Consider the following 47,276-nt stretch of genomic DNA (forward strand, 5'->3'; position numbering starts at 1 on the left):
TTTTGTTTCTTGGTAGTTGTTGGCTTGTTTTCACTTCTCCAATAGACTGAATATGAACTACTTTCTTTCCTATAATCAGTCTTTCATAATTAGCATAAAATCCTTGGATTACATCTTTTTTGGATTTATAAGAAGTGTGATAACCATTTTTGTACTTTTTGAACGGATGTTTCCTCGCCGTATCAAAATCTTTTGAAGCCTGTTTAGGAACTTGTGCATTAATGTCTTTTAACCACTCATATATCTTTCGCTTCTTGATCTTTGTAAATCGTTTCTGTAAAGCTAACTGTGAAACAGATTTTCCAAATAGCTTATAGTATCTATCACTCATTCTTTTACAATAGTTATAAGCGAATCTTGCAGCACCAGCATGGTTTCTAAGCACTTTTTCTTGTTCAGGCGTTGGAATCAGTCTAACTTTCTTCGCCAATATCATCAGAATGTAACTCCTTTAATGAAAGATTTGTTCTTCTGAATCGTAGCGTGTTCCACCAGCATTCTCCTGAGACCACTCGGATGCAAACCTGTTAATTTTGATACTTGACTAACTCGTAAAAATTTCATTATTATTCTTACCTCATTGAATCTACCATAGCACATACGTTCGATAGATTCAATGAGGTTTGATAGATTTAATTAAATGCATCTCGTTCAACTAAGGGCGCAATTCCTTAGCCAGTTCTCTTATGAACTTCTCATATTTTCACATGAGCGCAGACTATATGTTTATCTCTTTAGAGATAGAGGATTTTTCCACCACCATAGGCTTGTAGTGTACTCTCGTCAGTTATACGAGATAGTCGTTGAACGTTCATCTTATCCATTTTGACTTAGATGATTCGAGGCGGAAGACCCATTGTTCTAGTGTTTAGGATTTAACCTTGCACCATCTGATTGATTTTTTCTGCTTTCGCGACATTCACGCTCGCCATTTCTAGCCACGTTGTAGTTCAATCTGCTTTAGGGATTGCCCGCAGTTAACCCTCACTACTAGCCAATTACTTGACTAGCAGGGCTTACTGATATATTTAATTAACTTTGGTTATAATTGGTTAAATATATCGTAACAGTTAGTTACCCTTTCTTTTTATTATATAAAAAAAGAAAGGAAGGCAGAAGTATTTTTTAAACGATCGATTTATTAGAAACACTCGCTTCGAATTTACGTTTTGAGATTACATAGTTTATAGCAATTCCTAATGAAAGGATCAATATGAAACTTAGTAAATAAAACGGTACCATGACACCTACCTTAGAAACACCAGCTGTAAACAGCATTAATAATACAATTCGCATTCCTGTACCAATTAATCGAAATAAGCTGTCTACACGTCCCATTACTTCGTTTGGAATTTCCTCCATCATCAATACATTTCTTGCCACTCTTGTACCTGCATTTCCAATTGCATGAAAAATTGCAAGTCCGTATAACAACATTACGGAAGGTTCAATAATCATTACGGTAATTGAAATTACATATATAATCATCGTCATGACGATTGAAACTTCTATCTTTATATATTTCATCATAATTGGAATACCTATTCCCGCAAGAACCGCTCCGACACCGTACATCATACCTTCTATTGCGTATACTGAGGCACTGGCTTTTAATATATCTGAAATGTATACCGGGATTAAATAATTTGCCATCATCACACCAATAAAGGGCATATAAGTTGCAAGTAAAAACCAAAAGAACTTCGGACGCTTTTGCATGAAGTGAATCCCTTCGAACAATTGCTTCTTAAATGTTACTTTCTTTTTTACTTCCTTTTTCTTTACGTACGGTATACATAAGAAAAGGATGAAAGCTCCTACAAAAGTTAACATATCTACTAACAAAATCCATTTTAATGAAATGATTTCAATAAGGAAGCTAGCAGCCGCTCCTGAAATAACTTGCGTTAGCTGTCCTTGTATTTCCATTGTTCCACTTAAATTTTTATAATGTTCTGCTTGAAATATCTCTTGGTTGAACGCAAATATTGTAGGATAAAATAATAAATAGTAAAATGACCCTGCTATATATATAAGAATATAGTGAATTGAATGATAAGGTTGCCCAGTAAATCCCCATATAGCCATCATTCCTATAACGGCTATCCCAATACCTTCATTACATAATAATAAAGATTTTCTTGAAAAACGATCAATACTTTGCCCAATAAACGGTGTTAATAAAAACATAATCAGAGTTGCGATGATGGAAACATAACCAAACGTTGTATCTCCACCACTCTCTTTAATTAACAACCACGGAATCGTTATCATAACAATTCCGGAACCAATAGCTGATAAACTATTGGCCCCTAGAATGAAATACAAGCGTGAATCTTTATACAGAGATGGCATATCACTCAACTCCTAGTTGTTTTTTCACCTCTTTATATACACCCATATATGCTTTTAATTCTTTAACTAAATCATGAATTAATGGTTTTGCATCCTCTCCCAGTTCACCGTCTTGTACATGAAGTCCATCAAGCACAACTTGTTTTGGGATGGCATTTGCGTATACCCCTCTTGCAACAGTGCGCATACTGTTTAATGCGTTTATTCCACCTTTACCGCCCCCTGCAACTGCAAGTAATGCGACAGGTTTATGAACAAATTCACTACTACTTAAGTAATCTAACGAATTTTTCAACGCACCACTCATTGCATTATGATATTCAGGTGTACATAGTACTACACCGTCTGCAGTTTTCACTAACGCCTTTAATTTTTTTACCGCTTCTAATTCACGTTGTGATTCTTCCCCATTATATAAAGGCAGTTCCTCTGCTGCTAAATCGTATAACTCCCCTTCAAATTGATCAGCAATATATTTTGCCACCACACGCGTTCTACCGAATTTTCTTGGTGTACCGTTAATAACGACTAGTTTCATAATTATTTCTCCCCTTTGTTTTCAAGTTATACTTATATATTATCAGAAATTTCTATACAAAACACAATATAAAGAGGGAACTAGCTTGATAAAATAGTATGATAGGCAAAAAAAAGAACTCATACGAAAGTATGAGTTCTTCACAATTACGATTCTCCACCATTATGACTCAGTATACCTTTGCTTCCATTCGCTTCAAAATGGGTATACGCTTTTTCTGCTAATTTAATACGTTCTTCTGGTAAAGATATATATTTCAAAATATTTTCTATTATTTTTTCGTACGAAGTAAACACAATTCCTGGCCACTCCATTTCGTCCTCTGGATTACTATTTTCCGAAATAATAAACTTTTTATTTGCCACTGCATAAGATACCCGAGGTGTTTCAAGAATGCCTGACAAGTAAAAATGAATATTTAATATAATTTTAGACCTAGCAATCAACTCATTTCTAGCAATTCCCCACGCATTATTTTTAAAAACTATATTTAAATTTGGAGCAACTGCTTTTAATTGATCTAAAATAGCTTGCCGCCTCGAATTAAGAGCACCTATAAACAGTATATCAATGTCTTCAGTGATCTCATCATCAAATGCATCTTTTTTTATTTCCAAAGTTGGAGCATAGTTCATTCCTACATGTTTTATTTCTTTTCCTATCCCTTTTTGTTTTAACCATTCTATATTTTGTTTACTATAATCCCAAATCTCCTTATCTTTTAACAATATTAAATAAAATGGATGGGCATAAGGGCTTCCTTCATATAGCTGTTCTAAATTATAAATAATTGCATTTTTCGGTAGTAGATTTGGGTTATGTGCATACGTATGTGCTCCAAAAACAATTGTATTTTTCACATTTTCTAGTATTGTTTCTGATATAATTGCTGTATTTCCCTCTTGCTCCAATCGCCATTTCAATGCTCGCGCGACATCTATAAAACTACCATACGTCTTTGGACATATAAAAAGACAATAATCATATTCTTTATTCAAATATGCTTCCATTAGTCTTAAATTATTTTTATATAAATCCACATCTGGATATTTCAGTAAAAGCTCATTTGCATGTTTTTTTGCTACTTTATACATTCCAGCATAATAAGCAGCAATGCACCTTCTTAATTCGATTTTTTCCCGATGTTCTTCTGCTACGTCCATGTCTATAAGAAGATTTGCGACACAATACGCTTTTAAATGATCACGATCATAATAATAATCTAGTAGTGGCATCAATTCTTCATACGCATTTCCATGCACAGATTCACCTAGTTCAAGCGCCCATCGTATTAATTCCATGATTACTCCACTACTCCTTTAACTGAAATTGTATTTAATAAAATTTCGCATTACTTTCTACCATATTTGCTATATGAAACGGTAGCTCTTCTTTTTTTGATTCCAAATATTTTTGTGATACTGCACCTAAATGTTTTTTATGCGGTATATAAAAAGCACTTATAGAAATCTCATAGTCAAATAAGTAATCATACACATGATAATCTACAAATAGAAGATCATTTTTCGGAAAAGGAATTTCCTTCCCTTGCAACGCATACATCAAAGCAATATTATTTTGAGATTTTAATCGATACATTCTTGCAAGCTGGTATAATGGTTCAGCCCGAGTTGGTCTATATTCCCACGCTTTTTGAAAATAAAGAATAGCTAATGCTGTATATTGCTCTTCTTGCGTCTTTGCATTTTCTATTTCATCCACTTCTGTTACTTCATATTGTTTATTCGCTGAACGATTTGCTAATTGTTCATAACAAAATCCTATTCGCAATAACGAATAGAACACCTCTTCAACCCATCCACCTGCTTCCACCCGTTTTTTATACCATTTAATCGAATCTTCAAATTGGCTTAAATGAAAATAAGTTTGGGCTAAATAAAATAAATATCTTATATGCAAATCTGGCGTTGTTTCTGGATCACTCAACCCTTGTAACAACAACCTCTCATCTCTCTCGAATTTATCAGCCTTACTACCACCATCTCCAGGATCGTTAACGACAAGTGTCTCTAACCTAGCTACCCTCGTATTGTAATCCGCACCAACTTTGGAACGATCTATATCCCAATACTCATGAGTAACACCGACAGATTTCCATGGTAAAGAAGCTTTCAAAAGACGTGTAAGCCAATACTTAATATGAATATCATATTGCAATGTAAGATAATGGTCTTCCGTTAAACTGGTCTTATCAAACTCTGGATCAACTTCTAATATCATATCAGCATCTAATATTAATAAATAATCTGCTTCCGGATATGTTTTTTGTGCCAATGAAACTGCTAAACTTCTGTTATAACCAAAGTTTTTAAAAGGTTCATGATGAACTGTTCCAGGGACTTCATTTTCTTTACACCAATTTTCAATAATTTCAGGTGTATGATCAGTTGATCCCGTATCACAAATAGAAACAAAATCTACAATTGATTTTGTAGCATTTAAACATCTTTCCATAATTCTAGACTCGTTTTTAACAATCATACAAAGACATAACTTTTTTTCTTTCCCTGTATTCTTTACTTGCTCATTTCCCATTTAACCACCTCATATTTTATTAACACGCTCTTCTCGTATGTAACACTATTTCATAGCTACACTGATGACATAACCATCCTTTTACTATTTATGAAAACTTCATTTTATTTATTCTTATTTTTATGTTGGGACATCTTTCATGCTTCACTATATATTTGATACAATCAGCACAAATAAACAATGATTGATTGGTATTTTTAAATGAGAAATTTCTTTCACTATAAAAAAAGAAACTTGCGCCTTTGCACAAGTTTCTTTTCAAAAATCATTTCCTATTTTTTCACAACTTCATGTCCACCGAACTGATTACGAAGAGCTGAAACTACTTTTCCGTGGAATGTATCATCTTCTTGAGAACGGTAACGCATAAATAATGACATTGCGATTACTGGTGCTGCCGCTTGAAGTTCAAGTGCCGTTTCCACAGTCCATTTCCCTTCTCCTGAAGAGTTCATTACCCCTTTAATGCCATCTAGTTTAGGATCCTCTGCAAACGCCTTTTCAGTTAAGTCCATTAACCAACCGCGGATAACTGATCCATTTGCCCATACTTTTGCAACATCTTCATAATTGAAATCAAAATCACTTTTATCTAACACTTCAAATCCTTCAGCAATTGCTTGCATCATACCGTATTCAATACCGTTATGAACCATTTTTAAGAAATGACCACTACCAACGCGGCCCGCATAAGAATAGCCCTTCTCTACTGCTAAATCTTTAAATAAAGGTTCTAATTGATCGTAAATTTCTTTTTCTCCACCAACCATTAAGCAAGCACCGTCTCTAGCTCCTTCTACACCGCCTGATGTTCCGATATCTACGTAATGTAATCCAAAGCTTTTCGCTTCTTCCGCACGGCGTAACGTATCTTTATAGAATGAATTTCCACCTTCAATAACGATATCGCCTTCCTCTAATAATGGATATACATCTTTTAATACTGACTCAACAACTTCTCCCGCAGGTACCATTACCCAAATTGTACGAGGAGCTTCTAGTTCAGCAATCATTTCTTTTAATGTATGTCGAGCAGTAATCCCTAAAGCCCCTGCCTTTTCAACAAGCTCTTTATTTACATCGTATACAACTACTTCATGCTTGTCTTCATATAAATGTTCTGCTAATGGGAATCCCATTTTTCCTAATCCAATTAAACCTAGTTTCATATTAATCAATCTCCCATTCTATACAAATATATTTAATAACGAAATTAGTCCAAGTGCTACAACAGATAATATGGTCTCCATTGCAGTCCATGTTAATAATGTTTCTTTCACAGTCATTCCGAAATACTCTTTAATCATCCAAAATCCAGAATCATTTACATGTGATAAAATTAATGATCCTGCACCTGTTGCAAGTGCTAATAGTTCAACGTTTACACCTGGTGTACTTGCTGCAATCGGTGCTACAATTCCAGCTGCTGTCATCATAGAAACTGTAGCAGATCCCGTCGCAATTCGGATAAGTGCCGCAATTCCCCAACCTAATAATATCGGTGAAATATGAGATTCTTTCGCCATTTCTGCGATTGTCGTTCCAATTCCAGAATCTAATAATACTTTATTAAACGCGCCGCCTGCACCGATAACTAACAATATGTTCGCAATAGGCCCTAAACAATCATTTGTAAATTGTAATACTTTATCCTTTGAGAAACCTTTTGCATAACCAAGACTAAAGAAAGAATATATCGTTGCAATTAATAATGCGACGATTGGATCTCCAATAAAATGCAATACTTGTGCAAGTTGACTTGTTTTGCTTAGCGCGACTTCCGCAATCGATGCACCAAGCATTAGAAACACTGGAAGTAAAATCGTAAACAATGTATTTCCGAAACTAGGAAGTTCCTTCTTCTTATCTCTTTCAATAAATTGCTCTGCTATATCTAATGGCACTTCTTTATGTATACGAGCACCAATCCATTTCCCGTAAAGCGGACCTGAAATGATTGCAGTTGGAAGTCCGACAATTAATGCATATAAAATTGTTTTCCCTACATCTGCTTTAAAAATACCTACCGCTGCCATCGCTGCTGGATGCGGTGGCACAAGTCCGTGTACAACAGATAGTCCTGCTACTAGTGGAATACCGATTGTAATAAGTGATACCCCTGTTTCTAACGCAATTGTAAATACTAATGGTATTAATAGTACAAAACCAACTTGGAAAAATACTGGAATCCCTACTAAAAATGCAACGAACATCATTGCCCAGTGAACACGTTTCTTCCCAAAACGATCAATTAATGTGGTAGCAATTCGTTCAGCACCGCCAGATTCGGCCATCATTTTTCCAAGCATCGTTCCTAATGCTAAAACTATCGCTAAAAACCCTAACGTATTACCAAGCCCTAGTTTAATAGAGTCGATAATCCCTGGATCTTTTGGTGAAGTTCCAATCAATGGCATTCCCATTGCTAGCCCTACACCAATTGCTGTTAAAATTAACGCGACAAATGGATGCCACTTTACTACCGTAATAAGTAAAAGTAGTATGACAACTGCCGCTAGTACGATCCCAACTACCATTTCTCCCAATCCCCCTATTGTTTACGTTGGAAAGCAGCTATACAATCAAATTCTTCTTTCAAGCGATTGTAAAGTCGTTCATACATATAAAACATTTCTAAATATATAGCCGTATTTTCTTTATTCGGTACATGGTGATGAACAATATCAATCCAATCCTTTACCTCTTCAAGAGAATCAATTTTTCCTACAGCATATAAAGCAACTGCCGCTGCCCCAAGCGCAGATGCTTCATGACTTTCAGGAACAAGCAATTCTTTTCCCATCATATCGGATAGCATTTGTCTCCAAAATGCAGATTTCGCAAATCCTCCTGAAACGCGTATTTCAGTAAGTGGCCCTGTACAATCCCTAATTGCAAGTGCAACAGAATATACGCTCATACAAACACCTTCCATAACTGCTCGTATAAAATGTTCTCGTTTATGCTGAAGGTTAATTCCAAAGAATGTACCACGCGCATTTGCATTCCAGTAAGGTGCACGTTCTCCAGAAAGAAACGGTAAAAATAGCAATCCACCTGCTCCAGCTGGTACACTTTCCGCATATTTAATTAATAAATCATATGGATCAATGCCAAGCTTCCTTGCTACTTCTTGTTCTGGGCTACCAAATTCATCACGTAACCATCTCAATAATATTCCGCCGTTATTCGTTGGTCCGCCGATCACCCAGTGCTCGTCTGTTAATGCATAACAAAACGTTCTTCCTTTTTCATCTGTATTAACACTTGATGAAATTGTTCGAACCGCACCACTTGTTCCAATCGTAATTGCAGCCGATCCAGGAGATATTGCCCCAACGCCTACATTCGCAAGGACACCATCACTTGCACCAATAACAACTGGGGTATCTTCACGAATGCCCATCTTTTGTGCTAATTCAGGCTTCATACCCGATAAAATATATGTAGTTGGCACAGGTGTTGATAATTGTTCTGGTGACATATGTAACATCGTTAAAACATCTTCATCCCAGTTTAATGTTTCTAAATTAAATAACCCAGTTGCAGATGCTATCGAATAATCCACTACGTAACGTGAAAATAATTGGTAAATCACATACTCTTTAATGGAAATAAATTTATAAGCACTCGCGTATAATTCCGGCTCTTCTTCTTTCATCCACAATAATTTAGAAAGTGGCGACATCGGATGAATTGGTGTACCCGTTCGTCTATAAATGTCATGCCCATTCATATGTTGTAATAATTTTTCTGATTGCTTCGTACTTCGATTATCTGCCCAAATGATAGAACGTGTTAATGGCGCACCATGTTCATCTACTGCAATTAATGCGTGCATCGCTGTACTAATACCGATTGAAGAAATATCTTCTGGTAACACGTTACCTTTTCTGATGGCAACGCTTACAGTTTTATATACAGCAGCACATATTACATCAGGATCTTGCTCAGCCCATCCGACGTTCGGTTGAATAATTGGGTAATCAACTGCATGTGATGCAACGACTTTTCCTTTTTCTGTGAACACAACCGTTTTTGTACTTGTGGTACCGATATCAATCCCGATAACTCTCCCCCTTGTTTCCATGCAAATCTTCCCTTCGTTTCTAGCAAAATACGATCTAGTAAACCGTTTACATGAATTAGTATATAAAATATTTTTTCTTTAATCAAGTTTTAAAAAGAAAATTTTTTTCATCACAAAAAAATAAATCTCCTCATTCCATTTCACTACATACTAAATTTTGATTTTCTCCGCGTTAAATTTGCGTTATATTCGTTACGCAACACACTCTTTTTCTTTCATTAACAACACATAGAGAGTCCTTCCATACGTTCTATTCATTTGCATGAAAAAGGAGTTGTACAGCAACTACCTCTGCAATGGAAATTTCTTTGCACTTTGCTCGTTTTTATTGTATCAAGTTCACTCGTCTTTTTATCTTAATAGTCTTAGAGCGCGTATCCTACTATCACTTTATTAACTTGTAAATATATGTTCCATACTATAAAATCTAATAGTATTTATATTTTTCAGAAAAATAAAACAATATATTAGACTTTATTGTATAATGTTGTAAAAAGATGTCGGAGGGATTTAATGTTACATAAAATATCTCAATTCACAATTAAGCTTTCATCAATTCTTTTATCACTCTTACTATTATTAAATTTACCTTATTTATTTGTCACTCAACAAGGATTCACCTTTCAACCCATTTATTTTTTTGACCAGATCGTTACTCTGTTAAAACAGGTTTTCTCCCCTGCATCATTGTTGGTTATAGGATCAGACCCAAAGTATGGTCATTTAAAAACAACACCATTATTTCCAACTGTTTTAGAACCTTATCTATATTCATTTACTGTATTATTTGTAGCCTTTTTGCTTGCACTCTTTATTTCATCTAGCATGGCATTTTTTTATTTTTTAGCAAAAGATTATATAAAAAAATGGATAAACCGAATTGTATTCATATTAGAAGCTGTCCCTGATATGATGATGATGATTTGTTTGCAAATATTTTTCATATGGGTACTTCAGAAATTCGGGGAAGCTCCTTTCACCATTATTTCTTTTAATGAAAATCGAGCTTACTTACTCCCTATTTTATCTTTAGCTGTCTTACCTACATTACAAATGTTTCGAATGATGGTGTTATACATACAAGAAGAACATGGAAAACATTACGTAGAGGTTGCATATGGAAAAGGCCTTTCATCCAGTTATATACTGCGCATTCATTTATTCAAAAATATATCTATCCACTTCTTCCATCATTTAAAAACGATTTTTGTTTTCTTACTTTCTAACTTATTCATTTTAGAATTTGTTTTTAATATGCAAGGCATTATTCAATTTTTATTTAAAAAGGCGTTTATTTCACCTCCAGCTGCATTTATCATACTTGTCATGATTATCTTACCGTTTTATGCCATTTTCCAAATAATCTCTCTCATCATGAATAGATGGCAAAAGCAATTGAAAGGAGCGGCTCTATGAAATCTATTTGGAAGTCAAAACGATTTTTAATCGGCTTTACTTATTTATTCATACTTGTTTCAGCGAGTTTTATTTATAGCTGGTTCTTTAAAGATAACATCCCAAAACCTCCTCAGTTACTTTACAATGACAATAACGAATTACTTGGAAAGGCCCCCTTTCCACCATCGTTAATACCGCCTTTTGGATCTGATCGTTTTGGAGAATCTGTTTTCTTACAAATTATAGAAGGAGCAAAATTTACCATTTTATTAGCCGTGGCAATTAGCTTCTTTCGAATTTTATTCGGAACATGTATAGGAATCCTCTTAAGTTTATATGCTCCAAAATTCAAGAGATTTTTCCAGTCATGCTCAGAAGTTTTTTATTACATTCCTACTTTATTTATCGCATTTATACTCATCACACCCGTTAATATTGTAATCGTATCAAATGCTGATAGATTAGATCCAAATGTTTCATTTGCGTTTTATCAAGTACTCGTACTTATTTTCGTCGCTCTGCCTACACTTTCTTTATATATATCCTCAGAGGTTGATGAATTTATGAAACAAGATTACATTTTAAGTTCCCAATTGCTAGGAGCTAGCCGTTTTCATATTATCAAAAAACACTTACGAGTCTTATTGCTTGATCGCTTATTTGTGTTATTCATGGAACATATCGTCCAAGCACTCATACTCGTTATCCATTTAGCGTTGCTTGACATTGTAATTGGCGGGATTCAAATGCGAGAACTCTATGACGGAGTGCTCAAACCTGTTTCTCTATCTAACGATTGGGCAGGCCTTATTGGATTAAATCGTTATGAAATGAATCTTTCATGGTGGATTATTTTTTATACTCTCGTTTCATTCTTTATTACGATTCTTTTTATTAAACTTATGACAATCGGAATTCAAGATGCACTGAAAGCAAGAGATTTGCAAGCAGTAGCAATTCAAACCGTTCCAGATCATAAAAAATTTGTTAAAAGTAAAGATTCTTTTTCGTTTGCAGATAAAGTGAACCTTTAATCATTTCTCATTAATCAGCATTGATATAAAAAAAAGCTGATCCTTGTTGAATGCAGGGATCAGCTTCTTTATGCCGTCTAACTTTTTTAATATCCTTTGCTAGACTCATATTCTTTATATTTAAAGTGAATTATTTACAATCACAATTATGCTGTTTAAAATCGATTACCATACGTCCTTGAATTCTACCTTGTTCCATTTCTTCGAATACATTTTGTACTTTATCTAGAGAACACGTTTGAACAACCGGCACTACTTTTCCTTCTGCACCGAACATGAACGCCTCCTCTAAGTCCTTACGAGTACCGACTAGAGAACCAACTACTTCAATTCCATCTAATACAAGTCGCGGAATGTTTAAATCCATAGTTTCTACTGGTAAACCGACTGCAACGACTTTACCACAAGCACGTACTGCATCAACTGCTGAGTTGAATGCTACTTTAGAAACCGCTGTTACTACAGCAGCATAAGCACCACCAAACTCATCTTGCACAATCTTATCAGCAGGACCTTGAGAAATTGGATTGATGGTCATATCAGCGCCAACCTCTTTTGCTAAGGCTAATTTATCATCATTAATATCTACTGCAACTACCTTTGCACCAAATACGTTTTTAGCATATTGGATAGCTAGGTTACCTAATCCACCACAACCATAGATGACGATAGGTTGACCAGGTTTAATATGTGATACTTTTATTGCTTTATATGTAGTTACGCCCGCACATGTAATTGATGATGCTTGAGCAGGATCTAATCCTTCTGGTACTTTCACCGCATAGTCAGCTGTAACAATACATTGCTCCGCCATACCACCATCTACTGAATAACCAGCATTCTTAACTTCACGGCAAAATGTTTCTCTACCAGTTACACAATATTCACAACGTCCACAAGATTGGAACATCCACGCAATACTTACACGATCACCTATCTTTAGTGAAGTAACATCATCAGCAAGTTTCGTAACAATACCTACACCCTCATGACCAAGAATACGGCCATCTGTGTTTCCAAAATCATGATTTGCAACGTGTAAATCAGTATGACAAACTCCACAATACTCTACATCTACTAACGCTTCACCTGAGTGTAACGGACGTAATTCCTTTTCAATAACTTCAATGTTTGCTTTACTATTTTTATTAACTACTACTGCTTTCATATGTGATCTCCCCTTTAGTGTTTTAGAATTTTAATGAGTACATCTCAAAACTTCTGTCTTCACTGATTTGGCTAATCATTATGCCAAATTTAAATGTTCAATCATCATTACACGTTCATCATAACATGTAATTTTAAAAGCATATTGTTAAATATTGAACAATATTTGAATTATTAACCAAATATTTTCTTACTTTATTTAAAGAAATGCAAAAAATATAGAGGTTGAAAATATTTTTTTAAGCTTTGAAGATTAAAAGTAGTATATTTCTATAGACAAATAGAATTATTACATAAATCCTTCTATTATTATATTTAGGTCATACACTTTAAATGCAATAAAATCAAAGACAAGAACTTATTAATTCCTGTCTTTTTATAACGTGGTGCGATCCTACACCCATCTATTTAAGAAATTCCTCCTATAATCCCTAGTATAGAAACGGAATAATTCGCCAAGTCTTGGACTGATATTGCCTATATTGTTCACCAAATAGCGTAATAAGGACTCTCTCCTCAATTTTTATACGATACGAATACACAAGGAAAAATAAAATGATATTTATGATAACGGCAATGAATGAAGATGAAGATATAGCAAATCCTAAAAAGGTCAAAAAAGAACCTAAATAACCAGGATGACGAACATATTTATATAGTCCGTTTTGAATTAACTTATGTCCCCCTTGCATTCCTACATTTCTACTGTAAAATCTACCTAAAATTTTCATTGAAGAAAATCTTATCCATACACCGATTAGCGCGATAATAACACCGAAAAACAGCAATGAATGAATCTTATTTACTGTAAAGAAATACATAATCTCTGGAATGGTTAACATCAATGCAAAAACTACTCCGATAAAAAAACTAGAACCACGATTTTGTTTTTCTTCTTTAACAGGTGAACTTCTATAAAACTCTAATAATAAATACAGAAGAATAGGTAAATAAGCTATGAGAAACATAATTCTTTATCCTTTCAATAAAAATATTTTATAACTAACTCCCTTTTTACCCCAATCTGATTTGTCAGTTTGTCGTTCTATTTACCAATGTTTATTTCTTTAACCGCCATTAAACACCCTTCAAGGCTTTGTCTTCCTCCCATATGCCAAACATACAATTCAAATTTCATATCTACATTATACGAATTGAATTGAATATTCATTCTTTTTATTCATTATGCAAACAAAAAAGGATAATCAGCCCCATAATGGACTAATTACCCTATCAGTAATTATCGAAATTGAACATTTAAATTGCCTTTTATATTCGTTTCATCGAAATTGTTTCACGTATACTTTGTAAATTTTGCAACGTTTCTTCTTGTCGTTGTAATGATAACCCAACGTATAAAGTATCTAACAAACTTAACTGTGCTAGTCGTGATGAACTTGCTTCTGTGCGGAATTCCGTCTCACGTGTTGAAGTGTATAATGTAATATCAGCAAGTTGACTCAATGCTGATTTCTGATAGCTCGTAATCGCAATTATACGAGCTCCCCTTGCTTTTGCTACTTCTAACGCTTCCAGTAACCCTTTATTGCTACCAGAATGAGAAATTGCAATGACCACTGCTTCTTTAGTTAGTAAACCCGCACCCATAATTTGAAAATGTGAATCTGTATGAGCAATACAAGAAATACCAGTTCTCATAAATTTATGATATGCATCCATCGCAATAATACCGGAACCACCATTTCCATAAAACTCAATACGGATTGTATCTTGCAATACTTTTACCGCTTGCTCTAGTGCTGTATCGTTTAGCAAATGTAATGTATCTTGCAGTCCTGTAATATGCGAATGAAAAACTTTTTTAGCAACAGTTACCATACTATCTTCCGCCGATACTTCTTCATGAATATTTTGCATTGGAGTATGTACAATTTCACGAGCTAATGTAATCTTTAAATCTTGAAACCCTTGAAAACCAAGATGCTTACATAAGCGGAATATCGTAGCTTCGGAGCTATTCGTAACTTCAGCTAATTCTGTAATAGATTTATGTACAACATCTTGTGGATGTTTCAAAATATGTTCAGCAATACTTCGCAATTTCGGTGATAAACCGTTTAACGAAGCCTGAATCTTTCCAAGCCCATTTCTTGTACCTGGCATAGCATATCTTCCCCTTCCATCGTAGCTTTATTGTACCTAATTATCGAAAGAAGAAAAACCTTTATTTGGCACTACTATAAATTGAAATTTTAATTAACGAGAGTATTGTACATCTCCCTCTGATTATTATCCCGCAAAATTTTAAAGACTCCTATGTATTCTGTCGCAACATGGTACATAATTATTCATATTTATTATTCCCTCCATGTTTCACCGCATATAATGCAGCTTGCGTACGATCATCTACTTCCAACTTAGCTAAAACATTTGAAACATGTGTTTTTACAGTTTGTTCTGTAATATGAAGCTCTGCTGCAATTTCCTTATTGCTTTTCCCTTTCGCAATTTCACGAAGTACTTCTTGCTCTCTTTTCGTTAACATGGAAAAAGGGTTTTCTTTTTCTTTTTTGACCGCTGACCGTCCTAAGAGTGCTGGTGTTACTTTCGGGTGAAAATTCGCATTCCCTTCCTGTACTGCAATGATAGAAGCTACAAGTTGCTCAGGTTGTACTTCTTTTAATTGATAACCATCTGCTCCAGCTTCTAGTGCTGGTAAAACATAATCTTGCTCTGAAAAACTGCTTAATATAAGTATCTTTATTGTCTCATCATACTGTTTTATTCGTTTTGTTGCTTCAATACCATCCATCTTCGGCATTGATAGATCCATTAATACTATATCTGGCCTTTTTGTTTGGACGAATGTTAATGCCTCTTCCCCATTTTCTGCTTCCCCAACAATTTCAAATTCTTCTCTCGTTTTCAAAAAGAATACAAGTCCTCTTCGAACAATATGATGATCCTCAACTAAAAGTAATTTAATCTTCAACCTTATTCTCCCCTTCAAACCGGCAATTGAATTTCAATTTTCGTACCCTTTTTCAACTCCGTTTTTATTTGAAACGATCCCTTCATTAACTGAATACGTTCCTTCATACTTTTTAAACCGAGCGCTGTCTCTCTTACGTTATCTTGTATAAATCCTATTCCGTTATCCTCTATGTAAAAATATAGCTGGTTATTTTCTATTTTTAAAAGAACATTTACCTTTTCACATGAAGCATGTTTTTTACAATTATGTATTGCTTCTTGACTAATACGCCATAAAACTTCTTCTATTTCATCCCCAATTGAAACCATTCCATCAATTCGAACTTCCACAAAAATCCCTAACAACTTCCCGTAATTTTTAATTGCTTCTGCTAAACCTTTCTCTAATCCTTCCGGTCTTAATTGCCAAATTAAAAGCGTCATTTCTTGTAATGCTTCCTGTGATAATTCTCCAATATAACTTAACATCTCTTGCAAGTCTCTATCTTGCGTCATGTTTAGAGTACCTTTTGCTGTTAGCATAATAGAAAATAACAATTGTTTTACTGAATCATGTAAATCACGAGCTAATCGATTTCTTTCAGCTACCACTACGTATTTACGTTCTTTTTCTACTAACTGAATACGTTGTATTGTCGTACCTATTTGAAATGCAATTGATTCTAATAATGCTAATTCTTCCTCTGCAAAATGTGTTTTTTGGGGCGAAGCCACATTTAATAGACCAAATTTCTCCGATCCAGACCTAAGAGGAATTGTCGCATGATGCGTTACATCTTCTGTCTCTCCCCAATTACATTCGATCGCATCCTCTATTCGCTTACATTCAATAATATTTGTTGCTTTTTCCAATCTGCCATTCACAAAACGCTCTACACACCAACAGTCTCCTTCACACATTGGCTTCTTCTCTTGCCAAGTAAGAGCTGGAGGTAAGTTTTGATCTACAAGCATACGGTGCTTTCCACTTTCATCAATAAAAAAGATCCACCCTGTTTCTAAATTCATAACTTGTAACAATGTATGTAACACTTTTTCTAACATGTCCTGTAAGTCTGTTGCTTCATTTAATAATTCAGCAATTGCTTTTAATGCTTCTAAACGATGCATCTCTTTTTCTTCAAAGTTCATTCTCATCACCAACTACCATTATAACATTAAGAAATTTCTAAATTCTACAAATTAAAAAGAGCCAAATTCCTTCGGCTCTTTCTTTATCTCAATCATTTTATTAATATTTTTCTATCCAATGTTGGATGCAGAATTTTCGTTAACAAACTGTTCTACTTTAACTGTCCGATAAAGTGAAACTTTAATCAGTGGGGTTTTTCTTCATCCCCACTGATTATTAGCCCTCACCAATCGGACTTTTATGGGCAGTTGATCCCCCTCCTAACTTCTTTGCTTTCGCTGAATTTTGAGGTGGGGATCTTACTGCCCATTAAAGTGGGATAAAGATTGTCCAGCACGGGTATGCTGTAAGCTTTCAGCAGTAATGACCATATTTGCTGCTGGCATCTGCACTTGATTCTTATGAAGCATAGACATTAATTCAAACCTTACTTGTCTAGAAGTTTCAAAATAATCTTCTGGCTTTATTAAACCTGTAATACAAAATTCATACCCAACGTATTTAAGATTCGGATTTAAATCTGTAACACCAACATATTTAAACGGCTCAACAGCTTCATCCTCTACTTTATAAAGACTCGGGGCCAATTTTTCATTACAATTCACACAAACTTCTTCTAACAATTCCTTAATTCTTGTAGGATCTTCCTGATAACTTACCGTAATCCGTTCAATTACGCGCATCCATCCTTTATTAAAATTTTGTATCGTTCTAATCTCTCCATGTGGTATAGTTAGGAGTTTCCCTGACCATTCACGAATTTGCATAAAACGAATACTAATTTCCTCAATCGTTCCTGAATTTGTTCCGTTAAAAGTAACAAAATCTCCAACACGAAACTCTTTGTCCGCTAATCGCGCAAAGCCTAATATAACATCTTTTAGCATCTGTTGTGCAGCAAAACCGATAACAACCCCCGCTATCCCTGCACCTGCAATGATACTTTTTATATCTACAAATTGGCTAATTAAATATATGATTAGACTAATGATAATGATATATCTAAAAATAGATCGAATCACACTTTGAATCGTTTGCTCTACCTCTTCATCAAAAAAGCTTGATTTCCTAAAAAACCAATCAATAATACGGTTGATTACAAATGAGATAATGATTAGAACTAAAGCAAATAGTAAAAATCTTAAAAGTAAAAACTCTCTTACATAATTAAAAAATTCTTCAGTATACGTTAATAAACTCATCCATCCACACCCTTAACTAATGAAAATTTCATGAAAAACTAATTTATTGTTATATCTTTTGATTTACTTAATACTTGTTACACTTTCTTCTATAAATATACCCTTTTTCATCAACTAAAGGGAGATAACGATACATTTTTTTATAAGTGACTTTATTTTAAGACCTCAATACTTCCCTAAACAAAAGGGGCATATTAATACAACGCCGAATTGTTCATTTGAAAATATTTTGACTCGCGGAGGTTACTTACAATGGGCTATAACGTAAAAAGAGACCTTTTAAATTAAAGGCCTCTTTTTCACTTTACTTCTGCATGTAAGCATGACTTAAAATGTCCAAGTGCAAATTCATGTCCTTGCGCATTAAAAGATGCAACCGCTTTTTCATAAACTACAATTTTAAATCCTTTATTATAAGCGTCTACTGCTGTGTGAAGAACACAAATATCAGTACAAACACCAACAAGATGAACTTCTTCTATTCCTCTTTCTCTTAACTTCATCTCTAAGTCTGTTCCTGCAAATGCACTATATCGTGTTTTATCCATATAATATACATTCTCTGCATTTTTATATGTTTCGTATACATCTTGTAATTCACCAAACAAATCTCTTCCATTTGTACCTGCTATGTTATGAGGCGGGAATAACTTTGATTCTGGATGATATGCATCGTTTTCTTCATGTTTATCAATCGCAAAGACAACGTAATCTCCATTTTCAATATATTGCTTCGTTATATGTACAATTTCCTTCTCAATTTCTTGCCCTGGTTTCCCGCAAGTTAAAGCACCTTTTTCAGCTACAAAATCATATGTATAATCAATATTAATAAGAGCTCGTTTCATAACTACTCTCTCCCCTTCTTCTGTTTCACAGTAAACAATAGAAAATTTGTTATTACGACATCGTATGTCCTATTCGACATTTCAAATGAAATACCTACATTTCTCTTTTAAAACTTACCTTAATCCGAGTTTATCATAAAAAAGATAAATAATGATAAAACAAATAGCTCCTATTAACAAATCATGAATTTGATAATTGAATGTAATTTGAATAGCCTCTTGTATAGTAAACCAAATTACTGACATCTTTATACTAATCAAGGCGATACGAATACATCGATTCACACCTTCAACCTCTTTCTCTACCATAGTAATAACAAGTGAGTTCTTCCTACTTAATCGTATTAGAAAGCGAAACAAGTTATTCACTATTACATCCGCTAGTCCAAACAAAAAAGCACACTACTTTTTGAGTAATGTGCTTTTTATCCTTAATTAAGACGCAGGTTTTGTTTCAAATGTTGCTTGATTAAAACTAATAACCTTTCCTTTCGGGTCATTGTTTTCATACTGAACTGCAGTAATCGTATGATTACCTGTCTCAAGCATCTTTTCTTTTAATTGTACGGTTGTCTGTGTTGTACTAGTGACTTGATGTTTATCTGCATATACTTGATCTACAAATATAAACGTTTCTTTATCGTTTTGAAAATTAGAAAGCTCTAATTCAACTTGCTGAATTAAAGTATCCTTTTTGATGAACACAGCCGGTATATTACCATTTTCAGACGTGCCATCTGGCGTAATAACTTTCACTTTTCCTTCTCCTCCTGGCACCGATCCTTCAGGAAATACAACTACATTCTCATTACTTGCGTTTACAACTTTTTCTTCCTGCTTTGATTGTGTACCCTCTTTTTCCTGTGGAGTACCGCAACCAGCTAGTAACAATACAGACAATCCAGTGATTATGAATTTTTTCAAAATTCATCCCCCCTGTCATTTCATTATAATTTATTATACAAAAATAACTTTTAAATTTTAAGACTACTTTCAACACTTTCATGAACAAATAGAATATTGCTCACGATTAATGTATCATACTTTCCTTAATAGAACATTAATTTTTTTTATGAAATAAATAGTAATTCCCTCTTATCTATCATTTTAGCCCAACAGATTAATTACATACCTCTCCAAAATAAAAAGACATTGTTCATACAATGTCTTTTTATTTTGAGCTTTAAAAAACAAATGTTGTAATCTCATCTACTTCTTTTCTTGGAAGTTTCTTCGGCTTATCTTTCGGGAAACCAAGTGAAATAACCATATTTATTTGTTTTTCAGGCTCAATTTGTAAATATTGTCGTAGTTCATCTTGAGCTAACAATACCGGTCCTGTCATCGGACAAGTACCAAGCCCCTTCGCATGCGCAGCTAACATTAAATTTTGTGCTGCTAAACAGCTACTCTTAATCCCTTCTTCTTCCCAAACTGAATCTGGAACAAAAGCAATTGGATCAAATATCTTTTCGCGAAATTTTGATTCATATGGTGTTGCCAAACACACGATTAATACTGGTGCCTCCGAGAAAGCTGTCGCATATGTTCCGAAAGAACGTGTAAGTAATTTCCCTGCTTTCTCTTCTCCGTTTTCTGCCGCTTTTGCCGCAAGTTTATGTAATGCATCCCATGTCATTTGTTCAATTTCTTTAATTTTCTCTCGGTTCATTATGACCAAAAACTCCCAAGTTTGTGAGTTCGTATCACTAGGTGCATAACGAGCACAATCAATAATTTCTTTTATATCACTAGTGGATACTTCTTGTTCTGTGAACTTCCTAACACTTCGTCTACCGTGAATTACTTCTTTAAAATCTTCATAATTCATACATTAAATCCCCTTTTTACAGCGTTTTCAAATCTTGTCCTATGCTTGAATTATATCATGAAAAAAAGCTGGAGGAATACCAGCTTTTTTCTTCAATATTAGTTCGTAACTTTAAACAAACGAATACTTTCTTCATATGCAACTTGGAGTTTCTTTGTAATTAGTCCTCTTCCACCGGTTCCAAACTGTTCATCACCTATTTGAACGACTGGGAATATTTCAAGTGGTGTCGCTGTGAAGAAGCACTCATCAGCTTCAAATACTTCTTGTAGTGAAAATTCTCGTTCTTCTACTTCAATATGTAACTCTTTCGCTAATGTAATAACGAATTTACGTGTAATGCCGTGGAGAATGAAATTGTCAGCCGGATGTGTAATCAATTTATTATTTTTCACCATAAAGAAATTTGAATGACACCCTTCCGTTACAATTCCATCTCGTACTAATATCGCTTCTTGATAGCCTTGTTCGTTTATTTTATTTTTAATCATAATATTAGGTAGCAAGTTTAAAGATTTTATATGACAGAACTTCCAGCGTATATCCTCTTCTACAGTAACTTTTATCCCTCGTTCCATTGCAGTAATTGGCCTTGGAAACGAAACTATATTTGCAAAATATGTTGGTTCCATATTTGATTCATACACATGATTACGTGCTTGAGCACCCCTTGATATTTGCAAATATACATTCCCATCTTCTTGAAAGTGATTTTTTTCAATCATTTGATGTAACTCTTCCACCAACTCTTCCTTAGTAAACGGCGGAATTAGTTTTATTTCTTCCATAGAATTAAAGAATCGTTCTAAATGTAAATCTAATAAATGTGGCTTCCCATCATATAGTCTGAATACCTCATATATACCATCCCCAAATTGAAAGCCTCTCTCCTCTAATGGAATCATCGGCTGTTCTTCCTTCGTATTTACCATTCTTCCGTTAAACAAAATCCAATCTTTATGAGTAGCTTTCATTTATTCCCACTCCTTTATTCCATGATTGGTTTAATTGTACAACTTATCCGCATTCAAAAGAAGGAATTTTCTGTATTTTATAAATAAAAAAGCACATCACCCATTTAAAGTGATGTACTCGACCGTTCATTTATTTTAGAAAATATTTTTCAATATCATCTAACATAAGATTTGCAGCTACAATACCACCTGCTGTATTCCAAATCACTTCATCTACTTGGAATACTTTATTATCTTTAGAAGCCTGTAACTGCTTAAAGAGTGGATCTTCTGTCCATTCTTTCGCTAACGTGGTTCCTTCATTATTCTTATCCGCATCTTTATCAGATGTGAAATAGAATATATAGTCCCCGTCCATATTTGGAATTTGCTCTTTTGTAATTCCTTTTATCGCAAATTCATCTTTATCTTGTAGTGGTGGTCGTTTAAATCCAATATCATTTAATACAACGCCTGAGAATGAATTTTTTTGATAAATACGAACATCACCTGGGACGAAGCGAATAATGGAAACTTTAGAATTAATTTTATCACCTAATTGTTCTTTTATTGCTGCAATACGCTTTTTATAATCATTAAGAGCATTTTGCCCTTCTTTTTCTTTATTTACAGCTTTTGTATAAAGCGTAAAGTTTTCTTTCCAATCACCGCGCAATGTTTCAGCATATACTGTTGGCGCGATTTCTTTTAACTGCTCGTATATTTTTTCGTGACGCATTTTGTTTCCGATAATTAAATCCGGCTGAAGCTTCATTACCGCCTCTAAATTAATGTCACGCTCAGTTCCTACTACTTTCGTATTTTTTAACTCTTTCGCTAAATGAGTATACCATTCATCACCAGCACGTGGTTTTGTCGTTCCAACTGGCGTTACCCCAACAGTTAAAAGTGCCTCAGCACCCTCATTTGTTAAAACGACAACTCTTTTTGGCGTACCATTTACTGTCGTTTCACCCATTGCATGCTTTATACTATATGAATCTTTTGCCTTTACAGATGTATCTTTATCTTTCTTTTCTTCTTCTTTATCGCACCCTGCGATTACGACCATTAATAACATAACGCAAAGTATAAAAATATTTTTAGTGCGTGTCATAAGTCCTCCTATTTGAAAATGATTATCATTTACATCTAAAGATTAATGTATATCTCATACATTGTCAATAGATATATCAGAAAACTTTTTCAATATATATAATTTCAACCTCATTTTTATTCAAAATATTTTTGTTCTTATTTGCTACTCACATTTTTTAACCGTAACATGTGAAAAAGAAATGGGCATAAGAAAGTAATTGTAATTCCAGTCAATACATAACGTAAATAATACATATCAGGTATTATTTTTTTTAGTATGAGCTGTATCATGAACATGAAACTAAGACCTAATACTGTTTTTACTACTTGTATTTTAAAATTATTATTTTCATTCATTTTAATAAAATGATTTTCTAACATGATTCCAATCGTAGAACCTGTCAAAACCCCTAGTAATTTAAAATTATCTATATTAAACATACAAAAACGATACCTCCTAAAAAATTTCCTTCTGCTATTTGTCAGCACTTAAGATAAAGTGAAACTTTAATCAGTGGGGGTTTTCCTCATCCCCACTGATTATTAGCCCTCACCAATCGGACTTTTATGGGCAGCCCGACCCCCACCTAACTTCTTTGCTTTCACTGAATTTTGAGGTGGGGGGCTTACTGCCCATTAAAGCGGGATAAACTAGTTGATTCACATTTCAAATTTATACACCTACTTACGTTACTGATTAAGAATACATAGTACCACATACTAACAACAGATAATATGTAGGATCATCTAATCATTTCAATAAATTAAAATGAATTTTTGAGCTTTATATACAAAAACACCTGTATCTTGTTATCACATTTCTTATATTTCATCTCAGATTGCACCCATTACAGTTCGTATTGTGTGTTGTATGGAACTTCTATTAGATAAAGCTGTTTCTTTCAAAGCTATTACAAATACAAAAAAACCGCCTTATGTAAGGCGGTTTCTATCATTTTGCTTTAACCAATTTAAAATAAATATATACGATTGATAGTGAATATAACGTATGCAAAACAAAAGGAATAAAAGAGCTATTCCAGTGCTACTATACAGCAAACCGAACTTTAAAAAAATATTTATAAGCGGCGGGAAGTTCGTTACATTTTGTAATGTAATCAGCATACAAAATAAAAGGAAAAACACAGGGGCATATTGTAATTCATACGGCTTTTTCTTCTTATTCATTCTTTTTCGAATGAACATATGGATTAGCTCTGCTACTAGAAAACACGCTCCAATTAATACAAGACCAGAAGTCATCGTCATATATCCACCTGCCTAATATTTATCCCGCGTAACTACGCATCGTTAAATTTTCTTCACATATATTCCATCTTCTTCATTAAAACCAAAGCTCTCTATGAAAAATTTAGCTTGTTCCGTTAATTCCGTTTGTATTACTTTTATCTCTTTCACATTTCTTTCTTTCATCATCGTTTCAAATGTAAAATACGTATTTGTTCCATAACCGTAACTTTGATAATCAAAGTGAATAATTAACTGAGATAAAACCGCACTCTCCTCTTGAACACGATAATCTATTACACCAATATATGTATCATCAACTTTCACACAATACTGTACCTGATTCTCACTTAAACTATGTGAGCGAAACATTTCTTTAACAACGTTTTCATTTTCTACACTTACTTTTTCAAACGTAATCATATGTTGTCCATCCTTTTACTATTATTGTATCAATAATTCGTTCTATTTATGAAAAAAACCTTAAGATCATATGCGATCTTAAGGTTTTTCTAATTAAACTAAGCTATACGCACGTTTCGTTTCTTCGTGGAACTTATTCGTATCGTATTTATGCTCAACATAAATTTGGTGCCATACCATAAACGCAAGTACAGTCCAAATTTTACGGCTATAATCGCCTTTATCTGCACAATGTGCTTCCAGTAAGTTTAATACGTACTGTTTGTCGATTAAATGCTCTGTTTTACTCTCGTTTATAATATTGATAGCCCAATCATGCATTTCGTCTTTTAACCAGTGACGAATTGGTACTGGGAATCCAAGTTTTTTACGATCTAATACGTGATCTGGAACGATTCCGCGTGCTGCTTCACGTAAAATAGCTTTCGTAGTTCCGTTAGCAATCTTAAATTCAGTTGGAATTTTAGATGCAACATCGAACACTTCTTTATCTAAGAACGGTACACGAAGTTCTAATGAATTTGCCATTGTCATTTTATCAGCTTTTAATAAAATGTCACCGCGTAACCATGTGAACATGTCAATGTACTGCATTTTGCTTACATCATCATAATCTTTAATTTCGTTATACAATGGTTTCGTGATATCCATATAGTTAACACTTTCATTGTAATACTTCATTAATTCAACTTTCTCTTCTTCACGGAAGATTTTCGCATTTCCATAGTAACGCTCTTCAATTGGCGTACATCCACGCTCTAGGAAGCTCTTTCCTTTAAAGCCTTCTTTAAGAGCACCACTTAATGCTTTTAGAACGCTCTTACCTGGGCTAGGAATGTAAGAGAACATTTTTAGTGAGTTTGGCTCACGGTAAATGTTATACCCACCAAATAGCTCGTCTGCACCTTCACCTGAAAGAACAACTGTTACATGCTTACGTGCTTCTTTTGCAACGAAGTACAATGGTACAGCTGCTGGATCTGCTAAAGGATCATCCATATGCCAAATGATTTTTGGGAACTCATCCATAAACTCTTTCGCTGAAATGAATACGTTATGGTTTTTAACCCCTAATTTCTCAGCAGTTTCTTTGGCAACATCAACTTCACTGAAGCCACGTTGTTCAAAACCAATAGAGAATGTTAAAAGATTTGGATTCATTTCTCTTGCGATAGAAGCGATAATAGATGAATCGATACCACCAGATAAGAATGAACCTACTGGTACATCACTGCGCATATGCACTTTTACTGAATCATATAACACATCACGAATTGCTTGGATATGCTCCTCTTTCGTTGCGCTTGAAGCATTGAAATAAGGTTTCCAGTAGCGATGGATTTCCATCTCTTTACCAACTTCTTTTACGAAATAATGACCAGGCTCGATTTTATTAACATCAATTGTTAATGTTTCTGGCTCTGGACCATATTGGTACGTAAAGTAATGTTGTAGTGACGTTGGATTAACGCCTTTATCTTCCATCACATGCATAATACTTTTCTTCTCAGATGCGAAGAATGTAGTATCACCTTGTTGTGCAATGTATAAAGGTTTAATACCAAAGTGGTCACGTGCACCGAAAAGTTTCTTCTCTTCACGATCCCAAATCATAAATGCAAACATACCACGAAGATAGTCTACACATTTTTCTTTCATATGTGCATACAATGCAATGATAACTTCTGTATCAGATTGCGTTGCAAACGTTGCACCTTTTTCAAGTAACATTTCACGTAATTCTACATAGTTGTAAATTTCACCATTAAAAATAATTACATATCGATCATTTTCATAAGTTAGCGGCTGATGTCCTGCCTCTAAGTCAATGATGCTTAAACGGCGGAAGCCAAATTGTACATGTTCATCACGAAAATATCCTTCGTCATCTGGACCGCGGTGGAAAATCATCGTGTTCATATTTTCAAATTGATGTTTTTCTGTTTCTGAAAACTCTCTAGGGTTTTCACATAAACATCCTACAAAACCACACATACTTCTTACCCTCTTTCAGTTTTCATTCTGTCTATATACTACTATATCAACCCTATTTATACTAGCATAATCAATTGAATATGGCGACCAAAAACTATAAAAAAATCACTCCATTTCACATTTTTAACAATTTTTTATGAAAACATGAAAACTAGGCAATCACCTTTCTCCGCTTTTGTCATATGATATTGCAAATTGATTTCTAGGAGGGAATACCATGAGTGAAGAAAAAAAAGACACTTCTCGCCCACCGGTTCGCAATTATTTAAAGCAAATTGATGATTTTTTCGAGCAAACACCACTTCGCAATGTAATCGCTGATTTAAATCATTTTTTCCAAAAAGGAAACCGTTTATTAACATTCCCTGTAGATTTATATGAAGTTGGTGAAGAACTCGTTGTTACAGCTGAACTACCAGGTATACAAAAAGAACAAATTCAAATTGAAATACAAAGTGAATACTTAAAAGTCTCTGTAAAAGAAGAAATACTTGAAGAGGCCGAGGAAGAAACATCTCATAACTATTATCGCCGAGAACGTTCCATTTCAGAAGCATCAAGATTGATTAAATTACCGTACTCAATTAATAAAAAAGCAGCGAAAGCTTCGTATCAAAACGGCGTGTTAGAAATTCGAGCGCCAAAGTTACCACAACAGCATGACATTTTATCCATAGACTAATGTAAAAAAAGAAGGGTGCTTTGCACCCTTCTTTTTAATCCACTAATCGCTTCATATCACGTATAATGTCTTCGTACGGCGTATTACTAATGCCACTATACTTTTTCATTACTTTTCCGTTTTGATCAATTAAGTAAAATGATGTTCCATGTATAACTTGACCATTCTCAGGTTTATCTACAAGTGATTGGAAATTATCTTTTGAAAACTTTGTAATATCTTCTAACGAATAACCCGTTAATAAGTTCCAGTTACTAGTATCCTCTGTAAACTTTTGAATGAAAGCCTTTAGATTCTCCGGCTTATCAAGGTCTGGATCTACACTAAACGAAACAAACTGAACGTCTAATTTCTCTTCTTTTGCCATCTTTTGCAGTTTTGCCATATTAGCAGTCATTGGTGGACAAACTGTTTGGCAATTTGTGAACATAAAGTCAGCAACCCAAACTTTTCCTTTTAAATCTTTTGTACCAAATGACTTTCCATCTTGGTTTGTAAATTGGAAAGTTTCTAAATCCCAATTCAGTGGTTTACGAAGCTTTGAACCTGATCCACTACATCCAGCAAGTACAAAGAGACAAAATACAACCATAAGACCAATTACTTTTTGATAACGCTTCATTTATAAACCTCTTTTCTCTATCCTAAATTTAAATAGGTTATGTTTATCATAACAAAAGTTAACACTACGAGAAAATTGTTTACTACATTTGTTCACGAAATCGTACGAATTTACGTATGTTACTTCTTTATTTCAAGCCAATTACTAGACAAAATTTATTTTTTTACTATTATTTCTCTAAATAGAAGCTGCAAAACGAACTTAATTGTTACTTTTGTAAATGCATCCCCCTATTTTTTAACAATACCTTAAACATTCATCCATGTTATACACTGTATTCCTTAACAACATTTCGGTACAATACAATTACAACGATTTTAAATGAGGTGATGTTCATGACAAAACGTTATGAAAATATGGACAATGTAAGCACAAAAAAATCAATTCGTTCCTTCCTACGTTGGCGAAAAGAGCGAAAACAAAATAAAAAGGATTTTTCTTTTTTAGTAGAACAATCACCTGTTAAACAAAGTAAATTCCTACAAAACAACTTTGAAAAGACGACTGTAACTTGGATTGGTCATTCCACATTCCTTATCCAAATGAATGGATTAAATATATTAACAGATCCAGTATGGGCTTCAAAATTAAAATTAGTTCCTAGACTTACGGAACCTGGTCTTTCTATACAAGAACTACCTAAAATTGATATTGTCCTCATTTCGCACGGTCATTATGATCATTTAGATTTTTCAACGCTTCGCCAGCTAAATGATGATGTTTTATACTTAGTACCTATTGGGCTGAAAAAATTATTTACTCGCAAAAAATTTACTAACGTAGAAGAGTATAATTGGTGGGGAAATACAACAGTTAGTGATGTTTCCTTTCACTTTGTCCCTGCCCAGCACTGGACGAGAAGATCCTTATTTGATATGAATACATCTCACTGGGGCGGATGGATTATTAATAATGAAACAACGAAAGAAACCATTTATTTTTGTGGTGACAGTGGCTATTTCCAAGGTTTCAAAGAAATTGGTAAACGCTTTTCAATTGATATTGCTCTTATGCCAATTGGAGCTTATGAACCAGAATGGTTTATGAAAATATCTCACGTTTCACCTGAGGAGGCTGTGCAAGCTTATTTAGACTTAAACGCTACACACTTTATACCAATGCATTACGGAACTTTTGCACTCGCAGATGAAACACCTCGCGAGGCAGTAACAAGGCTTCGAAATAATTGGAATTTACGTATGTTACCGTGGGAACAACTGCATGTACTCTTTTTAGGCCAAACTTTCACTTATAATAGCGTAACAAATGATAAGCAAACAAATGAAAAAATTGAAACATTACAAGTATAACGTAACTACTTATTTTCAATATCCAACATATACTATAGAAAATCATAAAGTGAAACTGTAATCAGTGGGTGTTTTCTATGAATGAATATCTGCAGACTCGCTATATCATTAGCAGTAGTGCCTGTATAGCCCTTCTTATTTCTTACTTTCTATTCACATAAAGTGAAGCTTTAATCAATGGGGGCTTCCTCGCCCATTGATTATTAGCCCACACCAATCCGGCGTTTACGGGCAGCCTGACTCCAACCTAACTTCTTTATTTTCGCTAATTTTTGAGGTAGAGGGTTTTATCGCCCTCAAAAGTCGGCATAAAAAGTCGGCATAAAAAAGCTACTTGAAAATTCATTTCAAGTAGCTTTTTTATTACTCTGCTAAATACATAAATCCGATTGCACCCGGACCTGTATGAGTACTAATAATAGGCGTTGTAAAGAAAATTTCTGATTTAGCAAATCCACTTACTTTTTCAACAGCCGCTTTTACATTTTCAGCTAAAGGAATTGCTTTCGCATGTGGAATTGCAACAGCTTTTACAACTTTTCCAGCTGTATCTTCCTCAAATAACTTAGCTAACGTTTTTACAATTTGACCTTGGCTACGCACTTTCGTTACAGGGTTATAAACACCATCTTCAAGGCTAGCAATTGGCTTTATGTTAAGTAGCGAACCGATAAACGCTTTTCCTTTACCGATACGCCCACCCTTCACTAAATTTTCTAATGTATCTACTACTACATATAAACGAGTATTCTTTCTCACTTCATCTACACGTTTTAAAATTTCTTCTAGTGAGCGTCCTTCATTTGCCATTTTTGCAGCTTCTATTACTTGATATGCTAAAGCATGTGTAATAAATTGTGAATCAACAACTGTTACTTTTGTGTCGGTCATTGATGCAGCACTATTGGCAGTTGCAACAGTACCACTCATTCCACTTGTCATATGAATGGAAAGTACTTCACTTCCATCTTCACCTAACTTGTCATACATTTCTACAAATGTACCCATTGCCGGTTGTGATGTTTTTGGTAATTCCTCTGATTTGATCATTTCCTCAATAAATTCATCAGGTTGTAAATCGACGCGATCTAAATATGTTTGTCCATTTACAGAGATTGATAATGGTAGCACATGAATGCCATACTTTGCGATTACATCCTGCGTTAAATCTGCAGTTGAATCTGTTACAATTTTAATTTTTTGCATATTATATTCTTCCCTTTCCAATACGCTCTCCTTGTTATTATACTAGCATTCCCTGTGCTTTCAACAATTTCGAACAAATTTCACCAAATTAATTATATTTTTATACCTAAAATGAAAAAGACAGAGTTTACTAACCCTGTCCATACTCCGTATCATGCATTTTTTTCAAGGGTATTTGTATTATATACATTTAAATAATCATTCCACTTCAAACAATTTTGTAAATATTCACGGAATGAATACGAAAATCTTGGGTGCTTTTGTTTTTGAATTTTTGCAATAAATAATTGAAGACGGGACTGAATTAAAAACGATAATGGATGCTGCGCCTGTAGGACAGGGATTTCGAATATTTTAATACAATCCCCTGTTGAATGAGTGAAATAAAAACTTTTCGTAATCACAATATCAATCCTCTTTTTCATTGGATTTTTGAACTTCCTCTACTTTACGCTGTAACACGTTGTTTATAGTGGAGACTTCTATGAATACAAAAGGATACTTAGTCAACCCCTGTAGTCCTTTTGTTTAGAAGATTTATACTCTATTCATCTCCACCTAATCCATCCTCCGTCCTAAATATCCGATAAGACAGTAATCTCGTTATCCGTATATTGCTTAATGATTTTAGTATAAACTTAGTAAAGCGCAAAGTTTGTCTAAATTTTGGAGATTCTATAATTTTTTTCTTCTTTATATTGTATACGTTTATAGCTATAGTATAACAACTAAATAAAAAAAGTGCCTTTATAACGAGGCACTTTTCGACTGGATTTCTTCTTCTCTTTTCTTTTTTCTCTTACTAACAATCTTTGATAAAGCGATACTAATTTCATAAATACAAATTAGTGGTACCGCAACTAAACTATGAGATAAAAAATCTGGCGGAGATATACACGATGCAATGATAATCAATGCTACATAAGCATACCTTCTTATTTTTATTAGAAATTCCGCCGTCAATAGTCCTATACTCGTTAAGAACATTACGACTACAGGCAATTCAAAAATCACAGCAAATGGAACTGTTAAATTAAGAACAAAATGAAAATACTTTTCTGTCGTAAACATCGTATTAAACATTTCATTACCTATCGTAGTTAAAAAATGAAATAAAAATGGCATTACAATGAAATATCCAAAACATAAACCTGCAATAAATAATATAGACAATACCGGTATATACATTACTGTCATTTTTTGTTCATTTGGATGTAAACCCGGTTTTACAAATAACCAAATTTGTATAGCAGCAAAAGGAATTGTACAAACGATAGCAAATACTGTGGCAATCGAGAAAAAAATCCACAATACATCACTTGGACCGAGAACAGTTAATTTCATTGGTAAATCTTTTACAAGCCAAAAATAAATATCCTTCGTAAAAGTAAATCCAACAATTAAAAATAGCACAAAGGATAGCACTGTATATATTACTCGTTTGCGAAGCTCAACTATATGTTCTACTACACTCATTTCCCGATCTTCCATCTCGTTCACCACACTTTATTTATCCATTACAAGGAAAATTCATTACATTTTTTCTTTCTTTTCCTTCTCTTGAAATGCATCATCAGTCAATTCTTTCGTTGATTTTTTAAATTCTTTTAACGTTTCCCCTAAAGCCTTTCCGATTTCCGGCAATTTTTTCGGCCCAAATAAAATGAGTACAGCTACTAAAATTAAAATTAATCCTGGAAAGCCAATATTTGAAAACATTTCTCCATCCCCTTTATTAGTAGATTCCTTGTCCTACTATTGCATAATTTTATTTTGTCAAAAAAGTTTGAAAACGTCAACAAAACCATTGCCTTTTGTCAAAAAAATTCAAAAATATAATCAATTATACAAATTTCATTTTCTATTGCTCTTGTGTATGATATGGTAAGGGAAACGACATATTATTTTATGATAGTAGAAAGGATTTGCATTATGACTGAAAAAATGACACGAATGACACAATTTGTGAAAGAAGAAATTGCAAATGCAATTACACATGGTATCGGTGCCATTTTAAGCATCCCTGCCTTAATCATATTGATTATACATGCCTCTAAGCACGGTACCGCATCTGCTGTAGTTGCATTTACGGTTTATGGTGTAAGTATGTTCTTACTGTATTTGTTTTCGACATTGTTACATAGCATCCACCATCCAAAAGTAGAAAAATTATTTACTATACTAGATCACTCAGCCATTTATTTATTAATCGCTGGCACATATACTCCTTTTTTACTGATTACGCTTCGTGGACCATTAGGCTGGACGTTACTCGCTATAATATGGACACTAGCAATCGGAGGTATCGTCTTTAAAATTTTCTTTGTACGCCGCTTTATTAAAGCATCAACATTATGTTATATCATCATGGGTTGGCTCATAATCGTTGCAATTAAACCACTTTATGAGAATCTTACTGGACATGGCTTTTCACTACTTTTAGCGGGCGGAATTTTATATTCAGTAGGGGCTATATTCTTCCTTTGGGAAAAGCTTCCTTTCAATCATGCCATTTGGCATCTTTTCGTTTTAGGTGGTAGTGCGATGATGTTTTTCTGCGTACTCTTTTATGTTTTACCTACAGCATAAAAAAAGGTTTCAGCTTATATAAGCTGAAACCTTTTTTATTGATTATGTAATTGTGATGCAATAACATCCTGTGTATGCTTCGTTAACTCTTTAATATCCATATTCGCATACTCTTCAGGTGTAATCGGCTTAGAAATTGTTACTGTTGCATGAGCTGGTTTCATACGGTTTCCATTCGCTTCAAACATTTTATATGTCCCATCTAATGTTACAGGTAAGATTGCTACACCAGATTTTACTGCAAGGTGAAAACTCCCAGCCTTAAACTCTCCAATTTCGCCACCCTTACTTCTCGTTCCTTCTGGGAAGATTACGATAGAATGTCCATTCTTTAATAGTTCAATTCCATCTTTAATCGCTTGAAGAGATTGACGACGATCATTACGATTCATAAATACACAATTCATAAGTTCCATCCAAGTTGGTACAACTGGGAACTTTTTAATCTCTGCTTTTGAAACGAATCCAATTGGTTTATTTAAGTTACCTAATAATACAGGAATATCCATATTACTTTGATGATTACTTACAACTAGTACCGGCTTATCTTTTGGAACATTTTCAAGTCCCTTTACTTCAACTGTAGATCCAGCTACACGTACCATTTTCTTACCAAACCAATTTGTCGTTTTGTACACAACATTATCTTTTTCTTGTGGCGACATCGTATTTACTTGTCTTTTGAGACGCCACATTCTCGGTGTAATCGCAATTACGATTAAAATTAAATAAAAAATTTTAAAAAACGTTTGAATCATACAGAACCCCCACCTATTATCACTCCGACCTTCATTATACTAGACAAACGAAGGAAAATGAAGAAAAAATGTCCAAACAACAGGTGTTTGGACATTTTTAAATATTCTATATTAGAAACGTTTTGCTAATTCACGAGCATTAGCAATTGCTGCTTCTTTAATTTCTTGTGCTTTTTCAGGGTTTGCATTCATACCTTCAACTGCAATATATTCAGTATCATTTACACCGACGAATCCTAATACTGTTTTTAAGTGATTGCGACCGAAGTCTACAGATGCGTATGCTCCTTCAGAATAAACGCCACCTGTTGCTTGAATGTGAAGTGCTTTTTTGCCTTCTAATAAGCCAACTGGACCATTTTCAGTATACTTGAATGTTTTACCTGCAATTGCTACGTTATCTAAGTATGCTTTTACTACTGGTGGATAGCTAAAGTTCCACATTGGAGTTACGAATACATAACGATCTGCATGCATAAATGTTTCTAAGTTTGTGTTCATTGCTGCAACTTTTTGTTGTTGAGCTTCAGTTAAAGTTTCAAAACCTTCACCTGCTGCAAATTTACCCCAAGCAGCGAATACATCTGCATCGATTGCCGGTACTGTAGTGTTGAATAGATCAACTGTTACAACTTCGTCTTGTGGATGTTCGTTTTTATAAGCTTCGATGAAAGCTTCCCCTACTGCCATTCCGTAAGAACCTTCTGCTGAATTTGGATTTGCTGTAATAAATAGTACTTTTGTCATTGTATTCTCTCCCTTTTATACATTTTATCTTTAATTCAAGATTTATAATTTGAAAGTAAATAACTTACCTTATGTAAGTATAATACAAAAAGTTATATGCAATGTCAATAAAAAATAGCTACTTTTTTTTCGTAAGTTAATGATTTATTTTGTTTCTTTAAAATTCAGTATACAGATATTAAGAATTCTTACATATAAATGGGCTACCTCTACAAATGATAGAGATAGCCTTTTTTTACATATTATTTTTGAAACACATGTTTCACTTTTTCAGCTGGAATGTTACTTCCGCCTCTACCTTTTACATCTTCAATCATCATTGTAATGACCATATCTGGTGAATTTAAATCAAATGCAGCGAACCAGCCTAGTTCTTTTCCTTCGGCTTCTTTTGATACTTTTAATTCCGCTGTACCTGTTTTTCCAGCAAGTGTCTTACCATCAATTTTAGCAATTTTTCCAGTACCATCTGGATCATTAATTACTTTCGTCATAGCAGTTTTTAATATATCCTGATTGCCTTTTGAAATGACATTCTCTTTCCAAACTTTTGGTTGCTTATCTGTTTTAATAATATATGCAGAAGGTATGTTTCCATCATTAACAATTGGTGCGTACGTTAATGCTAGATGGAGTGGCGTCATTAATACTTGCCCTTGTCCATAACCTGTGTCTGCCATTTGAATATCGTTTTTAATACCATCATTTGCGATTTTAGAAGCTGGGAATCCATATTCAATTGGTAGTTTCTCATCGAATCCGAATTTTTTCGCTTCACTCATAAATTTATCTTTTCCGATTTTCAAAGCTTCTTGTGCGAAATAAATATTATCCGAGTATTTCATCGCTTTATCAAAGTCAATCGGATTCGCATCTTTTACACGTGTTACATAATAATTACCCCAAGAAGAATCTTTTGTCCATTTCAATCCTTCAATTTTCAACTCTTCTTTTGGATCAATTGTTTTCGTTTCAAGACCGATTGCAGCTGTAATAGGCTTAAATACAGATCCTGGAACTGATAATTGTGTAAATCGATTCGTCATCGGTTTCTTCGGATCATTATTCCATGCTTCGCGTTGTGCTTTTGATGTCCCTCTTGCAATTATGTTAGGATCATATGCTGGGCTACTTACAAGTGCAAGTGTTTCTCCACTTTTCGGATTAATTGCAGCGCTTGAACCAGCCTCGCCTTTCATTTCATTATAAGTTTTTTCTTGAACAGCACTATCAATCGTTAAAGTTACATTTTCTCCATCAACAGCATCTGTTTTTGCTAAATTTTTAATTTCTTTTCCTTGTGCATCTTCTACAAAGACACGGCCGCCTTTTTTACCGCGTAGCTTTTCTTCTAGTACTTGCTCTAAACCAGCTTTACCTACTGGATCATCTGCTTGATAGCCTTTCTTTTGTAGCGTTTTTAAATCTTCAGCATTCACTTTTCCAATATAACCAGTAAGATGTGCTGCTGCTTCCCCTAACGGATATGTACGAACATTTACTGGTTTTGTTGAAACACCTGCTAAATCAATGTACGTATTTTGTGTTGCCCCTTCAGGCAAAATTCCAATTGGTACGAGATACCCTGGTTTTACCCATTTAGCAGCTAGTTTTTGATCAATTTCTTCTACAGACATATTTAATAACTTTGCTACTGTCTCTTTCGTTTGCGGAGCAGTATCGTCTAGTTTTTCTGGAACTATTCCAATTTCAGAAGCTTTCCCATTCGTTGCAAGAGCTTTCCCATTACGATCGTATATTTCTCCGCGTTTTGGCTCTGTCGTTTGCATACGCACTTTACTATCTTTTGTCATACCTGGGAAGATAAAATCAGGAGTCCAATCTATTTTCCAAGATTCCTTATCTCCATCTTTTTCTTTCACCATTTTTGCTTCATGACCAAAAGTGACTTTACCGCCAACTGTATCCATACTTACTTTAAAAGGAACAGGGCCTTCATCTTTTTTATCTTCTTTTACTTCCCCTGTTTCTACTTTTAAATCTTTCACTTCAATGCCAGAATAAATTTTTTCATATTTCTCAGTGAATTCTTTCTTTGAAATATCTTTTTTTGCCTTTTCTGATAATTGATCATACATTTCTGCAAACTTTTGTTTATTCCATGCTTTTGCATATGTATTAAACGCGTCTTGTGGTTTTTCTTCTTTACCGCATCCGACTAACATGAATGTTAAGCAAAGAAAAAGAATCCCCCATATCTTTCTCAATCGATTCTCCTCCTCTTTCTATTTGAATACTCTTGAAAAATTTAGCATTTTTTCATGCTATTTATCATTATAGCACTATTGAATATCATCTATAAACTTATATTGATGAATACAAATAAAAAAATTGATGTGAATGTTCACATCAATTTTTATAATTATTGCTGCTTCTCATATACATGGTAATAGTACGTATACGGATTTTTTTCATCTGTTAAACCTTTTTCTACAAAAATCTCTTTCCAATTTGTCATATCCATTTCTGGGAAGAATGTATCCCCTTCAAATGCATAGTGGATTTTTGTTATATATAATTTATCTACGTAAGGTAAAAAGAGATCATAAATTTGCGCTCCGCCAAAAATAAAAATTTCCTCTTCATTTTTGCATAGTTCAAACACTTCTTCCACAGAATGTGCTACTTCACAGCCTTCAACATGATACCCTTCATTACGAGTTACAATAATATTACGTCTGCCAGGCAGTGGTCTACCAATCGCTTCGTAGTTCTTTCTGCCCATAATAAGTGAATGACCCATCGTTGTTTTCTTTACATACTGTAATTCACTTGGTAATCGCCAAGGTAAATTATTATCTTTACCAATTACTCTATTCTCGTCCATTGCAACCATAAATGAAACAATCATCTTTTCATCTCCTCTACAATTATACTGCAACCGGTGCTTTAATTGCTGGGTGTGGATCATATCCTTCAATCGTTAAGTCTTCCATTTCAAAATCAAACACAGATTTCACATCTGGGTTTAATGTAAGTTTCGGGAATGGACGTGGTTCACGTGCCAATTGCTTTTCTACTTGTTCAAAATGATTCGTATAAATGTGAGCATCTCCAATTGTATGAACAAATTCTCCTACTTCAAGTCCGCATTCATGTGCAATTAAATGTGTTAGTAGCGAGTAGCTTGCAATGTTAAATGGAATTCCAAGGAATATATCTCCACTTCTTTGATATAGCTGACAAGAAAGTTTGCCATCCGCTACATAAAATTGGAATAGCGTGTGACAAGGAGGTAATGCCATACTTGGTACATCTTCAGGATTCCAAGCAGAAACAATTAGACGACGTGAGTCCGGCGTTTTTTTAATCATTTCAATTACATCTTTTAATTGATCAAGCGCCTCACCAGCTGTCGTTTTCCAGGCACGCCACTGCTTTCCGTATACGTCTCCTAAATAACCATATTTATTTGAGAAATCATCATCTTCTAAAACGTTCTTTTTAAACAATTCCATTTGCTCATCGTATTGCACTTTAAATTCCTCATCTTGTTGTGAGCGAAGACCGAAATCAGTCATATCAGGACCAGTATATTCGTCACTTTCTACCCAGCTCTTAAATGCCCATTCATTCCAAATGTTATTATTATGCTGCAATAAATAGCGAATATTTGTGTCACCTTTCATAAACCAAAGCAGTTCACTTGCTACAAGGCGAAATGGAACTCTCTTTGTCGTTAATAAAGGAAAACCTTTACTTAGATCAAAACGCATTTGATATCCAAATACAGATACAGTGCCTGTCCCTGTACGATCTTCTTTCTTCGTACCATGCTCCATTACATGGCGGCATAAATTTAAGTATTCATATTCAGCATGTTCCATATGTAGAAAAACCTTCTTTCAATCGTATATGAAATTTATCATAACATGAAAAACAGTGAATTTAATAATCCACGTCAATAAAAAATATTTCTATATAAACAGAATTCTACTTCCATATATTTTTACAAAATGTAAATGTATAATCCCCTGACCCTAAATCCCTTTCAATGTTATGTTCCGATTTCCAACTTGTTTCGTCCATCCGTAATGTAGCACTCGTATTAGGTGGTACAGATACATGTAAAAATGCTTGTTCCTTTTCTACACACCACTCAATCTTAATTTCTCCGTAAGCTGTTTCACGTTTCACTTTCATCCATTCTATATCCGAATCAAAATGTGGTTGTATATAAAAATGTTTATATGCAGGGTTTTTTTCTTCCACTTCTAATCCAACAATATATCGGTATATCCATTCAACGATAGAGCCATAGGCGTAATGATTATAAGAATTCATACTATCATTCCAAAGTGTTCCATCCTCTTTCACGCCATCCCAATGTTCCTAAATCGTTGTGGCACCTTTTTTCACTTGGTATAACCATGAGGGATAATCTTCATGAAATAGAAGCTTACAAGCAAGATCATGACGGTTAAACGTGCTTAATATTAAATTTAAATATGGTGTTCCTATGAAACCAGTTGTTAAATGATTTTTACTTTCTTTTAAAAGCTCAATTAACCGATTAAATACTTTCTCCCTCATATCATCTTTCACTAGTTCAAAAAGAAGTACTAATATGTGAGCTGTTTGGGTATTCGAAATTAACCTACCATTTGGTGTAACGAATTCATTTTGAAACGCTTGAACAATATTTGCATGTAATTCTTTATAAAACGTAGCATCTGTATGTTCACCTAAAATCTCAGCAACCTTTCGTAAAAGTGATGTAGAATACGCATAATAAGCTGTCGCAATAAAATGCTTGTCTGTTCCGCCTTCATATACATCGGGTTTCGTATCTAATGCAAGCCAATCCCCTAAATGATAGCCTGTATCCCATAAATACTCGTTCTCACCTTGTGAACGTATGTAATCTATATACTTCTTCATACTGTCGTATTGTTCTTTTAAAATTGATACATCTCCGTAATGCAAATAATGAACCCACGGACAAATAACTGCTGCATCGCCCCAACCACCAGAAGTATCTAAATCAAAATCTTCTCTTTTCCCAAAAGCATCTGGAATAACTAAAGGCACAGCTCCATTAACATTTTGATCTAATGATAAATCTTGGAGCCACTTTTTAAAGAACAATTGTACATTCATAATTTGCGTAGCTGTCCCAATGAACATTTGTGCATCTCCTGTCCATCCAAGTCGATCATCTCGCTGAGGGCAATCTGTTGGCACATCAAAAAAATTCCCTCTTTGAGACCATTCCACATTATGATGAAGTTGATTGATTAATGGATTTGACGTTTCAAATTCAGTCGCTTTTTCCATATCTGTATGTAATACAATTCCTTCAAAATCTGCTATTTGAGGCGGCTGAGTTAATCCACTTATTTTCACATATCTAAAGCCTTGATATGTAAAATGAGGCTCAAACGTTTCCTCTTGCTCTCCTTTTGCTATATACACTATTTTTTGTTTTGCCTTTCGGAGATTTCCAGCGTAAAAATTACCATCTTTATTCAATATTTCAGCATGATGCAATTCTATCTTTTGGCCAATATAAACATGACGGACTGTAAATCGAACCCAACCTACCATATTTTGCCCCATATCAATGAGCCATTCGTGATTCGGTAGTTTTGAAATAGAAATCGGTTTTATAATTTTCATTTTACGAATTGATTTATTTTCCTACGCAACAATTATTTGTTTAGAATGCTCAAGTACTTCAACATCTTCTAGCTCTTGCCCACTTTCTTCTAGCCTAGCATCGTATACTTCACCTTCATAAATTTCTGAGTACAAAATTGGGCTTGAAGTTACCTTCCATGTTTCATCCGTTACAATTTTTTCTTTCGTTCCATCTACATACGTTATATGTAATTGAGCAATTATTGCTCGTCTTCTCCCATAATAATTACGTACATGATGTACGGTAATCGGCCCTTTATACCAGCCATTACCTACCAGTACAGAAATATCATTTTGCCCAATCTTTAATAAATGTGTTATATCATACGTTTGATACAATACTCTCTTATCATAACTTGTCCAACCAGGAGTAAAATAACAATCTCCAATACGCTCACCATTTATAGAAGACTCATATAACCCTAAACTTGTGATATATAAACGTGCTGTTTTAACTACTTTTTTAATAGAAATATTTTTATTAAAAGACATAACCTGCGTTCGCTCTTTTTTCGCAGCAATCCAGTTTCCCTTCCAGCTATCTTGCTCTTGTAACCCAGTCTCCCAAAATGCTACTTTAGACCAAGATGATTCTTCTCCGTAATTATCCCATACCTTTACCCGGTAATAATAACGCGTCTCTGCTCTGTATGAAAATGAATTGATTGGTATATGTAAACTTTGATCTGTTTCTACTTTTTGCGAATCAAACATAATAATCTCAAAATCTCTATCCTTCGCAACTTGCAATTGATAAGCAAGTTGTTTTACATTTCGGTTACTCGATTCCAGCTGCCAACTCATTTTCACAACTTTTGAATCTATACCTATCGGATTTTTTTTATTATCGCACAGCACCCTCTTTATTGTTAGCACACTTCTTCACCATCTTTTCTAAATCTTAATTTAAATTAATTATAATAAAAATAAAATTCTAAATAAATAATAATTTCATTCATTCTTACAAAATTATTAACTTTCCACATTTATAAAGGTTTTTATTTTCTATTACCGAAAGTATAGTGCGGTAGAACAAAATTTATATTTGGAGGTTAGAAGTATGTCTAAAATTGAAACTCCTGTTATGACTTCTTTACAAACAACGGTTGAAAAAATGATGAAGGATTTACATGTTCCTGGTTGTGCTGTAGCTGTTATAAAAGATGGTGAAGTTATTATTTCAGAAGGTTTCGGCTATCGTAATATAGAGACAAAAGAGACTGTTACACCGAGTACTCGGTTCGCAATTGGTTCCTCAACGAAAGCTTTTGGCACACTTTCATTAAGTTTATTAGCACAGCAAACAAAGTTTAATTGGGATACTCCTGTCCAGACTTATATACCTAACTTCTCTTTATCAGAACTACTTGCTAGCTCACAAGTTACAGGACGAGACTTAGCTTCTCATCGCACTGGGGTAAGTCGTCATGATGCTCTTTGGTACAGCTCTTCTTTAACTCGAAAAGATATAGTAGAAAAAATAAAACATTTATCACTTGATGCTCCGTTCCGTACAGCATTTCTTTATAACAACTTAATGTATGCGACAATTAGTTATATTGTAGAAAACATTACGAATCAAACATGGGAACAATATGTTACAGAACATATTTTAGAGCCTTTAAATATGGATCAAACAAACTTCTCTGTTACAGACTCACAAAATACAGACAATTACGCTTTACCTTACGTTGAAAATGAGGGTGAAATAAAAGAAGTTCCATTCCATAATATTGATACAGTTGGTGCTGCTGGATGTATTAATTCTACAATTGAAGATATGGCAAATTGGGTACTTCTTCACTTAAACAAAGGGAAATTTGGAGATCATGAACTAATCTCCCCTGAATTATTACAACAACTGTTTACACCACATAATTCAATTCCAGATCAACCAGCTTTATCACTTCCTGAATCTCCATTAAATAGTTATGGGCTTGGTTGGTTTATTAGCGCTTATCGTGGTTATAAAATGATTCATCACGGCGGTAATATCGATGGATTTTCAGCGTTTGTTTCATTCATGCCAAATGAAAATGTAGGTCTTGCTATATTGACGAATGCTGGAGGTACATTACTTCCTATTTATCTAGCAAACCAAATTTACGACGAACTACTCGGATTAGAGTCCATCGACTGGCATAAACGTGCTGTAGAAGATAGTGAAAAAATGAAGGAAATGATGAAGGAAGCAACCGAATCCATCCCTGAACAAACGAAAGGGACTACACCTTCTCACAAGTTAGAGGACTACACTGGTACGTTTGAACATCCTGCTTATGGGATATTACAAGTAAACAAACGAGATGATTCGTTATATGTACAATTTATGGAGATGGATATTCAATTAGGGCATCATCATTACGACGTATTCTCCGCACCAATTGACTTGTTCCAAACAAAAATGAATCTATTATTTGCATATGAAATGAATGTGAGTGGTGAATTCCCATCCCTTCAGTTACATGTACCTGCAATGCTAAGTACTCAACCTCTTACATTCACTAAAATTAAATAGTTAATTTAATAGAGGGAAGCTTTCGCTTCCCTCTATTTTCCACTATGCTTTAATATAAAATTCCCCATTTCAATTGCTAAATCTTCACTTTGAGGATAAACACCTACGTTATCTCCATAAGCATGTCCTAAACCTCGATAAAGGACTGTTTCGGTATCCACTCCTCTGTTAGTTAATTTAGCTGCATAAGATAAACATTCTATCATTAGGAAATCATGCTCTCCTACTGTAATAAATGTACTTGGATAATCTGATGATACATCAACATATGGGCTTAAATACTTAGAATTAATTTCTTTCGTACCAAGTACTTCCGACATACCTCCAACCATTGAATGCATAATTTTAAGCATTTTTTCTAATCCTTTTTTATACTTTGGAGCAATTTCATATTTATCTATACTCCAAGAATAAAATTCATCTTCAAAGTCACACATATTAAGTGTGGGATATAGAAGTAGCTGTCCTTTAACAAGATTTCTACCCTCTTCCATATCTTTAGTCGTACAATATTGCGTTAAATTACCTCCAGCACTATCACCCGCAACAAAGATATTATTCTTATCGCCGCCCAATATGTCAGCATTCTCATAAATCCACTTTAAAGTTGTATAACAGTCTGTATGCCCAGTTGGAAAAGGATTTTCCGGAGCTAATCGATAATCGACAGAAACGGCTAGTATATTTGTTTTCTCAACTATCAATTTCACAAGCTCTTCAATCACATCTGGTGATCCTGCCATAAATCCACCACCATGAATAAAGTATAGAATTGGTGCATGCTCTCGTTTTGAACTACTATTATAAATTCTTATCGGAATATCAAATCCATCTTCAGCTTTCACAGTTTGATGCATAATATTAATATCTTGAGTGACAATGGGAACACTTTTAATCGCATTAAATTGTTTCCGCATATTCTTTACTGATTTTTCAGAAGCATCCATTTTCATCATATTTTTAGGCATAAATCTCATTACATTCATTTGAACCTTCATATCCTTATAAAGACGTGGATCCATAGCACCTTTTTCATCACAATCTGGTATGTTTTTTACTAAGATTTTTGCTCCCTGTAAGTTAATGTTTTCTTGTTTTTCTTGTATTTTTTCTAAAAGGGTTAAGTCATACTTTCTAGTCATCCAGTATTCATCCTCTCTTATTTTAAGCGTTTACATTTTTAGAGATTATATAAATCCCCTTTAAACCTTACTTCATCTGTTATTATTAAATTAAAAACGTTCCATGTACAAAATGTAACATGGAACGTTTTTTTATTGTTGTTCATATTTGATTGAATTATTGTCATTTTTTGATATAAATTTCTTCCTATACTGTAATGGTGTATATCCATATTTATCTTTAAACTGTGAAATAAACGATTTTATATTTGGAAATCCGTGTTTTACTGCTATATCTTGTACAGAACTTGTACTTCTAATAATATCTTCATAAGCCTTATAAAGCCTATACCTCGTTAAAAAAGTGGTGAAATTTGATCCAAACGATTTTTTGAACATGCGTGAAAAATGTTCTTCACTTACAAAAAAATGTTTAGCCACATCTTTTAGTTTCAGTTCTTCATTATAATGTTTGTAAATATACGTAATCATTTCCTTCTGTCTATTTCCAAGTTGAAAATTATTGTCTATATTCTCTCCAACTTTGCAATATCGCAATAAAATATAAACAATTTCATAAATTAAACTATTAATTTTTATGTAACTTAAATCATCAGAATGTATGACTAACTCTTTTAATTCATAAAATATTTGCCTAAGATTCGTTTTCTGAACGATGGATTCCACTATATTGAATCTATATTTATCAAAATCTTCATTTACCTCTTTAAGAAATTCATAAGAAATAATTAGCATCATTACTGCACAACTTGTATTCTCTACTTTTTCAAATTCATGAACATCTCCACTATTTACAAAAATAAATTCGCCAGCAGATAATTTCTTTTTTTGCCCATTCACATACAAAAATATTTCTCCATTAACTACTAAGCTAATTTCAATACTTCTATGCCAGTGAGGAGGAATATAATAGTGAAAATCAGTAGGAAACATCGTATCTTCTATGTATTCAACCATTCCTGGAATTCTATCACGTAATTTTATTTCTTCATATTTACCTTGCCTGACTTTCAATAACCCACCCCCTTTTTTTATTATAATGGAAACGTCAAGTTTCTCTTTATAGATAAAGGCGAAGGAATGTCTGGAATTGGTATACAACCACATATACATATCCCGTGGACTCCGGAACATATACAAGAAGATGTAGATTTAAAGTTAGCATTACAACTGCTTCAAAACGAAGAATGGTAAAAAATAAAGGTAGATGTGAATCACACCTACCTTTTCTATTTCATATCAATCTTTTCTGGTTGAAACCAAATTGGCTTTAATAACTCAAAGTTTTTATGATCCTCTAAAACGATAGTAAGGCGTTCTAACGTATCATCTAACATATGTGGTGCTGCTCTTAATGACCAGACAACTGATGAGAAAACCGTCATGCCAACATATACCGCATATAAATTCCAGAACTTCTCTGGTATTTTCCCATTAAAGTAGCCTTCTATTTGTCCGATTGAATACGGAATACTAATATCCCTTGCAAACAGTGCAATCTTTACGAAATCATGAAGTGGGTCGCCCCAGTCATAGCCATTAAAATCAACAACACCTACATATTTCCCATCTCGCACAATTATATTTTCTAAATGAAAATCATCGTGTTGAAATCGATTTGGGCGGTTCTTTAAATATTTTTCATTTTCATCTATAAACTTTATGATTTTATCATCATTTTTTATTTTTATTCCACATGTTTTATATGCCTCTACATATTTTTGGTGTTTTTTCATTGCTCTTTCATACCATGGAAGAATATCCTCAGGAGCTTCATATGTATGCATTTTCGCTAAATCTTTTCCTGCCTCTATACCAATCTCATATTGTTCTTTTGGTGAATACGTCGGCAAAAGCTTCTTCGCATCTTCCCCTTCTATATATGAGAAAATACTATATACACCTTCTTCTTCCAATATACCTATTTCAATCGGCCTTTGTGCCTGTACGTTACGTTTTACCATTTCATTTAAAATTTGAAATTCTATTTTCCTTCTTTCATACTCTTGTATATCGCCAATCCGTAACAAATATTTTTCATTATCAATTGTCGTAACTATATATTTCTTATCAGGAGAGAAACCTTTAGAAATCCCTTCAATATTCGCTGCATCTTTTATTATTTGTATATTGTTTTGCCATGCTGTAATTGTTTTCATTTTTATTCCCCTTACATTTCTACATTTGGTCTATACGCTACTTCTATATGAATAGCTTGTTATCTAGGCCCTAACGTCCTTACGATCTCCTCGTCTACTTCTTTAAAATATATTTCACTTTCTCTCGTACTATATGATACTATATTTACCTTTCTTCATCTAATTAATAAAAAATGGACTCCTCTAATTCGTTACCCAAAACTCAATAATGATGAATGCCTGCACGAAGTGTATTCATATTAAGAATACGCCCCTTGTACTACTTGCACAATTTCCATCGGTGTATTGACCATATAATCTGGTGCATCTTTTTTCACTGTTTCAATAACATCATACCCCCAAGATACCCAAATTACGTTCACCCCTGCCTTTTTACATGCTGCTACATCTCGCTGTTCGTCACCAACGTATAACATATCTTTCTCTGTTATCTTTTTGGATTTTAAAAACCTTTTTATCATTTTATCTTTCCCAAACAAATTTTTTGAACAATAAACTTCTTGAATATTTTCTATATCATTATTGTGTAAAAATGCCCGAATATGCTCTTCTGAGTTCGATGATATGACTGCAATTCCATAGCCTTTTTTATGTAGTTCATCTAATACATCCTTCATCCCATGGAACAAAATGAGATCTTTTATAGCAGGTTGATACAATTTATAAAACTCTAGTGCTAATATCGGTAGTTTATACAGTGGTACATCGAGTTGTTTACATCGCTCTGTCATCGTTAATTTACGTAAATACTCAATTTCTTCTTCCCTTACCGTTTTATACCCGTGCTTTTCAGCAAGTTGATTATAAATTGGTACAAATATATTTTGTGAATCTACTAATGTGCCATCAAAGTCAAAAACAATATACTTTTGCATTCCCATACTCCCTTTGCTTCTTTTTTCTAAACCTATCTTATTCAACAACATAGTTGTCTTACCCTTCTACAAAAATAAAAAAGAACAAGATTTTGAAGTGACCCCTAAAAGTTAGACACGGTTATTTCATTAGGCAGCTTGATCCAAATGAGTCCGGTATTGTACCGGGCTCATTTTTAATTTT

Annotated in this window: 43 protein-coding genes and 4 pseudogenes; 7 read left to right on the plus strand and 40 right to left on the minus strand. The window is 34.0% G+C overall.

Translation table 11 applies throughout. The features are described 5' to 3' along the window. The 8 genes from MR115_RS27470 to gntK form a co-directional block, all read right to left on the minus strand. Positions 1 to 436, minus strand: a 436-nt coding sequence (locus tag MR115_RS27470) for a helix-turn-helix domain-containing protein (RefSeq protein WP_242243407.1), incomplete at its 3' end; no start/stop codon positions are given. A 689-nt stretch (positions 437 to 1,125) separates the two neighbouring features. Continuing rightward, complete coding sequence (locus tag MR115_RS27475; RefSeq protein ID WP_242243408.1) at positions 1,126 to 2,355, minus strand: MFS transporter; 1,230 nt, start codon at positions 2,353 to 2,355, stop codon at positions 1,126 to 1,128. Between the two features lies 1 nt (position 2,356). After that, positions 2,357 to 2,893: an NADPH-dependent FMN reductase gene (locus tag MR115_RS27480; protein ID WP_000780350.1), complete on the minus strand. Its 537-nt coding sequence runs from the start codon at positions 2,891 to 2,893 to the stop codon at positions 2,357 to 2,359. 146 nt (positions 2,894 to 3,039) lie between these two features. After that, entirely contained in the window at positions 3,040 to 4,194 is a 1,155-nt protein-coding gene (locus tag MR115_RS27485; RefSeq protein ID WP_242243410.1) for a CgeB family protein, read from the minus strand. A 34-nt stretch (positions 4,195 to 4,228) separates the two neighbouring features. Beyond that, a complete protein-coding gene (locus tag MR115_RS27490; RefSeq protein WP_242243411.1) occupies positions 4,229 to 5,449 on the minus strand; it encodes a tetratricopeptide repeat-containing glycosyltransferase in 1,221 nt (406 codons plus the stop codon). Between the two features lie 272 nt (positions 5,450 to 5,721). Continuing rightward, the gene (gene gnd, locus MR115_RS27495) at positions 5,722 to 6,618 is read right to left on the minus strand and encodes a phosphogluconate dehydrogenase (NAD(+)-dependent, decarboxylating) (protein WP_242243412.1); all 897 of its coding nucleotides are present in this window, start codon (positions 6,616 to 6,618) and stop codon (positions 5,722 to 5,724) included. An 18-nt stretch (positions 6,619 to 6,636) separates the two neighbouring features. Beyond that, positions 6,637 to 7,986 carry a GntP family permease gene (locus MR115_RS27500; RefSeq protein ID WP_061678446.1) on the minus strand — a complete coding sequence of 450 codons (1,350 nt, stop codon included), beginning with the start codon at positions 7,984 to 7,986 and terminating at the stop codon, positions 6,637 to 6,639. A gap of 14 nt (positions 7,987 to 8,000) precedes the next feature. After that, the gene (gene gntK / locus MR115_RS27505; protein ID WP_242243414.1) at positions 8,001 to 9,539 is read right to left on the minus strand and encodes a gluconokinase; all 1,539 of its coding nucleotides are present in this window, start codon (positions 9,537 to 9,539) and stop codon (positions 8,001 to 8,003) included. A gap of 513 nt (positions 9,540 to 10,052) precedes the next feature. On the opposite strand from gntK, the gene MR115_RS27510 reads away from it, so the two are divergent. Together MR115_RS27510 and MR115_RS27515 are read left to right on the plus strand one after the other, a co-directional pair. Continuing rightward, positions 10,053 to 10,955: an ABC transporter permease subunit gene (locus tag MR115_RS27510; protein WP_242243416.1), complete on the plus strand. Its 903-nt coding sequence runs from the start codon at positions 10,053 to 10,055 to the stop codon at positions 10,953 to 10,955. Further along, positions 10,952 to 11,971 carry an ABC transporter permease gene (locus tag MR115_RS27515; protein ID WP_142332073.1) on the plus strand — a complete coding sequence of 340 codons (1,020 nt, stop codon included), beginning with the start codon at positions 10,952 to 10,954 and terminating at the stop codon, positions 11,969 to 11,971. The genes MR115_RS27510 and MR115_RS27515 overlap by 4 nt, the downstream gene beginning before the upstream one ends. 130 nt (positions 11,972 to 12,101) lie before the next feature. On the opposite strand, the gene adhP is transcribed toward MR115_RS27515, so the two are convergent. The 16 genes and pseudogenes from adhP to asnB form a co-directional block, all read right to left on the minus strand. Next, positions 12,102 to 13,139: an alcohol dehydrogenase AdhP gene (gene adhP / locus MR115_RS27520; RefSeq protein ID WP_242243417.1), complete on the minus strand. Its 1,038-nt coding sequence runs from the start codon at positions 13,137 to 13,139 to the stop codon at positions 12,102 to 12,104. A gap of 430 nt (positions 13,140 to 13,569) precedes the next feature. Further along, positions 13,570 to 14,106, minus strand: coding sequence for a methyltransferase family protein (locus MR115_RS27525; protein WP_242243418.1), 537 nt, complete (start codon positions 14,104 to 14,106; stop codon positions 13,570 to 13,572). A gap of 301 nt (positions 14,107 to 14,407) precedes the next feature. Then, on the minus strand, positions 14,408 to 15,262 hold the full coding sequence (locus tag MR115_RS27530) for a MurR/RpiR family transcriptional regulator (RefSeq protein ID WP_242243420.1): 855 nt from the start codon (positions 15,260 to 15,262) through the stop codon (positions 14,408 to 14,410). Between the two features lie 181 nt (positions 15,263 to 15,443). Further along, a complete protein-coding gene (locus tag MR115_RS27535) occupies positions 15,444 to 16,091 on the minus strand; it encodes a response regulator (protein ID WP_242243422.1) in 648 nt (215 codons plus the stop codon). A 14-nt stretch (positions 16,092 to 16,105) separates the two neighbouring features. Then, positions 16,106 to 17,224 carry a GAF domain-containing sensor histidine kinase gene (locus tag MR115_RS27540; protein WP_472926395.1) on the minus strand — a complete coding sequence of 373 codons (1,119 nt, stop codon included), beginning with the start codon at positions 17,222 to 17,224 and terminating at the stop codon, positions 16,106 to 16,108. A gap of 300 nt (positions 17,225 to 17,524) precedes the next feature. After that, positions 17,525 to 18,427 carry a mechanosensitive ion channel family protein gene (locus tag MR115_RS27545; protein ID WP_242243425.1) on the minus strand — a complete coding sequence of 301 codons (903 nt, stop codon included), beginning with the start codon at positions 18,425 to 18,427 and terminating at the stop codon, positions 17,525 to 17,527. Positions 18,428 to 18,726: 299 nt separating this feature from the next. After that, entirely contained in the window at positions 18,727 to 19,275 is a 549-nt protein-coding gene (locus MR115_RS27550; RefSeq protein WP_242243428.1) for a cysteine hydrolase family protein, read from the minus strand. 114 nt (positions 19,276 to 19,389) lie between these two features. Continuing rightward, positions 19,390 to 19,644 (minus strand): hypothetical protein, encoded by a 255-nt coding sequence (locus MR115_RS27555; RefSeq protein ID WP_242243430.1) that lies wholly within the window; start codon positions 19,642 to 19,644, stop codon positions 19,390 to 19,392. A 66-nt stretch (positions 19,645 to 19,710) separates the two neighbouring features. Continuing rightward, on the minus strand, positions 19,711 to 20,199 hold the full coding sequence (locus tag MR115_RS27560) for a putative periplasmic lipoprotein (RefSeq protein ID WP_242243432.1): 489 nt from the start codon (positions 20,197 to 20,199) through the stop codon (positions 19,711 to 19,713). A gap of 259 nt (positions 20,200 to 20,458) precedes the next feature. Further along, positions 20,459 to 21,106: a nitroreductase family protein gene (locus MR115_RS27565; RefSeq protein WP_242243433.1), complete on the minus strand. Its 648-nt coding sequence runs from the start codon at positions 21,104 to 21,106 to the stop codon at positions 20,459 to 20,461. Positions 21,107 to 21,204: 98 nt separating this feature from the next. Then, positions 21,205 to 22,080 (minus strand): D-amino-acid transaminase, encoded by an 876-nt coding sequence (dat, locus tag MR115_RS27570; RefSeq protein ID WP_242243434.1) that lies wholly within the window; start codon positions 22,078 to 22,080, stop codon positions 21,205 to 21,207. A 130-nt stretch (positions 22,081 to 22,210) separates the two neighbouring features. Next, on the minus strand, positions 22,211 to 23,176 hold the full coding sequence (locus MR115_RS27575; RefSeq protein ID WP_242243435.1) for an ABC transporter substrate-binding protein: 966 nt from the start codon (positions 23,174 to 23,176) through the stop codon (positions 22,211 to 22,213). A gap of 137 nt (positions 23,177 to 23,313) precedes the next feature. Further along, positions 23,314 to 23,604, minus strand: a pseudogene (locus MR115_RS27580) (phosphatase PAP2 family protein); the annotation flags it as partial. Between the two features lie 486 nt (positions 23,605 to 24,090). Further along, positions 24,091 to 24,420, minus strand: a complete 330-nt coding sequence (locus MR115_RS27585) for a hypothetical protein (RefSeq protein ID WP_242243457.1) — start codon at positions 24,418 to 24,420, stop codon at positions 24,091 to 24,093. A 48-nt stretch (positions 24,421 to 24,468) separates the two neighbouring features. After that, complete coding sequence (locus tag MR115_RS27590) at positions 24,469 to 24,828, minus strand: GNAT family N-acetyltransferase (protein WP_242243438.1); 360 nt, start codon at positions 24,826 to 24,828, stop codon at positions 24,469 to 24,471. A gap of 93 nt (positions 24,829 to 24,921) precedes the next feature. Further along, positions 24,922 to 26,823, minus strand: coding sequence for an asparagine synthase (glutamine-hydrolyzing) (gene asnB, locus MR115_RS27595; RefSeq protein WP_000333823.1), 1,902 nt, complete (start codon positions 26,821 to 26,823; stop codon positions 24,922 to 24,924). 217 nt (positions 26,824 to 27,040) lie between these two features. Between asnB and MR115_RS27600 the strand changes: the two genes are divergently transcribed. Next, positions 27,041 to 27,505 carry an Hsp20/alpha crystallin family protein gene (locus MR115_RS27600; RefSeq protein ID WP_063262767.1) on the plus strand — a complete coding sequence of 155 codons (465 nt, stop codon included), beginning with the start codon at positions 27,041 to 27,043 and terminating at the stop codon, positions 27,503 to 27,505. Positions 27,506 to 27,539: 34 nt separating this feature from the next. Here MR115_RS27600 and MR115_RS27605 read toward each other — a convergent pair whose 3' ends face one another. Next, a complete protein-coding gene (locus MR115_RS27605) occupies positions 27,540 to 28,127 on the minus strand; it encodes an SCO family protein (RefSeq protein ID WP_061679538.1) in 588 nt (195 codons plus the stop codon). Between the two features lie 335 nt (positions 28,128 to 28,462). Between MR115_RS27605 and MR115_RS27610 the strand changes: the two genes are divergently transcribed. Next, positions 28,463 to 29,437, plus strand: a complete 975-nt coding sequence (locus MR115_RS27610) for an MBL fold metallo-hydrolase (protein ID WP_242243440.1) — start codon at positions 28,463 to 28,465, stop codon at positions 29,435 to 29,437. 363 nt (positions 29,438 to 29,800) lie between these two features. On the opposite strand, the gene MR115_RS27615 is transcribed toward MR115_RS27610, so the two are convergent. The 4 genes from MR115_RS27615 to MR115_RS27630 all read right to left on the minus strand — a co-directional run bounded on the left by MR115_RS27615 (position 29,801) and on the right by MR115_RS27630 (position 32,362). Beyond that, the gene (locus MR115_RS27615; RefSeq protein ID WP_242243442.1) at positions 29,801 to 30,643 is read right to left on the minus strand and encodes a DegV family protein; all 843 of its coding nucleotides are present in this window, start codon (positions 30,641 to 30,643) and stop codon (positions 29,801 to 29,803) included. 152 nt (positions 30,644 to 30,795) lie between these two features. Next, the gene (locus tag MR115_RS27620; RefSeq protein ID WP_033656333.1) at positions 30,796 to 31,047 is read right to left on the minus strand and encodes a DUF2535 family protein; all 252 of its coding nucleotides are present in this window, start codon (positions 31,045 to 31,047) and stop codon (positions 30,796 to 30,798) included. 343 nt (positions 31,048 to 31,390) lie between these two features. Beyond that, on the minus strand, positions 31,391 to 32,134 hold the full coding sequence (tatC, locus tag MR115_RS27625) for a twin-arginine translocase subunit TatC (protein ID WP_242243443.1): 744 nt from the start codon (positions 32,132 to 32,134) through the stop codon (positions 31,391 to 31,393). A 42-nt stretch (positions 32,135 to 32,176) separates the two neighbouring features. Next, on the minus strand, positions 32,177 to 32,362 hold the full coding sequence (locus MR115_RS27630) for a twin-arginine translocase TatA/TatE family subunit (protein ID WP_000492443.1): 186 nt from the start codon (positions 32,360 to 32,362) through the stop codon (positions 32,177 to 32,179). 213 nt (positions 32,363 to 32,575) lie between these two features. Between MR115_RS27630 and trhA the strand changes: the two genes are divergently transcribed. After that, the gene (gene trhA / locus MR115_RS27635; RefSeq protein ID WP_061679535.1) at positions 32,576 to 33,232 is read left to right on the plus strand and encodes a PAQR family membrane homeostasis protein TrhA; all 657 of its coding nucleotides are present in this window, start codon (positions 32,576 to 32,578) and stop codon (positions 33,230 to 33,232) included. Positions 33,233 to 33,267: 35 nt separating this feature from the next. On the opposite strand, the gene MR115_RS27640 is transcribed toward trhA, so the two are convergent. The 6 genes and pseudogenes from MR115_RS27640 to MR115_RS27665 form a co-directional block, all read right to left on the minus strand. Continuing rightward, positions 33,268 to 33,990 (minus strand): lysophospholipid acyltransferase family protein, encoded by a 723-nt coding sequence (locus MR115_RS27640; RefSeq protein ID WP_242243445.1) that lies wholly within the window; start codon positions 33,988 to 33,990, stop codon positions 33,268 to 33,270. Positions 33,991 to 34,101: 111 nt separating this feature from the next. Then, on the minus strand, positions 34,102 to 34,737 hold the full coding sequence (locus MR115_RS27645) for an FMN-dependent NADH-azoreductase (protein ID WP_132132055.1): 636 nt from the start codon (positions 34,735 to 34,737) through the stop codon (positions 34,102 to 34,104). Between the two features lie 242 nt (positions 34,738 to 34,979). Continuing rightward, entirely contained in the window at positions 34,980 to 36,965 is a 1,986-nt protein-coding gene (pbpC, locus tag MR115_RS27650) for a penicillin-binding protein 3 (RefSeq protein ID WP_242243447.1), read from the minus strand. Between the two features lie 155 nt (positions 36,966 to 37,120). Continuing rightward, positions 37,121 to 37,609 (minus strand): dihydrofolate reductase, encoded by a 489-nt coding sequence (locus MR115_RS27655; RefSeq protein ID WP_063262762.1) that lies wholly within the window; start codon positions 37,607 to 37,609, stop codon positions 37,121 to 37,123. Positions 37,610 to 37,628: 19 nt separating this feature from the next. Continuing rightward, entirely contained in the window at positions 37,629 to 38,585 is a 957-nt protein-coding gene (locus MR115_RS27660; protein WP_242243449.1) for a thymidylate synthase, read from the minus strand. 106 nt (positions 38,586 to 38,691) lie between these two features. Next, positions 38,692 to 41,274: pseudogene (locus MR115_RS27665) on the minus strand (family 78 glycoside hydrolase catalytic domain). Between the two features lie 184 nt (positions 41,275 to 41,458). Between MR115_RS27665 and MR115_RS27670 the strand changes: the two are divergent. Next, on the plus strand, positions 41,459 to 42,916 hold the full coding sequence (locus tag MR115_RS27670; protein ID WP_242243450.1) for a serine hydrolase: 1,458 nt from the start codon (positions 41,459 to 41,461) through the stop codon (positions 42,914 to 42,916). Positions 42,917 to 42,948: 32 nt separating this feature from the next. On the opposite strand, the gene MR115_RS27675 is transcribed toward MR115_RS27670, so the two are convergent. Both MR115_RS27675 and MR115_RS27680 read right to left on the minus strand, forming a co-directional pair. After that, complete coding sequence (locus MR115_RS27675) at positions 42,949 to 44,058, minus strand: alpha/beta hydrolase (protein WP_242243451.1); 1,110 nt, start codon at positions 44,056 to 44,058, stop codon at positions 42,949 to 42,951. A 132-nt stretch (positions 44,059 to 44,190) separates the two neighbouring features. Then, a complete protein-coding gene (locus MR115_RS27680; RefSeq protein WP_242243453.1) occupies positions 44,191 to 45,072 on the minus strand; it encodes an AraC family transcriptional regulator in 882 nt (293 codons plus the stop codon). 45 nt (positions 45,073 to 45,117) lie between these two features. Here MR115_RS27680 and MR115_RS27685 point away from each other — a divergent pair. Next, positions 45,118 to 45,252: pseudogene (locus MR115_RS27685) on the plus strand (S41 family peptidase); the annotation flags it as partial. 35 nt (positions 45,253 to 45,287) lie between these two features. Here the strand turns inward: MR115_RS27685 and MR115_RS27690 are convergent. From MR115_RS27690 to MR115_RS27695, 3 genes and pseudogenes are all read right to left on the minus strand, one after another. Further along, positions 45,288 to 46,217 carry an aminoglycoside phosphotransferase family protein gene (locus MR115_RS27690; RefSeq protein ID WP_242243455.1) on the minus strand — a complete coding sequence of 310 codons (930 nt, stop codon included), beginning with the start codon at positions 46,215 to 46,217 and terminating at the stop codon, positions 45,288 to 45,290. 62 nt (positions 46,218 to 46,279) lie between these two features. Continuing rightward, positions 46,280 to 46,455 (minus strand): annotated as a pseudogene (locus tag MR115_RS30385) (VOC family protein); the annotation flags it as partial. Position 46,456: 1 nt separating this feature from the next. Then, positions 46,457 to 47,092: an HAD family hydrolase gene (locus MR115_RS27695; RefSeq protein WP_061679542.1), complete on the minus strand. Its 636-nt coding sequence runs from the start codon at positions 47,090 to 47,092 to the stop codon at positions 46,457 to 46,459. Positions 47,093 to 47,276 lie beyond the last annotated feature (184 nt).

Origin of the sequence: Bacillus cereus group sp. BfR-BA-01309 (genome assembly GCF_022664315.1) — a bacterium.
GTDB lineage: Bacteria > Bacillota > Bacilli > Bacillales > Bacillaceae_G > Bacillus_A > Bacillus_A mobilis.

Coding starts and splice junctions, on each gene's coding strand:
- MR115_RS27545 (WP_242243425.1), bottom strand. CDS start 18,427: ATGAGTTTATTAACGTATACTGAAGAATTTTTTAATTATGTAAGAGAG.
- MR115_RS27565 (WP_242243433.1), bottom strand. CDS start 21,106: ATGAATTATGAAGATTTTAAAGAAGTAATTCACGGTAGACGAAGTGTT.
- MR115_RS27515 (WP_142332073.1), top strand. CDS start 10,952: ATGAAATCTATTTGGAAGTCAAAACGATTTTTAATCGGCTTTACTTAT.
- MR115_RS27485 (WP_242243410.1), bottom strand. CDS start 4,194: ATGGAATTAATACGATGGGCGCTTGAACTAGGTGAATCTGTGCATGGA.
- gnd (WP_242243412.1), bottom strand. CDS start 6,618: ATGAAACTAGGTTTAATTGGATTAGGAAAAATGGGATTCCCATTAGCA.
- trhA (WP_061679535.1), top strand. CDS start 32,576: ATGACTGAAAAAATGACACGAATGACACAATTTGTGAAAGAAGAAATT.
- MR115_RS27605 (WP_061679538.1), bottom strand. CDS start 28,127: ATGAAGCGTTATCAAAAAGTAATTGGTCTTATGGTTGTATTTTGTCTC.
- MR115_RS27550 (WP_242243428.1), bottom strand. CDS start 19,275: ATGAAACGAGCTCTTATTAATATTGATTATACATATGATTTTGTAGCT.
- gntK (WP_242243414.1), bottom strand. CDS start 9,539: ATGGAAACAAGGGGGAGAGTTATCGGGATTGATATCGGTACCACAAGT.
- MR115_RS27575 (WP_242243435.1), bottom strand. CDS start 23,176: ATGACACGCACTAAAAATATTTTTATACTTTGCGTTATGTTATTAATG.
- MR115_RS27480 (WP_000780350.1), bottom strand. CDS start 2,893: ATGAAACTAGTCGTTATTAACGGTACACCAAGAAAATTCGGTAGAACG.
- asnB (WP_000333823.1), bottom strand. CDS start 26,823: ATGTGTGGTTTTGTAGGATGTTTATGTGAAAACCCTAGAGAGTTTTCA.
- adhP (WP_242243417.1), bottom strand. CDS start 13,139: ATGAAAGCAGTAGTAGTTAATAAAAATAGTAAAGCAAACATTGAAGTT.
- MR115_RS27610 (WP_242243440.1), top strand. CDS start 28,463: ATGACAAAACGTTATGAAAATATGGACAATGTAAGCACAAAAAAATCA.
- MR115_RS27540 (WP_472926395.1), bottom strand. CDS start 17,224: ATGAACTTTGAAGAAAAAGAGATGCATCGTTTAGAAGCATTAAAAGCA.
- MR115_RS27500 (WP_061678446.1), bottom strand. CDS start 7,986: ATGGTAGTTGGGATCGTACTAGCGGCAGTTGTCATACTACTTTTACTT.
- MR115_RS27670 (WP_242243450.1), top strand. CDS start 41,459: ATGTCTAAAATTGAAACTCCTGTTATGACTTCTTTACAAACAACGGTT.
- MR115_RS27510 (WP_242243416.1), top strand. CDS start 10,053: ATGTTACATAAAATATCTCAATTCACAATTAAGCTTTCATCAATTCTT.
- MR115_RS27690 (WP_242243455.1), bottom strand. CDS start 46,217: ATGAAAACAATTACAGCATGGCAAAACAATATACAAATAATAAAAGAT.
- MR115_RS27655 (WP_063262762.1), bottom strand. CDS start 37,609: ATGATTGTTTCATTTATGGTTGCAATGGACGAGAATAGAGTAATTGGT.
- MR115_RS27615 (WP_242243442.1), bottom strand. CDS start 30,643: ATGCAAAAAATTAAAATTGTAACAGATTCAACTGCAGATTTAACGCAG.
- MR115_RS27525 (WP_242243418.1), bottom strand. CDS start 14,106: ATGTTTCTCATAGCTTATTTACCTATTCTTCTGTATTTATTATTAGAG.
- MR115_RS27675 (WP_242243451.1), bottom strand. CDS start 44,058: ATGACTAGAAAGTATGACTTAACCCTTTTAGAAAAAATACAAGAAAAA.
- MR115_RS27585 (WP_242243457.1), bottom strand. CDS start 24,420: ATGACTTCTGGTCTTGTATTAATTGGAGCGTGTTTTCTAGTAGCAGAG.
- MR115_RS27645 (WP_132132055.1), bottom strand. CDS start 34,737: ATGACAAAAGTACTATTTATTACAGCAAATCCAAATTCAGCAGAAGGT.
- MR115_RS27640 (WP_242243445.1), bottom strand. CDS start 33,990: ATGATTCAAACGTTTTTTAAAATTTTTTATTTAATTTTAATCGTAATT.
- MR115_RS27530 (WP_242243420.1), bottom strand. CDS start 15,262: ATGCCAGGTACAAGAAATGGGCTTGGAAAGATTCAGGCTTCGTTAAAC.
- dat (WP_242243434.1), bottom strand. CDS start 22,080: ATGAAAGCTACTCATAAAGATTGGATTTTGTTTAACGGAAGAATGGTA.
- MR115_RS27630 (WP_000492443.1), bottom strand. CDS start 32,362: ATGTTTTCAAATATTGGCTTTCCAGGATTAATTTTAATTTTAGTAGCT.
- MR115_RS27695 (WP_061679542.1), bottom strand. CDS start 47,092: ATGCAAAAGTATATTGTTTTTGACTTTGATGGCACATTAGTAGATTCA.
- MR115_RS27660 (WP_242243449.1), bottom strand. CDS start 38,585: ATGGAACATGCTGAATATGAATACTTAAATTTATGCCGCCATGTAATG.
- MR115_RS27590 (WP_242243438.1), bottom strand. CDS start 24,828: ATGATTACGTTTGAAAAAGTAAGTGTAGAAAATGAAAACGTTGTTAAA.
- MR115_RS27475 (WP_242243408.1), bottom strand. CDS start 2,355: ATGCCATCTCTGTATAAAGATTCACGCTTGTATTTCATTCTAGGGGCC.
- MR115_RS27600 (WP_063262767.1), top strand. CDS start 27,041: ATGAGTGAAGAAAAAAAAGACACTTCTCGCCCACCGGTTCGCAATTAT.
- tatC (WP_242243443.1), bottom strand. CDS start 32,134: ATGGAAGATCGGGAAATGAGTGTAGTAGAACATATAGTTGAGCTTCGC.
- MR115_RS27490 (WP_242243411.1), bottom strand. CDS start 5,449: ATGGGAAATGAGCAAGTAAAGAATACAGGGAAAGAAAAAAAGTTATGT.